Annotated in this window: 22 protein-coding genes (1 of these 22 cut by a window edge); 13 read left to right on the top strand and 9 right to left on the bottom strand. The window is 63.4% G+C overall.

Translation table 11 applies throughout. The annotated features are described in order from the left end of the window. Window positions 1-11 precede the first annotated feature (11 nt). On the bottom strand, window positions 12-962 hold the full coding sequence (locus BW33_RS14980; RefSeq protein ID WP_047599809.1) for a DUF1853 family protein: 951 nt from the start codon (window positions 960-962) through the stop codon (window positions 12-14). Window positions 963-1,077: 115 nt separating this feature from the next. Here BW33_RS14980 and BW33_RS14975 point away from each other — a divergent pair, with 115 nt between their 5' ends. Genes BW33_RS14975 through pepN form a run of 6 tightly spaced genes read left to right on the top strand, consistent with a single transcriptional unit; the run spans window position 1,078 to window position 7,594 of the window. After that, window positions 1,078-1,968: an NAD(+) kinase gene (locus BW33_RS14975; RefSeq protein ID WP_003224174.1), complete on the top strand. Its 891-nt coding sequence runs from the start codon at window positions 1,078-1,080 to the stop codon at window positions 1,966-1,968. Next, window positions 1,965-2,939: a metallophosphoesterase gene (locus tag BW33_RS14970; protein ID WP_414903471.1), complete on the top strand. Its 975-nt coding sequence runs from the start codon at window positions 1,965-1,967 to the stop codon at window positions 2,937-2,939. The genes BW33_RS14975 and BW33_RS14970 overlap by 4 nt, the downstream gene beginning before the upstream one ends. Beyond that, window positions 2,936-3,805, top strand: a complete 870-nt coding sequence (locus tag BW33_RS14965; RefSeq protein WP_047599807.1) for a rhomboid family intramembrane serine protease — start codon at window positions 2,936-2,938, stop codon at window positions 3,803-3,805. The genes BW33_RS14970 and BW33_RS14965 overlap by 4 nt, the downstream gene beginning before the upstream one ends. Window positions 3,806-3,838: 33 nt before the next feature. Next, the gene (locus tag BW33_RS14960) at window positions 3,839-4,099 is read left to right on the top strand and encodes a YeaC family protein (RefSeq protein ID WP_007919229.1); all 261 of its coding nucleotides are present in this window, start codon (window positions 3,839-3,841) and stop codon (window positions 4,097-4,099) included. Continuing rightward, on the top strand, window positions 4,096-4,926 hold the full coding sequence (locus tag BW33_RS14955) for a DUF2797 domain-containing protein (protein WP_047599806.1): 831 nt from the start codon (window positions 4,096-4,098) through the stop codon (window positions 4,924-4,926). Before BW33_RS14960 ends, BW33_RS14955 begins: the two co-directional genes overlap by 4 nt. Before the next feature lie 10 nt (window positions 4,927-4,936). After that, window positions 4,937-7,594 carry an aminopeptidase N gene (pepN, locus tag BW33_RS14950; RefSeq protein ID WP_047599805.1) on the top strand — a complete coding sequence of 886 codons (2,658 nt, stop codon included), beginning with the start codon at window positions 4,937-4,939 and terminating at the stop codon, window positions 7,592-7,594. Window positions 7,595-7,726: 132 nt separating this feature from the next. On the opposite strand, the gene katG is transcribed toward pepN, so the two are convergent. Continuing rightward, complete coding sequence (katG, locus tag BW33_RS14945; RefSeq protein WP_047599804.1) at window positions 7,727-9,997, bottom strand: catalase/peroxidase HPI; 2,271 nt, start codon at window positions 9,995-9,997, stop codon at window positions 7,727-7,729. Between the two features lie 325 nt (window positions 9,998-10,322). Between katG and BW33_RS14940 the strand changes: the two genes are divergently transcribed. Then, a complete protein-coding gene (locus BW33_RS14940) occupies window positions 10,323-12,359 on the top strand; it encodes a TonB-dependent receptor (RefSeq protein WP_047599803.1) in 2,037 nt (678 codons plus the stop codon). 133 nt (window positions 12,360-12,492) lie between these two features. On the opposite strand, the gene BW33_RS14935 is transcribed toward BW33_RS14940, so the two are convergent. Further along, window positions 12,493-14,724, bottom strand: a complete 2,232-nt coding sequence (locus BW33_RS14935) for an LTA synthase family protein (protein ID WP_152546129.1) — start codon at window positions 14,722-14,724, stop codon at window positions 12,493-12,495. On the opposite strand from BW33_RS14935, the gene BW33_RS30000 reads away from it, so the two are divergent. Together BW33_RS30000 and BW33_RS14930 are read left to right on the top strand one after the other, a co-directional pair. After that, window positions 14,668-14,970, top strand: coding sequence for a hypothetical protein (locus BW33_RS30000; RefSeq protein ID WP_177327491.1), 303 nt, complete (start codon window positions 14,668-14,670; stop codon window positions 14,968-14,970). The genes BW33_RS14935 and BW33_RS30000 overlap by 57 nt on opposite strands. Window positions 14,971-15,034: 64 nt before the next feature. Further along, window positions 15,035-16,051, top strand: a complete 1,017-nt coding sequence (locus BW33_RS14930) for an ABC transporter substrate-binding protein (RefSeq protein WP_047599801.1) — start codon at window positions 15,035-15,037, stop codon at window positions 16,049-16,051. A 39-nt stretch (window positions 16,052-16,090) separates the two neighbouring features. Here BW33_RS14930 and BW33_RS14925 read toward each other — a convergent pair whose 3' ends face one another. Next, window positions 16,091-16,288: a helix-turn-helix transcriptional regulator gene (locus tag BW33_RS14925; protein ID WP_047599800.1), complete on the bottom strand. Its 198-nt coding sequence runs from the start codon at window positions 16,286-16,288 to the stop codon at window positions 16,091-16,093. Continuing rightward, window positions 16,285-16,659 (bottom strand): hypothetical protein, encoded by a 375-nt coding sequence (locus BW33_RS14920; protein ID WP_047599799.1) that lies wholly within the window; start codon window positions 16,657-16,659, stop codon window positions 16,285-16,287. The genes BW33_RS14925 and BW33_RS14920 overlap by 4 nt, the downstream gene beginning before the upstream one ends. A gap of 183 nt (window positions 16,660-16,842) precedes the next feature. Here BW33_RS14920 and BW33_RS14915 point away from each other — a divergent pair, with 183 nt between their 5' ends. Next, window positions 16,843-17,337 carry a hypothetical protein gene (locus BW33_RS14915; RefSeq protein WP_047599798.1) on the top strand — a complete coding sequence of 165 codons (495 nt, stop codon included), beginning with the start codon at window positions 16,843-16,845 and terminating at the stop codon, window positions 17,335-17,337. Window positions 17,338-17,403: 66 nt separating this feature from the next. Here the strand turns inward: BW33_RS14915 and BW33_RS14910 are convergent, their stop codons facing one another. From BW33_RS14910 to BW33_RS14895, 4 genes are all read right to left on the bottom strand, one after another. Then, on the bottom strand, window positions 17,404-17,883 hold the full coding sequence (locus tag BW33_RS14910; protein ID WP_047599797.1) for a copper chaperone PCu(A)C: 480 nt from the start codon (window positions 17,881-17,883) through the stop codon (window positions 17,404-17,406). Then, window positions 17,883-18,488 carry an SCO family protein gene (locus BW33_RS14905; protein ID WP_047599796.1) on the bottom strand — a complete coding sequence of 202 codons (606 nt, stop codon included), beginning with the start codon at window positions 18,486-18,488 and terminating at the stop codon, window positions 17,883-17,885. Before BW33_RS14905 ends, BW33_RS14910 begins: the two co-directional genes overlap by 1 nt. A 156-nt stretch (window positions 18,489-18,644) precedes the next feature. Beyond that, window positions 18,645-20,051 (bottom strand): efflux transporter outer membrane subunit, encoded by a 1,407-nt coding sequence (locus BW33_RS14900; RefSeq protein WP_047599795.1) that lies wholly within the window; start codon window positions 20,049-20,051, stop codon window positions 18,645-18,647. Window positions 20,052-20,135: 84 nt separating this feature from the next. Beyond that, complete coding sequence (locus BW33_RS14895) at window positions 20,136-20,930, bottom strand: helix-turn-helix transcriptional regulator (RefSeq protein ID WP_047599794.1); 795 nt, start codon at window positions 20,928-20,930, stop codon at window positions 20,136-20,138. A gap of 491 nt (window positions 20,931-21,421) precedes the next feature. On the opposite strand from BW33_RS14895, the gene BW33_RS14890 reads away from it, so the two are divergent. From BW33_RS14890 to BW33_RS14880, 3 genes are all read left to right on the top strand, one after another. Next, on the top strand, window positions 21,422-27,835 hold the full coding sequence (locus tag BW33_RS14890; protein ID WP_047599793.1) for a non-ribosomal peptide synthetase: 6,414 nt from the start codon (window positions 21,422-21,424) through the stop codon (window positions 27,833-27,835). A gap of 244 nt (window positions 27,836-28,079) precedes the next feature. Continuing rightward, window positions 28,080-41,093, top strand: a complete 13,014-nt coding sequence (locus BW33_RS14885; RefSeq protein WP_047599792.1) for a non-ribosomal peptide synthetase — start codon at window positions 28,080-28,082, stop codon at window positions 41,091-41,093. Further along, window positions 41,090-57,671, top strand: the 5' portion of a protein-coding gene (locus BW33_RS14880) for a non-ribosomal peptide synthase/polyketide synthase (RefSeq protein WP_047599791.1). 1,259 nt of this gene lie beyond the right edge of the window; the window shows 16,582 of its 17,841 coding nt (coding positions 1-16,582); it begins with the start codon at window positions 41,090-41,092; the stop codon falls past the right edge of the window. The genes BW33_RS14885 and BW33_RS14880 overlap by 4 nt, the downstream gene beginning before the upstream one ends.

Genomic DNA, 57,671 nt, shown 5'->3' with positions numbered 1-57,671 from the left:
CGCTACAACTCTCAGGCCTGGCCCGGCACATTCGGCCAAAGATCCGCCACCAGAAACAATCGCTCCGCTTCTTCCCATTCGCCCCGGGCAATTTCGGTCAGGCGCACCAGCAGTTGCGCCGGGGCCATCGGCTCCAGGTCATCCAGCCACATCTGCAGGTGTTCAGCGCTCCAGGTCTGATCCGCCGGATAATGTGCCGGTGCCAGCCAGGCATGCCGGGGCAGGGGTTGCCAGCGCCCGGCCGGACGCTGGGCGACGAACGCCGGCCAATCCTTCTGATGCAGCCAACTCCCGCGCAAATGTTGCGGATGCGCGCCGCTCGGTGATGCAGACGTGCCGGGCCACGGGTACAACAGGTATCCGCCCAGCCACAACTGCGCACTGAACACCTCGATATCCAGCTTGGCCAGCGCCTCGCGGCTTTCCGGGCGGGCCGAGATCGGCAATTGATGTTCGGCCAGATGCGCCAGTTTGCGGTCCAGTCGATCATGACAACCGGGCCCCAGCCATTGCGCCGGGTCGTGGCCGTCGCCCTCCTGCGGGCCGAGATAGAGCTTGATCGCCAGTTCCAGGTGATGCACGCCGTCACGGTCGCGCAGCAGCATGTCCAGTTCACCGAGGGTGTGGCCTTCGCGGCGGATCGGCAGGTTGGCGGCAATCAGCTCGATGCCCGGCGCATGCTGCACGGCAAACTGCCACAACCGTTCGTAATACAGGCCCAGCCGCCGGGTGCGGGCCTGCGACAGCCAGTGCAGCAAGCCATAACTGTCTCGATCAAGTTGTCGCAGCCAGTGCTCCAGGAGCGCCGGATCACTGACCCAGTCGCTGCCGGCCAGCGGATGGCGCTGCGGCCACGGCGTCGCGGCCAGCATCGGCGGGGCGAGAATCACCCACGCCAGGTCACGCACTTCGGGATGGCGTAATTGATGTGGCAACTGAAGCAAGTCGGGAAACAGGATCATCTTGCGAGCATAGCCTTAAACACGCGCGCACCCTTGAGGCTGAAAGGATTTTGTCTATGGCGGGCTTTCGCCCATAATCGTGTTTTTCGCGTTTTCGATTGTCCGCAGAGGTCCCATGGAGCAATTTCGTAATATCGGCATCATCGGTCGCCTGGGCAGTTCCCAGGTGCTGGATACCGTCCGCCGACTGAAACGCTTTCTGCTCGATCGTCACCTGCACGTGATTCTCGAAGACACCATCGCCGAAGTCCTGCCGGGCCACGGTCTGCAGACCTCGTCACGCAAGATGCTCGGCGAAGTCTGCGACATGGTCATCGTCGTCGGCGGTGACGGCAGCCTGCTCGGTGCCGCTCGCGCATTGGCCAAGCATAATATTCCAGTGCTGGGGATCAACCGTGGCAGCCTCGGCTTTCTGACGGATATTCGTCCCGATGAGCTGGAAGTCGAAGTGGCCAAGGTGCTCGACGGCCATTATCTGGTGGAAAACCGCTTCCTGCTGCAAGCCGAAGTCCGCCGGCATGCCGAGGCCATTGGCCAGGGCGATGCGTTGAACGACGTGGTGCTGCACCCGGGCAAGTCGACGCGGATGATCGAGTTCGAGCTGTACATCGACGGCCAGTTCGTCTGCAGCCAGAAGGCCGACGGCCTGATCGTCGCCACCCCGACCGGTTCCACCGCATACGCGCTGTCCGCTGGCGGGCCGATCATGCATCCCAAGCTCGATGCCATTGTGATCGTGCCGATGTACCCCCATATGTTGTCGAGCCGGCCAATTGTGGTCGATGGCAACAGTGAGCTGAAAATCGTCGTGTCGAAAAACATGCAGATCTACCCGCAGGTCTCCTGCGACGGGCAGAACCATTTCACCTGCGCGCCGGGCGACACCATCACCGTGAGCAAGAAAGCCCAGAAGCTGCGGCTGATTCATCCGCTCGACCACAACTACTACGAAGTCTGCCGGACCAAGCTCGGCTGGGGAAGCAAGTTGGGTGGTGGAGGCGACTGATGCTCGATCCCGCGCGCAGTTATGACTTGATTGGTGACGTGCACGGATGCGCCCTGACCCTCGAACACTTGCTTGACCGACTCGGTTATCACAAGCAGGGCGGGGTCTGGCGGCATCCATCGCGCATGGCCGTGTTTGTCGGCGACATCATCGACCGTGGCCCGCGAATCCGCGAGGCGCTGCACATCGTTCACGACATGGTCGTGGCCGGTCAGGCGCTGTGCATCATGGGTAACCACGAATTCAACGCACTGGGCTGGAGCACGCCGGCGCTGCCGGGCAGCGGCAAGCAGTTCGTCCGTGAGCACACCCCGCGGCATGCGCGCCTGCTGCACGAAACCCTGACCCAGTTCGAAGACCATCCGGGCGACTGGCATGACTTCCTCAACTGGTTCTACGAGCTGCCGCTGGTGGTTGATGCCGGGCGATTCCGCGTGGTGCACGCCTGTTGGGATGCCAGCCTGATCGAACCGTTGCGCGGGCTGTTTCCCGATGCGCGTATCGACGAGCACTTTCTCCAGGCGTCGGCCGTGCCCGGCAGTTTCGCCTGCACCGTATTCGACCGCTTGCTGCGCGGCACCGACATGCGCCTGCCGGATGGTCTGACCATGACCAGCGGCGACGGTCTGGTGCGTTCGTTCTTCCGCACCAAATTCTGGGAAGACGACCCGAAAACCTACGGCGACATCGTCTTCCAGCCGGATGCACTGCCGGAGCCGGTGGCGCAGAAACCGCTGACCTCGAGCGAAAAAAACAACCTGCTGCGCTACGGCATCGACGAGCCGTTGCTGTTCGTCGGCCACTACTGGCGCAGCGGCAAACCGGCGCCGATCCGCCCGAACCTCGCGTGTCTCGATTACAGCGCGGTGCTCTACGGCAAACTGGTGGCCTATCGTCTGGATCAGGAAACACGTCTGGATCCGCATAAATTTGTCTGGGTCGATGTCGAGCGGCCGGAGGTGCTGCAATGAGTGCGGTAGCGGTATTGCGTCTGCCGTTGGCGGTGGATCTGAGCGGTTTCGTCACACTGCTGCAACGGATGCAAGTGCCGCATCGGGTCAGCGAAGAAGCGGGCGAGCAGGTACTGTGGGCGCCGGCGGAAATCAGCGAGGACGTGCGTTCGCTGTACGAGCGCTTCCCGGCCGGTGATCCCGATCAACAGCTGGACATTCCGCTGGCGCCGACCTTCAAGCGTCCCAGCTTCGCCGAGCAACTCAAACACGCCAAGGCCACCGGGTTGATCCTGCTGCTGAGCCTGCTGGTCGGCGGCCTGACCTATCTGGGCGACAACCTCGACACTATCCGCTGGCTGACCTTCCTCGACTTCCGCGTGGTCGGCGAGTACATCCAGTTCACGCCGCTGGCCGACAGTCTGGCGGCGGGGCAGTGGTGGCGCCTGTTCACGCCGATGCTGCTGCACTTCGGCATCCTGCACCTGGCCATGAACGGCATGTGGTACTGGGAGCTGGGGCGGCGCATCGAGTCACGCCAGGGCAGCATCAACCTGCTCGGTCTGACCCTGCTGTTCAGCCTGGTGTCGAACTACGCGCAGTTTGCCTGGAGCGGCCCGAGCCTGTTCGGCGGCCTGTCCGGCGTGCTCTACGGTTTGCTCGGCCACTGCTGGATCTTTCAGTTGCTGGCGCCGAATCCGGCGTATCGCCTGCCGCGTGGCGTGCTGGTGATGATGCTGGTGTGGCTGGTGATTTGCATGTCCGGACTGGTCTCGATGATCGGTTTCGGCCAGATCGCCAACGCCGCCCACGTCAGCGGGTTACTCATCGGATGCTTCACCGGTTTGTTGGGCGGTTTGTATAACCGCCGTAAACTGGCCGCCTGAAATTTTAAGTGAATAAAGAGCACGGAGACCCTGATGTCCTCTTTTAACGACATGATCAACAACATCACCCCGGACATCTACGAGAGCCTGAAACTGGCCGTGGAAATCGGCAAGTGGTCCGACGGTGGCAAACTCACCGCCGAACAGCGCGAGCTGTCGCTGCAGGCGATGATCGCCTGGGAAATCCAGAACCTGCCTGAAGATCAGCGCACCGGTTACATGGGCCCGCAGGAATGTGCGTCGAAGTCGATCGAAGTGCCGAACATCCTGTTCAAGTCGGATGCCATCCATTGATCGAGATTGGCCGCGGTGCAATCAGCAAAATGTCGGCGCGCCTGGACGGGCCGAATGTGCAATACGCGTTTCGTCTGGATGACGTCGAGGTGCCGGTCAATCCCATGATCGGCACCACGGTGCGTCTGGAGTACCTGGGGGCGATTCATTGCACTCATTGCGGGCGCAAGACCAAAACCAGTTTCAGCCAGGGTTACTGCTACCCGTGCATGACCAAACTGGCGCAGTGCGACATCTGCATCATGAGCCCGGAGCGTTGCCACTTCGAGGCCGGCACCTGCCGGGAGCCAGAGTGGGGTCAGAAGTTCTGCATGACTGATCATGTGGTGTATCTGGCCAACTCGTCGGGGATCAAGGTCGGCATCACCCGCGCTACCCAGTTGCCGACCCGCTGGCTCGATCAGGGCGCAAGTCAGGCGCTGCCGATCATGCGCGTATCGACGCGCCAGCAGTCGGGCTTCGTCGAAGACCTGTTCCGCAGTCAGGTGGCCGACAAGACCAATTGGCGCGCGTTGCTCAAGGGCGATGCGGCGGCGGTGGACCTGGCTCAGGTGCGCGATCAACTGTTTGAAAGCTGCGCCGAGGGCTTGCAAGGCCTGCAACAGCGATTCGGCCTACAGGCAATTCAGACGATTGCCGATGTAGAACCGCTCGAAATCCGCTATCCGGTCGAGCAATACCCGGCCAAAATCGTCAGCTTCAACCTGGACAAGAACCCGATTGCCGAAGGCACGCTGCTGGGGATCAAGGGTCAGTACCTGATTTTTGACACCGGCGTGATCAACATTCGTAAATACACGGCCTACCAGCTCGCCGTGCATCAATAAGGATTCCAGCATGCGCACCGAACAACCGAAGATGATTTACCTGAAGGACTATCAGGCGCCCGAGTACCTGATCGACGAGACGCACCTGACCTTCGAGCTGTTCGAGGATCACAGCCTGGTCCACGCGCAACTGGTGATGCGCCGCAACCCGGAGCGTGGCCCGGGCCTGCCGCCGCTGGTGCTCGACGGCCAGCAACTGGAGCTGCTGTCGGTAACCCTGGCTGACCAGGAATTGAGCGCCGGCGATTATCAGCTGAGCGAAAACACCCTGACCCTGCAACCGGCCAGCGCCAGCTTCACGGTCGATACCAGCGTCAGGATTCACCCGGAAACCAACACCGCGCTGGAAGGCCTGTACAAGTCCGGCACGATGTTCTGCACCCAGTGCGAGGCCGAAGGCTTCCGCAAGATCACCTATTACCTCGACCGCCCGGACGTGATGAGCAAGTTCACTACCACGGTGGTCGCCGAGCAGCACAGCTATCCGGTGCTGCTGTCCAACGGCAACCCGATTGCCTCCGGCCCTGGCGAAGATGGCCGGCACTGGGCGACCTGGGAAGACCCGTTCATGAAGCCGGCGTATCTGTTCGCGCTGGTGGCTGGTGATTTGTGGTGTGTCGAAGACACCTTCACCACCATGACCCAGCGCAATGTCGCACTGCGCATCTACGTCGAGCCGGAAAACATCGACAAGTGCCAGCACGCGATGAACAGCCTGAAGAAGTCGATGCGCTGGGACGAAGAGGTCTACGGTCGCGAGTACGATCTGGACATCTTCATGATCGTCGCCGTCAACGACTTCAACATGGGGGCGATGGAGAACAAGGGCCTCAACATCTTCAACTCCAGCGCCGTGCTGGCCCGCGCCGAAACCGCCACCGACGCCGCGCATCAGCGGGTCGAGGCCATCGTCGCCCACGAATACTTCCACAACTGGTCGGGTAACCGCGTGACCTGCCGCGACTGGTTCCAGCTGTCGCTCAAGGAAGGTTTCACCGTGTTCCGTGACGCCGGTTTCTCTTCGGACATGAACTCGGCCACGGTCAAGCGCATTCAGGACGTGGCGTACCTGCGTACCCACCAGTTCGCCGAAGATGCCGGCCCTATGGCCCACGCGGTGCGCCCGGACAGCTTCATCGAGATTTCCAACTTCTACACCCTGACCGTGTACGAAAAAGGCTCGGAAGTGGTCGGTATGATCCACACCCTGCTGGGCGCCGAAGGTTTCCGCAAGGGCAGTGACCTGTACTTCGAACGCCACGACGGCCAGGCCGTGACCTGCGACGATTTCGTCAAGGCCATGGAAGACGCCAACGCTGTCGATCTGACCCAGTTCAAACGCTGGTACAGCCAGGCCGGCACGCCGCGTCTGGTGGTCAGCGAGTCCTACGACGCCGCGGCGAAAACCTACAGCCTGACCTTCCGCCAGAGTTGCCCGGAAACCCCGGACAAAGTGGAAAAGCTGCCGTTCGTGATCCCGGTCGAACTCGGTCTGCTCGACAGCAAAGGCAACGAGATTGCCCTGCGTCTGGCCGGTGAAGCGTCGGCGCAAGGCACAACCCGCGTGATCTCGGTGACCGAGGCCGAGCAGACCTTTACCTTCGTCGACATCGCTGAACAGCCGCTGCCATCGTTGCTGCGTGGTTTCTCGGCGCCGGTGAAACTGAGCTTCCCGTACAACCGCGACCAATTGATGTTCCTGATGCAGCACGACAGCGACGGCTTCAACCGCTGGGATGCCGGTCAGCAGCTATCAGTGCAGGTGCTGCAAGAGCTGATCGCGCAGCAGCAGAAGGGCGAGAGCCTGGTGCTCGATCCGCGTCTGGTCTCGGCGCTGAAAACCGTGCTGTCCGACGAGTCGCTGGATCAGGCCATGGTCGCCGAAATGCTTTCGCTGCCGAGCGAAGCGTATCTGACCGAAATCAGCGAAGTGGCGGATGTCGAGGCGATCCACACCGCTCGCGAGTTTGCCCGCAAGCAACTGGCGGACAACCTGTTTGAAGCGCTGTGGCTGCGTTATCAGGCCAACCGCGATCTGTCGAAGCAGACGCCGTATGTGGCCGAGGCCGAGCACTTTGCCCGTCGTGCGTTGCAGAACATTGCGCTGTCGTACCTGATGCTCAGCGGCAAGCCGCAAGTGCTGGCCGCTACGCAAGAACAGTTCGAAAACAGCGACAACATGACCGAGCGCCTGACCGCGCTGGCGGTGCTGGTCAACTCGCCGTTCGAAGAACAGAAAGCCAAAGCGCTGGCGACTTTCGCCGAGCACTTCAAAGACAATCCGCTGGTCATGGATCAGTGGTTCAGCGTGCAGGCCGGCAGCACACTGCCGGGCGGTCTGGCGCGGGTGAAGGCTCTGATGCAGCACCCGGCGTTCAACATCAAGAACCCGAACAAGGTGCGTGCGCTGGTCGGCGCGTTTGCCGGGCAGAACCTGATCAACTTCCACGCCGCCGACGGCTCGGGCTACCGCTTCCTCGCGGATCTGGTGATCGAACTGAACGGCTTCAACCCGCAGATCGCTTCGCGGCAACTGGCGCCACTGACTCGCTGGCGTAAATACGACAGCGCCCGTCAGGCGTTGATGAAGGCTGAGCTGGAGCGGATTCTGGCTTCGGGGCAGTTGTCGAGCGACGTGTACGAAGTGGTGAGCAAAAGCCTGGCGTAACGCTCGCCTGATCAATATCTCCGGGAAACACAAAACCCCGTAGGAGCTGTCGAGTGAAACGAGGCTGCGATCTTTTGATTCCGGTTTTTTAAATCAAGATCAAAAGATCGCAGTGTGCCGCAGCTCCTACAGTTATTTCAGGTCAAATCGATCCAGCTCCATCACCTTGGCCCACGCCGCCACGAAGTCTTTGACGAACTGATCTTTCGCATCAGAACTCGCATACACCTCGGCCAGCGCACGCAGTATCGCGTTGGAACCAAACACCAGATCAACCCGCGTCGCCGTCCACTTCACGCTACCGGTCTTGCGGTCGCGTCCTTCGAACTCGTCCGCCGCTGCCGACGTCGGCTTCCACTCCACACCCATGTCCAGCAGGTTGGTGAAGAAGTCGTTGCTCAGCGTTTCAGTGCGCGAGGTGAACACACCATGCCGGCTTTGCCCGGCGTTCGCCCCCAATACGCGCAGACCACCGACCAGTACGGTCATTTCCGGAGCGGAGAGGGTGAGCAGTTGCGCCTTGTCGATCAGCAGCGCTTCGGCCGATACGGTGTATTTGCCCTTGCTGTAGTTGCGGAAACCATCGGCAATCGGTTCGAGGAAACCAAAGGACTCGACGTCGGTTTGCTCCTGAGTCGCGTCGGTTCGACCTGGATTGAACGGCACGGAGACCGAGTGCCCGGCGTTTTTCGCCGCTTGCTCGACCCCGGCGTTACCCGCCAGCACGATCAGATCCGCCAGCGAGACTTTCTTGCCGGATGAACCGGCATTGAACTCGTTCTGAATGCCTTCAAGAGTCTTCAGCACCTTGTCCAGTTGCTCCGGCTGGTTGGCCTGCCAGAACTTCTGCGGGGCCAGACGCAGACGCCCGCCGTTGGCGCCGCCACGTTTGTCGGAACCACGGAAGGTCGATGCGGCGGCCCAGGCGGTGGAAACCAGTTGCGACACTGACAGACCGGACGCCAGCACTTTGCTTTTCAGCGCGGCGGCATCGTTGCTGTCGATCAGTGGGTAAGTGGCCTCTGGAATCGGGTCCTGCCACAGCAGTTCTTCGTTCGGCAGTTCAGGCCCGAGATAGCGCGACAGCGGGCCCATGTCGCGGTGGATCAGTTTGTACCAGGCGCGGGCAAAGGCGTCTGCCAGTTGATCCGGGTTGGCCAGGAAGCGTCGGGCGATCGGCTCGTAGATCGGGTCGAAACGCAGCGCCAGGTCGGAAGTGAGCATGGTCGGCGAGAGCTTCTTGCTTGGATCGTGCGCGTGTGGAACGGTGCCAGCCCCCGCGCCGTTTTTCGGTTTCCACTGGTGCGCACCGGCCGGGCTTTTGAACAGTTCCCACTCGAAGCCGAACAGGTTTTCCAGGTAGTTGTTGCTCCACTGGGTCGGGGTGGTGGTCCAGGTCACTTCGAGGCCACTGGTGATGGTGTCGGCGCCTTTGCCGGTACCGAATGCGTTGCGCCAGCCGAGGCCTTGTTCTTCCAGACCGGCCGCTTCCGGCTCGGGCCCGACATTATCGGCAGGGCCGGCGCCGTGCGTTTTGCCGAAGGCGTGACCGCCAGCGATCAGCGCCACGGTTTCTTCGTCGTTCATGGCCATGCGGCCGAAGGTTTCGCGGATATCGCGACCGGAAGCGACCGGGTCGGGATTGCCTTCAGGGCCTTCCGGGTTGACGTAGATCAGGCCCATCTGCACGGCGGCCAATGGATTTTCCAGATTACGTTCGCCCTGATCGGTGCGGCTTTGCTCTTTGCCGTGCAGGTCCGGTTCGGCCACCAGCGTGCCGTCACCGGGCTCTTGCATGGCCGATTTGTCTTTGCCGTAGCGACTGTCGCCGCCGAGCCATTCGCGTTCCGAACCCCAGTAGACGTCTTCGTCCGGTTCCCAGACATCGGGGCGTCCGCCGGAGAAGCCGAAGGTCTTGAACCCCATCGACTCCAGCGCGACGTTGCCGGTTAGCACGATCAGGTCGGCCCAGGAAATATTGCGGCCGTATTTCTGCTTGATCGGCCACAGCAGGCGCCGGGCCTTGTCGAGGCTGACGTTGTCCGGCCAGCTGTTGAGCGGGGCGAAACGCTGTTGCCCGGAGCCGGCGCCACCGCGGCCATCGGCGGTGCGATAGGTGCCGGCGCTGTGCCAGGCCATGCGGATGAACAGCGGGCCGTAGTGCCCGAAGTCCGCTGGCCACCAGTCCTGCGAGTCGGTCATCAGCGCACGCAGGTCTTGTTTCAGGGCCTGGAAATCCAGGCTCTTGAAGGCTTTGGCGTAGTCGAAGTCCTTGCCCAGCGGATCGGACTTGGGCGAGTGCTGGCTGAGGATCTTCAGGTTCAGTTGATTCGGCCACCAGTCACGGTTCGTCGTACCACCACCGGCGGCGTGGTTGAACGGGCATTTCGATTCGTTTGCCATGTTCGGATCCTTATCAGGTCTTGTGCGGCCGGCTCATGCCGACTTCGGACTAGTAAGGCTAGACCCGACTCGGGCAACCAGCTAATAGGCCGACTATTGGAGGCTGATAGGCGCAGTCTTTCAGCGGTTTTTTGTTGTTGCGCAGGCGGCCAAACCCTCATGGCAGATCTGTAGATCCTTGTTCTTGAGCGCTTTCTGCGGAAAATCGTGATGACAGAAAGAAATGTTATTGTATAACATAAAAAAGATTTCATTCTGTTTCTGCCAGCGTTATTTGCCAAACGCCGGCAGCGATCCTCACTTTTCTGCTCACGGAAGTTCTGAAATGCCTGCCCGTTCCCAGCCCCTTCAACGACGCCTGACGCCTCTGGCCGCCGCGCTGCTGATCGCTTCACCCGTGTTCGCCGCCGAACCGCTCGAACTGCAACCGCAAGTCATCACCGGCAATCCTTTGGGCAGCCAGACCCTCGCATCGCCCTCGACCGTGCTCAGCGGCGACGACCTCACGTTGCAGCAGAAGGGCAGCCTCGGCGAGACGCTGAACAAACAGCCCGGCGTGTCTTCGTCGTACTTCGGCCCGGGCGCGAGTCGGCCGATCATTCGCGGGCAGGACGGTGACCGCATTCGCATTCTGCGTAACGGCGTCGGCGCGCTGGACGCCTCGTCGCTGTCCTACGATCACGCGGTGCCGCTGGATCCGGTCAACGTCGAACGCATTGAAATCGTCCGGGGCCCGGCGGCGCTGCTCTATGGCGGCAGTGCGATCGGCGGCGTGGTCAACACCTTCGATAACCGCATCCCCACTGAAGCCATCGACGGCATCCACGGGGCCGGCGAGTTGCGTTACGGCGGCGCCGACACCACCCGCAGCAGCGCCGGAAAACTGGAGGCCGGCAACGGTCAGTTCGCCTTGCACCTGGACGCCAGCGCCCGCGAGTTCAATGACCTGAAGATTCCCGGTTACGCCAAGACCGGCGCGGCACGCGCCAACGACGACGGCGACTCGCGCAAGCATCGGCTGGCCAACAGCGACGGACGGCAGGATGGCGGTGCCGTCGGTAGTTCCTACACCTGGGATGACGGTTACGCCGGTCTGTCCTACAGCAATTACGATTCGAACTACGGCTCACCAGCCGAAGACGACGTGCGCATTCGCATGCAGCAGGAGCACTACGCCTTCGCCTCGGAAATCCGCAACCTCGACGGCCCGTTCAGCTCGGTCAAGCTCGACGCCGGCTACACCGATTACCAGCACCGGGAAATCGAGGGCGGTGAAGTCGGCACCACCTTCAAGAACAAGGGCTACGAAGCGCGGGTCGAGGCCAGGCACCAGCCGTTGGGAGCGTTCAACGGGGTGATCGGCGCTCAGGTCAGCCGCAACGAATTCTCGGCGCTGGGCGAAGAAGCCTTTGTGCCGCACACCGATACCGACGCCGGCGCACTGTTCATTCTGGAAGAGCTGCAAGCCACCGAGCGTCTGCTGTTCACCCTCGGCGGACGCCTCGAACACACCACAGTCGACCCGGATGCCAAAGGCAACGAGCGCTTTGCCAATGCCGAGCGCTCCAGCAGTTTCACCGCCGGCAGCTTGTCGTCCGGCGCGGTTTACACGCTGACGCCGATCTGGTCGGTCGCCGCGACACTCGGCTACACCGAGCGCGCGCCGACCTTCTACGAGTTGTACGCCAACGGCGCCCACGTCGCGACGGGCACCTATGAAGTCGGCGATGCCGGCCTGTCGAAAGAAAAAGCCGTGTCCAGCGACCTCGCGCTGCGTTTCGACAACGGTACGCACAAAGGCAGTGTCGGCGTGTTCTATAGCCACTTCTCCAACTACATCGGCTTGCTCGGCACTGGTCGCACACTGAATGACGAAGGCGAAGAGGATGCTGGCGGGATTCCCGAATATACCTATTCGGGCGTACGTGCACGTTTCACCGGCATCGAAGCGCAGGATCGCTGGACGCTTGGCGAAAATGCCTACGGCAAGTTCGCGCTGGAGCTGTCGGGCGATTACACCCGCGCCAAGAACCTCGACAACGGTGAGGATCTGCCGCGCATCGCGCCGTTACGCTTGAACAGCGGTTTGCTGTGGGAACTGGATCGCTGGCAGGCACGGATCGATATCGAACACGCCAGCTCGCAGCACCGTGTGCCAGCCAACGAAAGCAGCACCGACGGCTACACCACGCTGGGGGCGAATGTGGGGTATCACTTCGATGTCGGCCAGAGCAAATGGCTGGCGTTCGTCAACGCCGAGAACCTGACCAACCAGACCGTGCGTTACGCGAGTTCGATCCTGCGCGATATTGCACCGGCAGAAGGGCGCAGCATTCAGGTGGGGTTGCGCACGACGTTCTGATAGTCCCTCGCCCCCCTGTAGGAGCTGCCGCAGGCTCGGGCCGCGTTCGGACGATCTTTTGATTTTGTTTTTTCAAGATCAAGAGATCGTCCAAACGCGGCCCGAGCCTGCGGCAGCTCCTACACGGGGGGTATCAGCTCGATTGTGCGGTCTCATCATCCGGCAGCGCATCCAGGGGATCTTCCTGCCCCGGCAACTCGGTGATCACACTGAAATCCGTGACTTCGACCGCGCCCAGCCCATAACCCAGCAAATGGAACGAGAAAGCCTTGCGCTGTTGCGGGTTGTCGAAGCTGAAATCCATCTGCAGCGGCTGATCGGCCGTGGCGACCATCTCGGTCGGCAGGCCCAGCTGCACGTCCTGTTCGAACTCCTTGGCCTTGAGCTGAATGTACGCCGCCTGCTGCGGGTCCACCGATCGTACGGTCAGGCGCACGCGGGTGTGCGAGCCCTTGGGCATTTCCAGGTATTGCGCGCCGATCAGGTTGTCGGCCCAGTCATCGTTGATCTGCGCCTGCAGCGGGATGACGTTGTTGCTGCCGAACTGGTAACGCTGATTGAGCGGTGTGCGCAGCAGCGACAGGTCCAGCGCCATGGCCCGCGCGGCAATCTGTCGGGCCTGCTGGCTGCTTTCATTGCCCTTGAAGGTGGCGCGCTCGGCAATGAAACCGGGGCTTTCGTAGTAACGGCAACGGCGCGGCATGTCGCACTCGGAGAAAATCCCCTGGCCGTTGTGGTAGCGCAGCTTGCCGTTGGTGTAGGACATGATTTCGCGTCCGCTGTCGTAGTCGCGGAACAGCGAACGGCCGCTCAATGCCGACGGCACCGGCAGGTCGAAATAGTCGAGGATCGACGCGCTCAGATCGACATGACCGTACACCCCGGCATTCAGTCGCGGCAGTTGCTCGTGTTCCGGCGCCAGGGTCAGGTTGAACCCCCAGGACGAAGCCAGACGCACGCCATCGATGCCGTGGGATTCGTCCGAGGTGATCACCACCAGCGTGTCCTTGAGCACGCCTTGACGTTCGAGGCCGCTGAGGAACTGTTCCAGCGCATCGTCGAGATAACCGACGGCGGCCTGTTTCGGCGTCTCGTAGCGCGCCAGATATTCTTCCGGTGCGGAGTAGGGCTGGTGGGTGCCGACGGTCAACAGGGTGAGCATCCACGGTTGCTTCTGCTTCTTCAGTTGGCCGACGTAATCCAGCGCGCCTTCGAAGAACGCCTTGTCATCCTTGCCCCACGGGAACTCCAGATAGTTGGCGTTGCTGAACCATTCCAGACCATGGGTCGCATCGAAACCGATGTGCGGCATGATTTTGTCTTTGGCCATGAAGCGCAGACCGGCGCCTTGCAAATAGTGGGTGCTGAAGCCGTGCTGTCGCAGCTGCGCTGGCAGGCAGGCCTGATTGCGTTCCTGCTGGGTGAGCATCTCCACGCCTTTGGGCGTGCCGTTGTTGAGCTTGTCGTAATCGCCGCAGAGCATGGCGTACAGGCCGCGAATGGTCTGGTGCGTATGCAGCACGTAATCCGGGGTGTTCATGCCGCGCTCGGCCCAGCGGCTGAGATTGGGCATCAGGTCTTCCTGATAATGGCTGCCGATGGCCTCGCGATTGGCGCGGACGTACGCGCCGGGAATGCCTTCCAGAGCGATGATCAGCACGTTGCGCGCCTGCCCCGGCGCGGCCAGCAGCTTGTGGCCATTGAGATCCAGATCGGTCAGCCCGGCCATCTGTGGCGCAGCGGGTTCGACGTCACCGTCCAGCCATTCTTCGGCCTGCAACTGCAGGTCGGCGACTTGCGAGGCGAGCAACTGATGCGGCAGGTTGTACATGCGCCATGGATCTTCCTCGCTCGGCCATTGGTTTTGCACGCCCCAGTGCGCGGCGAACAGCAGCACCGGGGCCGCCCACACGGCACGGGGCAGGGCAGCAGCAGGTTGCGCGCGATTGGCGAAACGCGTCAGTAACCAGAACAGCAGCGCCAGCAACAGGGCAACCCCCAGCGCCGGATGGGCAAAGCCGCCACCGGTGGAGTTTTCCACGAACTGCGGGTCAATCAGGTAATGCAGGTCGGAAGGATTTGGCAGTCGGCCGACAGCGCTGACCAGTTCGGCCGTCGCCACCGCCAGCACCCCCCAGAACAGCAGCAACGGCAACGCCAGCCACCACGCGCGGCGATGCAGCAACAGCACCAGCAAACTGCCAATCGCCAGGTCGGACAAATAGCCCAGCGGCGACGACCAGCCCAACGCCGCGCGCAGGCACACCGGTACGATCAGCACCAGTAGAATCAAGGAAAACAGGCGGGCATGCGGCTGCCGCAACCAACGCAAAAGAACGCTCACAAAAAAAGACCTTCCAGCCATCAAACCGTCATAAAAGTGTGCGCGATGATACCAAGGGTGGGCTGCCTGATCGCCCTTTTAAACGCGTGGCTGATCTGCTCGCGCAGGCGCGGTGCAAGGCTTGAGACCGTGACCGGCGTTGGTGTCAGCCCGCTGGCGGCTGATCCACAGCTTGTAACCGATGGCAGATTTATTGTTTCAGGCTGTTTAAATCAGCGCATAACGGCAAACGTGAGCGTGCTATGGATATTCGATAACGGTATTTAATTTCTGTTTTTTATAGCGATAGAGTTCGGCCTTTCAGCCAATTCACTCCTGCTGCGAGGTTGTCATGGCCACACCGTTCAAACGTTCTGCGCTGACTCTGTTGGCCACATCTCTGGCGGGCAGTCTGCTGTTCAGCAGCGGCGCCCAGGCCGAAGGCAAGATCAGCATCGCCCAGCAATTCGGCATCGGTTATCTGATTCTCGACGTGGTTCGTGATCAGCAACTGATTGAAAAACACGGCAAGGCGCAGGGGCTGGAGATCAAGGTCGACTGGAACAGCATCTCCGGCGCCACTGCCATGAACGAAGCGCTGCTGACCGGCGCGCTGGACGTGGTCTCCGCCGGGGTGCCGCCGATGCTCACGGTGTGGGATCGCACTCGCGGCAAACAGAACGTCAAAGCCATTGCCTCGCTCGGCTCGATGCCCAATTACCTGCTGACCAACAACCCGAACATCAGGACTCTGAAGGATTTCAGCGACAAGGATCGCATCGCCGTGCCGGCGGCGGGCGTGGGGTTCCAGTCGCGGACCCTGCAGATCGAAACGGCCAGGGAATTTGGCAATGCTCAGTACAAGAAATTTGACGACATCTCGGTCAGCCTGCCGCACCCGGACGCTACGGCGGCGCTGATTGCCGGCGGTTCGGAAATCAACTCGCACTTCTCCAGCCCGCCGTTCCAGTATCAGGCGCTGCAAAACCCCAACGTGCACAAAGTGCTGAGTTCCTACGACGTGCTCGGCGGTCAGGCCACGTTCAACGTGCTCTACACCACGGAAAAATTCCACGACGAAAATCCCAAGACCTACAAGGCGTTCTACGACGCGTTGGCCGAAGCGGAAAAAATCATCAAGGCCGACAAACCCGCCGCCGCTCAGGCGTACATCCGCGTCGAACAGTCGAAGCTGCCGCTGGCGCTGGTCGAGAAGATCGTCACCGATCCCGAAATCGACTTCACGGTGGTGCCGCAGCGCACGTTCATCTATGCCGAAAAATTGCAGGAACTGGGCGTGCTGAAGAACAAGGCCGGCAGCTGGAAGGATTACTTCTTTGAGGAGGCGCATGGCGGCGCGGGGAGCTGACACCTTTCAGGCAGCGCCCACTGCCGGCCAATTCGGCGATCAGTTCAAACCGTCGTCGAAGATGCTTTCAATCGGTAACTCGAACGCCCGGGCAATTTGAAAGGCCAGTGGCAGGCTTGGGTCATAACGCTCGTTTTCGATGGCATTGATCGTCTGACGTGACACCTTGAGGCGTTCAGCCAGATCGAGCTGCGACCAGTTGCGTTCGGCGCGCAGCGCCTTGAGGCGATTTTTCATTGGTAGCGACGTCGAGCGATTTGCAGGCCGAGAATCCACATGGCGCCCATCACCGGCCACACGCAAGTCCACGGTATGTGTGGGGCGCCGACGTTTTCCAGAAAACCGTAACTGAAGGTCAGCAGCGCCGAGGCGGCGAAGGCAAACCCCAGCGCTTCGAACTGGATACGCAGATGCATTTCGTCCATGCGCCGCATGTTGCGCACGATGCTCCAGCACATCAGTCCTGCCGGAATAACCGGTGTCAGCGCGACGGCAGAGCGCAGAATAATGTTGGCGTCCGTCAGGTATTGCGTGGCAATCACTGAGGCCATCAACACCAGCATATAGAGGATCAACGCTGCGCCCATTTCGAGGTAGTACCGATTCATTCTTCAACTTCCTGTGTAAAAGACCCTTTACATACTGGCTAAATTTTTTTCGCATGTAAAGCAAGCTTTCCATCAGCCTTGACCAGGTTGTTGCTGGACAGCCTAATGGCCACTCAGTAGCATTCGAGCCCAACGGATTTTCCCTTTGCACGTCGTTCGACGTGGAGTTCTCAAGGAATCGACATGCGCGAGCCCACCAATGGCGAGCAACGAACGGTCTTGACCTTGGTCAACGGCGAGATTCATCACGAAACCCAGATCAGTTTCAGCTCGGTGTCGGTCGTCAATGGCGAAGTGCGGGTGCATACCGCTGAAGGCAATCAAATAAATGTCCAGGTACCGGCAGCGGACTTCTCATTGCGCTTTGATCTGGATGGGGTGCAGCAGATTCCGCTGGCGCAGCAGGCGTCCGTTGAAACGGTGCCTGTCGACAACAACCTGAAGTTGTTCACCTGGAAAACCGTGCTGATCACCCTCGGGCTGTGGACGGTTATCAATCTGATGACCGGTTGGCTGGGATTCTTTGCGGCGGCCGGCTATCTCGGTTATCGCTGGAGTCAGGTGTTGAAGCGCAAGCAGCAGTTGGCTGCGGCGCCCGTGGAGAAAACTGCGGCGCCATCGCGCCCGGGGATGTCGAGAGATAGCGTGCGCAACGCACTGGCCCGCAAGCGCGGCTGACATGCGCGATAAAAAAGGGGCGGCCTGATCGATCAGGCCGCCCCTTTTTATTGCCGCAAAGTCAGATCAATGCATCTTGCTGTGATCGTGACCTTCCATGTGCGTCAGCGCACGGACTTCGGCTTTGACTTCGACGGTCTGCTTCTCGCCCTTGGCGTTTTCCACGGTCAGGGTCAGCGGTACGCTTTCGCCTTCCTTGAGCTGGCCGGTCAGGCCCATCAGCATCACGTGGTAGCCGTTCGGGTCGAAGGTGACGGCTTTGCCGGCCGGCAGGTCGACCGACTTGACCGGGCCCATGCTCATCACGTCGTTCTTCATCGACATTTCGTGGATTTGCACATCTTTGGCCACCGGCGAGGCAACGCTCAGCAGCTTGCTGTCGCTGTCCGCAGTGACGGTCATGAACGCGCCGCTGGCCGATTGGGTCGGCACGGTCGCACGCACCCAGGCGTCGTCGACCCTGGTCTGAGCACTGGCCTGAAAAGCCAGGCCCAGCAGGGACAGAGCGCAAACGGCGCGTTTGATGTTGTTCAAAACGGGGTGCATCAGCAGACCTCCATAACGGTGAGCAAATCTTCCGTGCACTCTTGTGCCGAAAGCGATACAGACAGACCCATGCGCAACTGGCCGCGCGAGTCGTAGACGTAACTGGTGGACGTGTGGGAGATGGTGTAGGTGTCACCCGCCGGCACCTTCTCGAAGAACACGTCGAATTCCTTGGCGGTGGCCTGGGTTTCTTCCAGCGTGCCGTACAGCGCGACGAAGCTCGGGTCGAAGGCTTTGACGTAGGCGTCGAGGATCTGCGGCGTGTCGCGTTCCGGGTCGAGGGTGATGAAGATCACCTGCAGACGGTCGCCGTCCTTGCCCATCAGCTTCTTGATTTGCGCGGCGCGGGCGAGGGTGGTCGGGCACACCGCCGGGCATTGGGTGAAGCCGAAGAAGATCATCGGCATCATCCCGCGAAAGCTCGACAGCGTCATGGTTTCGCCATCGGTGTTCTTCAGCTTGAAGGTGCGCCCGAGGATCTTGTCACTCAGGTCCTTGCCGTACTTGTACGACAGTTGGCCACGGGTGTCGCAGCCGGCAAGCAGGCCCAGGCCCAGCACGCCCATTCCCGCAAGCACCTTGCGGCGAGTCAACAAAGCCGTCATCTAATACCGCCTTTTGCAGCCCGTCAGTCGGCAGGACTGGCGGGGGGTTAACCGTAAAAGCGGCGCATGATACCAAACTGACGGCAGACGCCGGCCACGGATCGCCGCGCGGCGCAGGATCGGGCGACAAAAGGTGTAAGAAAAAGTGACGACGGACTACTGAAGATTCGCCTCATCGGCCCGCCAGCCACCGCCCAGCGCGGTGTACAGGTTGACCTCGGCGACCAGCTGCGCGAGGCGATCAGTGATCAAGCCCTGCTGCGAACTGAACAGTGAACGTTGCGCATCGAGAAACGTCAGGCTGCTGTCGACACCGTTCTGATAGCGGTGCTGCGCCAGGTTGTAGTAGTCCTGAGTGGCCTGTACCAGATCGCGTTGCGCCTGCAATTGCTGCTGATAAGTGCTGCGCGCCGCCAGGCCATCGGCGACTTCCTGAAACGCGGTTTGAATCGATTTTTCGTATTCGGCGATCGCGACGTCTTTCTGCAGTTTCGAATAATCCAGGCTCGCGCGCAGGCTGCCGGCGTTGAAAATCGGCAGGTTGATTTGCGGCTGGAACGTCCACGCCCCGGAGCCACCGCTGAACAGTCCGGAGAGATCGCGGCTGGAGGTGCCAGCGCTGGCCGTCAGGCTGACACTGGGGAAAAACGCCGCCCGCGCCGCGCCGATATTGGCGTTGGCCGCTTTCAGTTTGTACTCGGCCTGCAGAATGTCCGGGCGCCGTTGCAGCAGATCCGAGGGCAACCCGGCCGGCAGTTGCTGGACCAGGTCGCTGGCCAGTGGTTGCGCCGGCAGTTGCTCGGGGACTTGCGTGCCAACCAGCAGCGTCAGGCTGTTCAGATCCTGCGCCACCTGACGTTTGTATCGCGCCAGATTGGCTCGCGAACGGTCGACGCTGGTTTGCGCCTGCGCCTGTTCCAGCGCCGAAGACTTGCCGGCGTCGCGGTTGCGCGTGGTCAGGCGCAGGCTTTGCTCATCGGCGGCCAGGGTCTGGCGCGTCAGTTCAAGCAACTCCTGGTCGGCGCGCCAGGTCAGGTAGGCATTGGCGACGTTGGCCACCAGACTCAGCTCGGCACTGCGCCGCGCCTGTTCGGTCGCCAGCCAGGTTTGCAGCGCCTGCTCGCTGAGGCTGCGCACCCGGCCGAAAAAATCCAGTTCATAGGCACTGACACCCAGGTTCACCGCATAGGTCGAATTGATCATGGCTTTGCTGCGGGTCACGCTGGGCGGCAGGCGCTGGCGCGACTCGCTGGCATTGGCCGACACCGCTGGCAGCAGATCGGCGCGCTGGATCCGGTACTGCGCCTGAAACGCCTCGACGTTCAACGCCGCCACCCGCAGGTCGCGATTGTTCACCAGCGCGCTTTCGATCAACTGTTGCAACGCCGGGTCGTTGAACAGCGTGCGCCAGTCTTCAGTGCGCGCTGCGGCGGGTGTCGGGGCCGGGGAAACGGCGCCTTGCGGATACTGCGCAGCGCTCGGTGAAGCAGGGCGCTGATAATCGGGAATCAACGAACATCCGGCCAACAGGACGGCGAGGGACAGCAGGGAAATGCGCAGCATCGAACGCTCTCATGCAGAAAAAACACGTGCCGGGCACTGCGTCCCCACACCACCATCGAACACCGTTGAAACACGACCGCGCGGTTACGCCCCGGCCATCCAGCGCGCCAGACCATGCCGTCCGCTGACCCCCAGTTTGGCGGTCGCCCGTTTGAGGTAGGTCTCGACGGAACTGCTCTTGACCCGCAGCTTCTCGGCCAACAGCGGTACGGTGCCGCCGGTCAACAGACCCAGACAGACTTCTTTCTCCCGCGCCGACAGCACAATGCCGCCCAGCGCCAGGCGTTCGTCGAACACCTGCTGCAAAGGCGCCTGTTCCAGGTCGGCCAAGGGCAGGCGCGGCGGTTTGGCGACGATCTGCCGACTGAGCTGCGCGTGGCGCTCGATCAGCGGCAGCAGGGTGTCGGACAGGCTTTTGAGAAATGACAGCTCCGGCAGGGAAAACACCCGTTGCGTATGCGGACGGTAGAACGAGATGACACAGCGGCGATTCGAGGTGCGGGACACCAGATTGCACTGGTGCACGCTGTGCTGCGGATGTTGCGGCTGGAGCGACGTTTTGAGTTGAATCAGCAGCGAATCATTCATCTCGATCATCTTCTGCAACAACGGATGATCGTCCGGACTCTTCAACGGGTCCGGTGGCGGGAAGGTCTGCGGCAGACCGGCGCTGCCCAGCGCCTTGATCTCGACCACGCTGGCCTGACGTTCGTCCAGCGTCCACTCGCTGAGATCGACGCGATTGACCGGCACCAGGGTGTCGACCAACTGGAACATGTTGCTGGCGAAATGATCGTCGCCGGTACTGGCAATCAGTTCTCCCAGTTGCCAGTAGAAGTGCGGGTTTTCCATGTTGCGAATGCTGCCGGTCAGATTCATATCCTTGTCATCCCTGGTTCCGAGTCATCACCGAGTCGTCCGCTGTTTATGCAAAAGCCGCCCACGCAATCGTCTCTCCTTGAAACTGATCTGGGGCGGGATTTAAGCCTATGGATTTGTCCTGCGTCTGTAGGGGAAAACAGGGACACAAAGTGCCATCATTTCTGAAAGTTGGCGCCGGGCTTCTGACGCCCGCTGGCACAGGCGTTGCGCATCGCGTGACTGTTTGGTCACGGCAAGACCCTGAAAACCGGGGCAGTTGCGTTTTTGCGAGGTCATGACGCAGGTCGATGGCAGCGCTGGCGTGTGGCATTTTTCCTACAAGATTTTCAGTCTTTCCTCTCCGAACTTTTAACCAGTTCCCAGTCGATCAGCGTCAACAAGTGCTGACAGGCCAGCGCCGGGAGGCGCAGGGTTGTCCGGGTTTTACGTGTCATGTCGGCATCGTGGCCGATGCTTGAATAGGCGCAAAATCACATGAGAAGGATCTTATGCCGCCTATTTCTGCCCCTTCGGTGGCCACGCCGTCCGCATCGTTCCAGACGTATCCGCTGACCGCTGCGCAGCTGGATATCTGGCTGGATCAGCTGAGTCGCGGGGATTCGCCGCTGTATAACATCGGCGGATACCTGGATCTCAATGGCCCGCTGGATCCAGCGCGGATGCAGGCTGCGCTGGAGTTGCTGGTGGCCCGGCATGACGCGCTGCGCACGATTCTGCTGCCGGGCGCCGGTGCAGATGGCTTGCCGTTGCAGCAGTTCGCCCGGTCAGTAATGGTGCCGATGCCGATCGACGATGTGTCGGCGCACAGCGACCCGGAATCGGCGGCGCGGGCACTGGTGCAGGCGCGCATCGATCAGCCCTTTGTACTGGACGGCGGCTGCCTGTTGCGCTTTCTGTTGATCCGCCTCGATGAGCAGCGACATTGGCTGTCCGTGCAGGCTCATCACTTGATCGTCGATGGCTGGGGCTTCGGCGCAATGTTCAAGTCGCTGGACGAGATCTACAACGCGCTGGCGCACAGCCAACCGACACCCGTTTCGGCGCCGTCGTACATCGACTTCATCGAGGACAATGCGCGCTATCAAGCATCGCCGCGTTATGCGCAGGATCGTGCCTACTGGCTGGACAAGTACCGACAATTGCCCGAGCCGCTGTTGCTGCCGCGGCATCAGCAGAGCCTGGCCGGCCAAACCGCGCAGACGCAAGTCTATGCGCAGCCTTTGCCGGCGCTGCTGCACGAGCGCATGCAGCAGGTGGCCCGGGAGTACGGCGCCTCGGCGTTCCATGTGCAGCTGGCGGCGCTGCATGTCTACTTCAGCCGCACCGCGCAACGTGACGAATGGGTGGTGGGGCTGCCGATTCTCAACCGCTCCGGCGCGCGCTTCAAATCCACCCTCGGGTTGTTCGCGCAGGTCAGTGCGGTGCGCATGGGTTTTGGTCGCCAATGCACGTTCGCTGAACTGGTCAGGGCAATTCGTGATGAGCTGCGCCAGGACTTTCGCCATCAGCGCTACCCGGTCAGTGAGATGAATCGTGCCTTGGGCTTGCTGCGCGAGGAGCGCTCGCAGCTGTTCGAAGTCACTGTTTCCTACGAGCAGGGCACTCACGATTATCGCTACGGCGAGGCCTCGGGACGGATCATCAAGGCCTCGAACGTCGAAGAGGCCACACCGCTGGCGGTGCATTTGCTGAGCAATCTGACCAATGACGACGCGCGGCTGTACCTGATCTACAGCGAGGCGTATTTCAATGCCGATGAAGTCAAGGCATTGGCTGAACGCTGGTTGCTGATTCTGGAGCAGGGGCTGGAAGCGGTGAATCTGGCGGTGGCGGATTTCGACCTGAGCACGCCCGAAGAAACCGCGCTGCTGCAACAGTGGAATGCCACGCGGGTGCAATACCCGGCTCCGACGACCCTTCATCAGCGTTTCGAAGCGCAGGCGACGCTACGGCCGCAGGCGCTGGCGGCGGTTGATCAGGGGCAAAGCCTGACCTATGCCGACCTCAATCAACGCGCCAACGCGCTCGCTCATCATCTGCTCGATCTCGGTGTGCGTCCGGATGACCGGGTGGCGATCGTTGCCCGGCGCGGGCTCGACACACTGGTCGGGCTGTTGGCGATCCTCAAGGCTGGCGCCGCGTATGTACCGCTGGATCCGGCGCATCCGGCCGAGCGCCTGAGCTACCTGCTGGAAGACAGCGCGCCAATCGCGGTGCTGACCCAGCGAGCGCTGCGCGGGCTTTTGCCGGCGTTGTCGGTGCCGGTGATCGAGCTGGATCGCCCGAGCTGGTCCGCCGCCAATATCGGCGCGCCGAAGGTGCCGGGACTGACTCCGGCCAACCTCGCTTACGTGATTTACACCTCCGGCTCGACTGGCCTGCCCAAGGGGGTGATGGTCGAGCACCGCACCCTGTGCAATCTGGTCGATTGGCACGCTGACGTTTTCGACCTGCGCGCCGGTAGCCATACCTCGAGCCTCGCTGGCTTCGGTTTCGACGCGATGGCCTGGGAAGTCTGGCCGGCGCTGTGCGTGGGCGCGATCCTGCACCTGGCGCCGGTCAGCGAGGGCAACGAAGACATCGATGCGCTGCTCGACTGGTGGCGTGCGCAGCCGCTGGACGTGAGCTTTTTGCCGACGCCGATCGCCGAATACGCGTTCAGCCGCCAGCTCGATCACCCGACGTTGCGCACGCTGCTGATCGGTGGCGATCGCCTGCGCCAGTTCCCGCGTCAACAGTCGTTCGAAGTGATCAACAACTACGGGCCGACCGAGGCCACGGTGGTGGCAACCTCGGGGCGCATCCACGCCGGGCAGGCGCTGCACATCGGCAAACCGGTAAGCAACGCCACGGTATATCTGCTCGACGAGCAGCAGCAACCGGTGCCGCTGGGCGTGACGGGCGAGTTGTATGTCGGCGGGGACGGTGTGGCTCGCGGTTACCTGAACCGCGCAGAGCTGAGCGCCGAGCGCTTCCTGCTTGATCCGTTCAGCGCTGAACCGGGCGCACGCCTGTACCGCACCGGCGACCTCGCACGCTGGCGCGCCGACGGCAATCTGGAGTATCTGGGCCGCAACGACGATCAGGTGAAAATCCGTGGCATCCGGATCGAGCCGGGGGAGATCGAGAGCGCACTCACCCGCCATGCGGCGGTGCGCGAAGCGGTGGTGCTGGTGCGCGACGGACAATTGTTGGCGTGGTTCACCGAGCAGGCGCCTCTGGACATCAATGAGCTGCACGCGTACCTGAAAACTCGCCTGAGCAGTGCCATGCTGCCGAGCGCCTATGTGCGTCTGCCGGCGCTGCCGCTGACCGCCAACGGCAAGGTTGATCGCAAGGCGCTGCCGGCGCCCGGCGCGGAAGATTTGATCCGCCGCGAATACGAGGCGCCGCAGGGGGAGGTCGAAATCGCCCTGGCGCAGATCTGGGCGGACGTGCTGCAAGTCGAGCGGGTCGGGCGTCACGATCACTTTTTCGAGCTCGGCGGACATTCGTTGCTGGCGGTGACTCTGATCGAACGCATGCGTCAGCTCGATCTGAGCAGCGACGTGCGCGTGCTGTTCAGTCAGCCGACCCTGGCGGCGCTGGCGGCTTCGGTCGGCAGCGGCCGGGAAATCGAAGTGCCGGCCAACCGCATCGCCGCCGATTGCACGCACATCACCCCGGAGATGCTGCCGCTGGTGCAACTGCAGCAGACGGACATCGAACGGATCGTTGCCACGGTGCCGGGCGGCGCCGCCAACGTGCAGGACATCTACCCGCTGGCACCGCTGCAGGAAGGCATTCTCTACCACTACATCACCGCCGAGCAGGGCGATCCGTATCTGCTGCAATCGCAACTGGCGTTCGACAGTCTGGAACGCGTCGAGGCCTTCGCTACAGCGCTGCGCGAGGTCATGGCGCGCCACGACATTCTGCGCACCTCAGTGCTCTGGGAAGGTCTGACCACCCCGGTGCAGGTGGTGTGGCGCGACGCGATTCTGCCGTTGCAGGAGATCGAACTGGATCCGGCCAACGGCCCGATCATCGAGCAGTTGCACGCGCGCTTCAACGCCCGGCGTTATCGCCTCGACGTCAGCCAGGCGCCGCTGATGCGCCTGGTGTATGCCCGTGATCCGGCGCTGGATCGGGTGGTGGGGATTTTGCTGTTCCATCACCTGGCCATGGATCACATCGCTTTGGAAGTGATGCGCGGCGAAATGCAGGCGAGTCTGTCGGGGCAGGTCGTGGCGCTGGCGCCGCCGGTGCCGTATCGCAATTACGTGGCGCAGACGCGGCTGGGCGTCAGCGAGCAGGAACACGAGGCGTTTTTCCGTGAGCAACTGGCGGACATCGACGAGCCGACCCTGCCATTCGGCTTGCAGGAAGTGCAGGGCGACGGGCGCGGCATCGACGAAGCGCAGCAGGCGCTGCCGGCTGACGTCTATCAGCGCTTGCGTACGCAGGCGCGACACGCCGGGGTCAGTGTCGCGAGCCTGATTCATCTGGCGTGGGCGCGGGTGCTGGCGGCGACGTCCGGCCAGCAGCGCGTAGTGTTCGGCACCGTGTTGATGGGGCGCCTGCAAGGCGGCGAGGGCGCCGACCGGGCGCTGGGCGTGTTCATCAACAGCTTGCCGCTGCGCATCGATGTTGATGCCGGAGTGCTGGACGCCGTGCGCGCCACCCATGCGCGGCTGACCGCGCTGCTCGGGCATGAACACGCGTCGCTGGCACTGGCCCAGCGCTGCAGCGGCGTCGCCTCGCCGTCACCGTTGTTCAGCGCGCTGCTCAATTATCGGCACAGTGACGAGTCCGAACTGCTGGAGCCGTCCAGCCAGGCCTGGCAAGGCATCGAAACCCTGGCCAACGAGGAACGCACCAATTACCCGCTGACCATGAGCGTGGATGATTTTGGCAACGGCTTGCGTCTCACCGGCAGGGCCGTGGCGCAGATCGGCGCGCAACGGATTTGCGGTTATATGCAAGCGGCGTTAAGCGGCCTGGTGCAGGCGTTGGAGCAGACACCGCAACAGCCGTTGAACCGCTTGCCGATCCTGCCACCCGAAGAGCTGCAACGCTTGCTGATCACCTTCAACGCCACCAAGGTCGATTGTCCGCTGGACCAGCCGTTGCACAGGTTGTTCGAAGCACAGGTGCGACGCAAACCTGAAGCGATCGCCCTGCAGAGCGGTGAACGTAGTCTGACTTATCGCGAACTCAACGAACGCGCCAATCGCCTGGCTCATCATCTGCGTGAACTCGGTGTGCAACCGGACTCGCGGGTGGCGATCTGCGTCGAGCGCGGGCTGGATCTGATCGTTGGTTTGCTCGGCATCCTCAAGGCTGGCGGCGCCTATGTGCCGCTGGATCCGGACTACCCGCTGGAGCGCTTGAACTACATGTTGCAGGACAGTGCGCCGGTCGCACTGCTGGTGCAGGGCGCCACGCGGCAATTGCTGGGCGAGCCGGGTGTGACGCTGATCAATCTGGAGCACGGCAGTTGGGAGCAGCAGCCGTCAGGCAATCCGCAGGTGCCGGGCCTGAATGCTTCGAACCTCGCCTACATGATCTACACCTCGGGCTCTACCGGATTGCCCAAAGGCGTGATGATCGAGCATCGCAGCGCCTGCAACATGGTGCATTGGGGGGCGCAGATTTCGCCGCCGACCGAGCACGGTGCGTTGCTGCAAAAGGCACCGTTCAGCTTCGACAGTTCGGTGTGGGAGATCTTCTGGCCGCTGTGTTCCGGGATGCGTCTGGTACTGGCGCGACCGGACGGCAACCGCGATTCGGCGTATGTGGTGCAGACCATTCGCGAGCAGCAGGTGACGGTGGTCAAGTTCGTCCCGGCGCTGTTGCAGCAGTTCATCGAACAGGACGGTGTCGAGCAGTGCATCAGCCTGACCGATGTGCTCAACGGTGGCGGCGAACTCAGTGCGGCGCTGGCGCGGCAGGTGCGCGATCGCCTGCCGTGGGTGCGTTTGCACAACGTTTACGGGCCGACTGAAACCACGGTGGACAGCACGAGCTGGACGCTGGAACCGCATATGCCGGTGCCGGACAACGTGGTGCCAATCGGCACAGCACTGAGCAATACCCGGCTGTACGTGCTCGATGCGTACGGTCAACCGGTACCACAAGGTGTCAGCGGTGAGTTGCACATTGGCGGCGTCGGCGTGGCACGCGGTTATCACAAACTGCCGGAAATGCAGGCCGAGCGCTTCATCGACAGCCCGTTTGTTGCGGGTGATCGCCTGTATCGAACGGGGGATCTGGCGCGCTACAACAACCACGGCGAGCTGGAATTCCTCGGTCGCAATGACTTCCAGATCAAGCTGCGTGGCTTGCGTCTGGAACCGGGGGAAATCGAGGCGCGGTTGATCGAACATCCGGCAATTCGCCAAGCGGTGGTGATGGTGCGCGATGAGCGTCTGGTGGCCTGGTACACCGTGCGCTCCGGCGTGGAAGTCCCACATCTGGAGGCCTTGCGCGCGCATGTGCTGGAGCGCCTGCCGGAATACATGGTGCCCGGTGCATTTGTGCTGCTCGATGCGTTGCCGCTGACGCCAAACGACAAGATAGACCGCAAAGCCCTGCCGGAACCGGGAGCCGACGCAGTCATCAATCGCCCTTACGTGGCACCCGAGGGGGAAGTCGAAACCGCGCTGGCGCAGATCTGGGGCGAGGTGCTCGGCGTCGAACAGGTCGGGCGGCACGACAACTTCTTCGAACTGGGCGGGCATTCATTGCTGGCGGTGAGTCTGGTGGCGCGCATGCGCCAGAGCGGCCTGCACACCGACGCCCGCGCGCTGTTCAGCCAGCCGACGCTGGCGGCGCTGGCGCTCGGCACCACGCCCGAGGCGCAGCAAGTGTTCATCCCGCAAACCACCATCCCGAGTCTCACCCGCAAACGCCGGCTCTGACCCAAATCCCTGTAGGAGCTGCCGCAGGCTGCGATCTTTTGATTTGGCTTTTAACAGCAAGAGCAAAAGATCGCAGCCTGCGGCAGCTCCTACAGGGGGACTGCGGCGACCGAGCCGGCAGCTTGTCCCCGCTTCCCATGTCAGCCCCCCAGGCCCCGATGTTTTAGTTTTTCCAGGCTGCGCGCAGCAGGCACGGACTCGCGGCTGCGCGCTCCTTTTTCTCGTATTTACAGCAGGTTATCCCATGCATTTCAGCGAACTGATGGCTGTTCTTTCCACCCATGCGATCCGCCTTCAACAGGAAGATGAAGACCTGGTCATTCTGGGCAGCGACGACGCACTGGACGATGCGTTGTGGGACAGCCTCAGCGAACACAAGGCGCAACTGCTGGAGCTGGTCGCGCAGCACGGTGGCGATTGGCTGAGCCCGGCGTTTCGCATCACCCCGGACATGCTGCCGCTGGTGACGCTGGATCAGCCGACCATCGACCGCATGGTAGCCAATGTGCCTGGCGGCGCCGCCAACCTGCAGGACATTTACCCGCTGGCGCCGCTGCAGGAAGGCATGCTCTATCTGCACCTGTCGGCGCCCGCCGGCGACCCGTACGTGTCGCAAGCGCGGTTCGCCTTTGACAGCCGCGCACGTCTGGAGGCCTTCGCCGAGGCGTTGCAGTGGATGATCGAGCGCCACGACATCCTGCGCACCGCGTTCGTCTGGGAACGCCTGGATGAGCCGCTGCAAGTGGTGCAGCGGCAGGCTCGTCTGCACTGCGAAGAAATCGCCCTCGCGCCGGGCGCGGATGTGCTGACGCAACTGCTGGAACGCCACGACCCACGGTTCTTCCGCCTCGATATCCAGCAGGCGCCGCTGCTGCGTCTGGTCTACGCCATGGACCCGGCCAACGGTCGCGTGGTCGCGCTGTTGCTGTTCCACCACCTGATCATGGATCACGTCGCCCTTGATGTGGTGCGCCGCGAAACCCGCGCGCATCTGCTTGGCCAGACCGCGCAGGTCGGGTCGCCGGTGCCGTACCGCGATCACCTGGCCAAGGCCCGTCTGCGCCTGGACGAACAGGTTCACGAAGGGTTTTTCCGCGAGATGCTCGCCGACATCGACGAGCCGACCTTGCCCTGTGGTCTGCAGGATGTGCAGGGCGACGGGCAGGGTATCGAAGAAGCCTTGCTGATGCTCGACACCGATTTCAGCCGGCAACTGCGCGGCCAGGCGCGTCAGCTCGGCGTCAGCGTTGCGAGCCTGATGCACCTGGCGCTGGCGCGGGTGCTCGGCCAGTTGTCGGGGCGCACGGCGGTGGTGTTCGGCACCGTGCTGCTGGGGCGGATGGAGGCGGGCGAGGGCGGCGAACAGGCGCTGGGAATGTTCATCAACACCTTGCCGCTGCGGGTGGATGTCGGGCAGGACGGCGTGCGTGCCGGGGTGCTGGCAACCCATCGACGCCTGACCGCGTTGCTCGGCCATGAACAGACCTCGCTGGCACTGGCCCAGCGTTGCAGTGCGGTGGCGGTGCCGACGCCGTTGTTCAGCGCGATCCTCAACTATCGTCACAGCAGCAGTGAAGAGATCGCCGAGGTCAGCGAACTGGCCCCCGGCGTGCAAGTGCTGGGCGCGCGCGAACGCACCAACTACCCGCTGACGATCAACATCGACGACCTCGGCGAAGACTTGCGCATCACCGCGCTGGCGGATGCGGCGCTGGGTGCCGAACGCATCGCCGCTTATCTGCACAGCGCGTTGCACAGCTTGCTGCAGGCCTTGCAATTGACCCCGGATGCGCCGCTGCAACGGCTGAACATTCTGCCGGCGGCCGAGCGTGAATACCTGGTGCACGGGGTCAACTCGCCGTTGCCACAGTTCCCGGAAACGCCGCTGATTCACCAGCAGTTCGAAGCCCATGCGGCGGCGCGCCCCGAGGCCACAGCGCTGCTGTTCGAGGAGCAGGCGCTGAGCTACGGCGAACTCAATCGCCGTGCCAATCAGCTTGCGCATCACCTGCTGGCACAGGGGATTCGCCCGGATCAGCGCGTGGCGATCTGTGTCGAGCGCGGCCCGCAGATGCTCATCGGCCTGCTCGGGGTGCTCAAGGCTGGTGCCGGTTATGTGCCGATCGACCCGGCGTATCCGCTGGAGCGCATCGCCTACACCCTGCAGGACAGCGCCCCGGTGGCGGTGCTGACCCAGGCCGATACGCTGGACCGGGTTGGCGTGCTCAACGTGCCGATCATCGATCTGGACAGCGTGCAGTTGCAGGCTGAACTCAGCAGCAATCCGCAGATTCCCGAGCTGAGCCCCAGCCATCTCGCCTACGTGATCTATACCTCCGGCTCCACCGGGCTGCCCAAAGGCGTAATGGTCGAACACCGCAACGTGGTGCGGCTGTTTTCGGCGACCCACGACGGGTTCAACTTCAACCCGCAGGACGTGTGGGCGCTGTTCCATTCCTTCGCTTTCGATTTCTCGGTCTGGGAGATCTGGGGCGCGCTGGCGTTTGGCGGTCAGCTGTTGCTGGTGCCGCAGGCGGTCAGCCGCTCGCCGGACGACTGCTACGCATTGCTGTGCCGCAGCGGCGTGACCGTACTCAATCAAACGCCGAGCGCCTTCCGCCAGTTGATCGCCGCGCAGGGCCGCAGCCCGTTGCAGCACTCGTTGCGCGAAGTGATTTTCGGTGGTGAAGCGCTGGAGCCGGGCCTGCTCAAACCGTGGTACGCGCGGGTCGGCAATGCCGGTACGCGGCTGGTGAACATGTACGGCATCACTGAAACCACGGTGCACGTGACCTATCGCCCACTGGAGGCAGCGGACGCGTTACTGGTCGGGCACAGCCCGATCGGTGTGGGCATCCCCGACCTGCAACTGTACGTGCTCGACGCGCAGCGCGAACCGGTACCGGTCGGCGTGATCGGCGAGTTGTACGTCGGTGGCGCCGGGGTTGCCCGGGGCTACCTCAACCGCGAGGCGTTGACCGCCGAACGCTTTATTGCCGACCCGTTCAGCGGCCGTGCCGAGGCGCGTCTGTACAAGACCGGCGACCTCGCACGCCGAAACGCCGATGGCAGCCTTGAATACTTGGGGCGCAACGACGATCAAGTGAAGATCCGTGGTTTCCGCATCGAACTCGGTGAAATCGAAGCTCGCCTCGCAGCCTGCGCCGGGGTGCGCGAAGCGGTGGTGATCGCCCGTGAAGACAGCCCCGGTGACAAGCGTCTGGTGGCCTACTGGCTGGCCGCCGAAGGTACTGAGCCGAGCGCTGCGCAATTGCGCGACGAGTTGCTGCTGTCGCTGGCCGACTACATGGTGCCGAGCGCGTTTGTGCGCCTCGACGCCTTACCGCTGACCACCAACGGCAAGCTCGATCGCAAGGCCTTGCCGCAACCGGACTGCGATGCGTTCGCCCGTCGCGGTTTCGAAGCCCCGCTGGGGCCGGTGGAAACCCTGATCGCCGGGATCTGGCAGACCCTGCTCGGTGTCGAGCAGGTCGGGCGGCACGACAACTTCTTCGAACTCGGCGGCCATTCGCTGTTGGCGGTGAAACTGATCGAGCGCATGCGCCAGCACGACTTGCAGTGCGACGTGCGCGTGCTGTTCGGCCAGCCGAGCGTCGCGGCGCTGGCGGCGACCCTGAGTCACCGTCATACCCTGCGGGTGCCGGACAATCTGATTGCCGCCGATTGCACGCGGATCACCCCCGACATGCTGCCGCTGGCCACGCTGGATCAGGCTGCCATCGACCGCGTGGTCGCCAGTGTGCCCGGCGGCGTTGGCAATGTGCAGGACATCTATGGTCTGGCACCGTTGCAGGCGGGGATTCTCTATCACCATCTGGCGACCAGCGCCGGTGACCCGTACGTGTTGCAGGCGCAATTCGCCTTCGCCGGACTGACACAGATCAAGGCCTTTGTCCGTGCATTGAACGCGGTGATCGCGCGCCACGACATTCTGCGCACCAGCGTGGTCTGGGAAGGGCTTGAACAGCCGGTGCAAGTGGTCTGGCGCGAGGCGCCGCTGGCGCTGGAACGGGTCGATGCCGACCTGCTTGAGGGCGATGTGCTGGAGCAGATGCAGGCGCGGTTCGATCCACGGCACTACCGCCTCGACCTGCGCCGGGCGCCGCTGATGCGTCTGGCCTATACCGAAGACCGTGAACAACAGCGCTGGGTCGGCATCCTGTTGCTGCACCACATCGTGCTCGACCACACCGCACTGGAAGTGTTGCTCGCGGAAATGAACGACAGCCTGTACCCGAGCGGCGCCGATCTGCCGATGCCGGTGCAGTACCGCAACTACGTGGCGCAGGCGCAACAGCACGCCGATACTCCGGCGCATGAAGCGTTCTTCCGCGACATGCTCGGCGACATCGACGAGCCGACCGTGGCCTTCGGTGTGCAGGACGTACATGGCGACGGCAGCAGCATCGTCGACAGTGAGCAGGCGCTGGACGCCAGCGTGGCCGAGCGTCTGCGCGAGCAGGCGCGCCGCCTCGGCATCAGCGCGGCCAGCCTCGTGCACCAGGCCTGGGGCCAGGTGCTGGCACAGGTTTCAGGGCGTGAAGAGGTGGTGTTCGGCACCGTGCTGCTCGGGCGCATGCAGGGCGGCGAGGGCGCTGATCGCGCACTCGGCATGTTCATCAACACCTTGCCGTTGCGGGTCAGTGTCGGCGCGACCGCGGTGCAGCAAGGCGTGCGTGCTACTCATGAGCGTCTGGCGCAACTGCTGGCGCATGAGCAGGCCTCGCTGTCGCTGGCCCAGCGTTGCAGCGGTGTGGCTGCGTCGCTGCCGCTGTTCAGCAGCTTGCTCAACTACCGTCACAGCGCGGCGCAACCGGCAGGCGTGGCCTGGGACGGGATCGAGATTCTCAGCTCGCGCGAGCGCAGCAACTATCCGCTGGTGGTCAGCGTCGATGACCTCGGCACAGGTTTCCGCCTGAGCGTGCAAGCGCTGCCACAAGTGGACGGCGCGCGGGTCTGCGATTACCTGCAGACCGCGCTGCACAATTTACTCAGCGCACTCGAGCACAATCCGGTCACGCCGCTGCGGCAGATCTCGGTGCTGTCGCCGAGCGAACGGCAGCGGGTCCTGGTCGGCTTTAACATCACCGGTCGCGATTATCCGCAGGCGCAGACCGTGCAGCGTTTGTTCGAGGCCCAGGCGGCAGCGCGCCCCGAGGCGTTGGCGGCGGTGCAAGGTGCGCAGCAGTTGCGCTATGGCGAACTCAATCAGCGGGCCAATCGCCTGGCGCATCACCTGATCGGCCTTGGCGTGCAACCCGATGATCGGGTCGCCCTGTGCGCCCGGCGCAGCCCGGACATGCTGGTCGCGCTGCTGGCGATCCTCAAGGCCGGCGCCGGTTATGTGCCGGTCGATCCGGCGTATCCGCCGGAACGCATCGCCTATCTGTTGCAGGACTGCGCCCCCGTGGCGGTCGTGGCGCAGGCGTCGATCCGCGATCTGCTCGGTGGCGTACCGATCATCGATCTGGACCGCGACGACTGGCAGCACCTGTCGGGTGCCAATCCGCAGCTGCCAGCATTGACGCCGAACCATCTGGCTTACGTGATCTACACCTCTGGCTCCACCGGCCAACCGAAAGGGGTGATGGTCGAACATGCGACCCTGGAAAACCTTGTGCACTGGCACGCTGAAGCCTTCGACTTGCAGGCCGGCAGCCAGACCGCGAGCGTCGCCGGCTTCGGTTTCGATGCGATGGCCTGGGAAGTCTGGCCGGCACTGTGTGTCGGCGCGACCTTGCACCTGCCGCCGCCGTCGATCCGTAACGAGCATCTGGACGAGTTGCTCGACTGGTGGTGCGCGCAGCCGTTGCAGGTGAGCTTCTTGCCGACGCCGGTGGCCGAATACGCGTTCAGCCGGCAATTGCAGCACCCGACCTTGCGTACGCTGCTGATCGGCGGCGACCGACTGCGTCAGTTCAGTCGCCAGCAAACCTTCGCAGTGATCAACAACTATGGCCCGACGGAAGCGACGGTGGTCGCCACCTCGGGGCCGGTCTCGCTGGCCCCGCCGCTGCATATCGGCCGCCCGATCGCCAATGCCAGAGTCTATGTGCTGGACGCTGAGCAGCGCCCGGTGCCGGTGGGCGTGGCGGGCGAGTTGTATGTCGGCGGGGCGGGCGTGGCGCGCGGTTATCTGAATCGCCCCGAGCTGACCGCTGCGCAGTTCCTGTTCGATCCGTTCAGCGACGAGCCGCGGGCGCGCATGTACCGTACCGGCGATCAGGCGCGTTGGCTGGCTGACGGCAATATCGAGTATCTGGGGCGCAACGATGATCAGGTCAAACTGCGTGGCGTGCGTATCGAACTCGGTGAAATCGAAGCCGCGCTTGGTAGTCACGCTGCGCTGCAGGAAGCCGTGGTACTGGTCCGCGACGGGCGGCTGATTGCGTGGTTCACCGAGCGCACGGCGGTCGATATTCAACAGTTGCACGCGCATTTACAGGCACGCTTGCCGGATGCGCTGCTGCCGGCGGCTTACGTGCGGCTGGATGCATTGCCGCTGACCGCCAACGGCAAGATCGACCGCAAGGCCTTGCCGGAACCGGAGCACGGCGCGTGGCTCAGCCGCGAATATGAGGCGCCACACGGTGCGGTGGAAACCGCGCTGGCGCAGATCTGGATCGACGTGCTGAAGGTCGAGCGGGTCGGGCGCCACGACAACTTCTTTGAACTGGGCGGGCATTCGCTGTTGGCGGTGAGCCTGATCGAACGCATGCGCCAGATCGACCTCGCGGCCGACGTGCGCGTGCTGTTCAATCAGCCGACCCTGGCTGCACTGGCCGCCGCAGTCGGCAGCGGTCGCGAAATCGAAGTGCCGGCCAACCGCATTCCGCCGGGCTGCACGCACATCACCCCGGACATGCTCAGCCTGACCGAACTCGATCAGGCGAGCATCGAGCGCATCGTCGCCACCGTGCCGGGTGGCGCGGCCAACGTGCAGGACATTTATCCGCTGGCACCGTTGCAGGAAGGCATTCTTTACCACCACTTGAGCGCCGAACAGGGCGATCCGTACCTGCTGCAATCGCGGCTGATCTTCGACAGCGTCGAGCGTCTGCGCACCTTCAGCCATGCCTTGCAGCAGGTTATCGCCCGTCACGACATTCTGCGCACCAGTGTGGTCTGGGAAGGGCTGGCGAGCCCGCAGCAAGTGGTCTGGCGCCAGGCGCCGCTGGTGGTGCAAGCGGTGCCGCTGGACCCGGCGCAGGGCGACGTCCTTGAGCAGTTGCACGCGCGGTTCGATGCCCGGCACAACCGCCTCGACCTGAGCCAGGCGCCGCTGATGCGCATCGTCTACGCCGAAGATCCGGCGCAGCAACGGGTGGTGGCGATCATATTGTTCCAGCACCTGATCCTCGACCACACCGCCATGGAGGTGGTGGGCCAAGAGATGCGCGCGTTCATGTTCGATCAGGCCGACAGCCTCGGCACGCCGATGCCGTATCGCAACTACGTGGCGCAAGCGCGTCTGGGGGCCAGCGAACAGGAACACGAAACGTTCTTCCGCGACATGCTCGGCGATATCGACGAACCGACCCTGCCGTTCGGCCTGCACGACGTGCAAGGCGATGGTGGCGACATCGAGGAGGCGCAGCAAGCCGTCGATGCCGGGTTGACCCTGCGCCTGCGGGAACAGGCGCGGCAGTTGGGTGTCAGCCCGGCGAGCCTGATGCACCTGGCCTGGGCGCAGGTGGTGGGCGTGCTTGCCAACCGTCGCGACGTGGTCTTCGGCACGGTGCTGTTGGGTCGCTTGCAGGGCGGCGAGGGCGCGGATCGCACCCTCGGCGTGTTCATCAATACCTTGCCGCTGCGGGTGGATGTCAGCGAAGGCGTGCGCTCTGCGGTCAAGACCACCCACGCACGGCTGACCGCGCTGCTCGCCCATGAACACGCGCCACTGGCGCTGGCCCAGCGCTGCAGCGCGGTGTCCGGGGCGCCGCTGTTCAGCGCCTTGCTCAACTACCGGCATACCGTCGCCGAGACGCAGCCGCGTGACGGTCAGGGCATCTGGGAAGGCGTGCAATTGCTCGGCGGCGAAGAGCGCAGCAACTATCCGCTGACCCTCAGCGTCGACGATCTCGGCACAGGCTTTTCCCTGTCCGTGCTGGCGTTGGCGCAGATCGGCGCGCAGCGGATCTGTGGCTACCTGCACACCGCGCTGGAGCATCTGGTGCACGCGCTGGAACAGGCGCCACAGCGTCCGCTCAACCGTTTGCCGATTCTTTCGGTCGAGGAATACCAGCGCTTGCTGATCGGTTTCAACCCGACTGCCGCGGCGTATCCGCGCGGTGCAACGATTCAGGCGCTGGTGCAAGTGCAGGCCGAGCAGCATCCGCAGGCATTGGCGGTGGTGCAGGGCACGCAGCAACTGACCTATGCGCAACTCAATCAGCAGGCCAATCGCCTGGCCCATCACTTGCTCGGCCTCGGCGTGCAACCGGACGACCGGATCGCCGTGTGCCTGCAACGCAGCCCGCAGATGCTGGTGGCGCTGCTGGCGATTCTCAAGGCCGGCGCCGGTTACGTGCCAATCGACCCGGCGTACCCGGCCGAACGCATCGCCTACCTGTTGCAGGACAGCGATCCGGTGGCGGTGCTGGCGCAGGGCGCGACCCGCGAGCTGCTGGGCCGGGTGCCGGTGATCGATCTGGACCACGTCCTCTGGGAGCACCTGCCGGAGACCAATCCGCAACTGCCGACGCTGACCCCGGCGCATCTGGCCTACGTGATCTACACCTCCGGGTCCACCGGCCAGCCGAAAGGCGTGATGGTCGAACACGCGACCCTGGAAAACCTTGTGCACTGGCACTGCGAGGCGTTCGACCTGCGTGCCGGCAGCCACACCGCCAGTGTCGCCGGTTGCGGTTTCGACGCGATGGCCTGGGAGGTCTGGCCGGCGCTGTGTGTCGGCGCGACCCTGCACCTGCCGCCGCAGTCGATCAGCAACGAACACCTCGCTGAACTGCTCGACTGGTGGCGCGCGCAACCGTTGCAAGTGAGCTTCCTGCCGACGCCGATTGCCGAATACGCCTTCAGTCGTGAGCTGAGTCACCCGACTTTGCGCACGCTGTTGATCGGTGGCGACAAGTTGCGCCAGTTCTCGCGTGAGCAGACCTTTGCCGTGATCAACAACTATGGCCCGACCGAGGCCACGGTGGTCGCGACATCCGGGCAGATCCATGCCGGGCAATTGCTGCACATCGGCCGGCCGATGAGCAACGCCAGGGTTTACCTGCTCGACGAACAACAACGTCCGGTGCCGGTGGGGGTTGCCGGTGAACTGTACGTCGGTGGCGCGGGTGTGGCCCGTGGTTATCTGAACCGTCCCGAGCTGACCGCCGAACGTTTCCTCGAAGACCCGTTCAGTGACGAACCGCAGGCGCGCATGTACCGCACCGGCGACCTCGCGCGTTGGCTGGCCGACGGCAATATCGAGTACCTGGGGCGTAACGACGATCAGGTCAAACTGCGCGGCGTGCGTGTGGAACTGGGTGAAATCGAAGCCGCGCTGTCCAGCCATGCGGCGGTGCAGGACGCGGTGGTGCTGGTGCGCGAGGCGCGGTTGATCGCCTGGTTCACGGCTCGCACAACGGTGGATATCGAGGACCTGCGCGCGCATCTGCAGGCACGCTTGCCGCAGGCACTGGTGCCGGCAGCCTACGTCCGGCTTGAGGCGCTGCCACTGACCGCCAACGGCAAACTCGACCGCAAGGCCTTGCCCGAACCGGATCAGGACGCCTGGCTCAGCCGCGAATACGCAGCCCCGCAAGGGCCGGTGGAAACCGCGCTGGCGCAGGTCTGGGCCGAGGTGCTGCAGGTCGAACAGGTCGGGCGTCACGACAACTTCTTTGAACTGGGCGGCCATTCGCTGCTGGCGGTGAACCTGATCGAACGCATGCGTCAGCTCGGCCTGAGCACCGACGTGCGCGTGCTGTTCAGCCAGCCGACCCTCGCCGCGCTGGCCGCCGCCGTCGGCAGTGGTCGCGAAGTCGCGGTGCCGGACAACCTGATTCCACTCGGTTGCACGCACATCACTCCAGACATGCTGACCCTGCTGCAACTGGATCAGCAGAGCCTCGAACGTATCGTTGCCACGGTGCCGGGCGGTGCCGTCAACGTGCAGGACATTTATCCGCTGGCGCCATTGCAGGAAGGCATTCTTTATCACCACCTGAGCGCCGGGCAGGGTGATCCGTACCTGCTGCAATCGCGCCTGGCATTCGACAGCCTCGAACGCGTGCAAGCCTTTGCCGCCGCGCTGCGTCAGGTCATGACCCGGCACGACATTCTGCGCACCGGCGTGGTCTGGGAAGGGTTGGCGATGCCGGTGCAAGTGGTCTGGCGCGAAGCTGAGCTGCCGCTGCAGGAAGTTGCATTCGACCCGGCCGCTGGTGACGTACTCGCGCAATTGTTTGAGCGTTTCGACGCGCGGCATTACCGCATCGACCTCAGTCAGGCGCCGCTGGTTCGCCTGGTGTATGCGCAGGATCCGGCCAACGACCGGGTGGTCGCCATGCTGCTGTTCCATCACATCGCCATGGATCACACGGCGCTGGAAGTGGTGCAGCAGGAACTGCAGGCGCTGCTCTTCGGTCACGGCGAGACCCTGATACCCGCCGTGCCGTATCGCAATTACGTGGCGCAGACCCGGCTGGGCGTCAGCGAGCAGGAGCACGAAGGGTTTTTCCGCGCGATGCTCGGCGAGATCGACGAGCCAACGCTGCCGTTCGGTTTGCTGGATGTGCACGGTGACGGCCATGACATCGAAGAAGTCCGTCAGCGCCTGCCCGAAGGTTTGGCGCGGCGCTTGCGCAGCCAGGCGCGGCAGATGGGCGTGAGTGTCGCGAGCCTGTTTCATCTGGCATTCGCCCAGGTATTGGCGGCGACCTCCGGACATGAGCGCGTGGTGTTCGGCACCGTGTTGCTGGGGCGGATGCAGGGCGGTACCGGCGCCGATCGCGGCCTGGGAATGTTCATCAACACGCTGCCGCTGCGGGTGGATCTGGGCGATATTTCGGTGCGCGCGGGAGTGCGCGCCACCCATTCCCAACTGACCGCATTGCTCGGCCATGAACATGCGTCACTGGCATTGGCCCAGCGTTGCAGCGGGGTGGCTGCGCCGTCGCCGCTGTTCAGCGCCATGCTCAACTACCGGCACAGCGTCAGCGAAGAACAATTGCAGGCCAATCGCCTGGCCTGGCAAGGCATCGAAAACCTCTCCAGCGAGGAGCGCACCAACTATCCGCTGAGCTTCAACGTCGATGACTTGGGTCAGGGTTTTGACCTTACGGCGATGACCCCTTCGCAGATTGGCGCGGCGCGGGTGTGTGGCTACATGCAGCAGGCGTTGGCGGGGTTGGTCGAGGCGCTGGAGCAGACTCCGCAGCAGGCCTTGAACCGCCTGCCGGTGCTGGCGGATGCCGAGCGCCAGCAGTTGCTGTTCGGCCTGAATGCAACGGCGGTCGATTACAACCTTGAGCAGACCATTCACGGCTTGTTCGAGGCGCAAGTGGCGCGCTCGCCGCAGGCGCCCGCCGTGGTAGCGGGTGAGCAGCAACTGAGCTACGCCGAACTCAATGCCCGGGCCAATCAACTGGCGCGGCACCTGCGTGAATTGGGTATAGGGCCGGATGCGCGGGTGGCGCTCTGCGTCGAGCGTGGTCTGGACATGGTGGTCGGGCTGCTGGCGATCCTCAAGGCCGGCGGCGGTTATGTGCCGCTGGATCCGGCGTATCCGCTGGAACGTCTGGCCTACATGCTGGAGGACAGCGTGCCGCTGGCGGTGCTGGTGCAGGGTTCGACGCGTTCGTTGCTCGGTGACGCTGGCGTGCCGGTGATCGATCTGGATCAGCCGCACTGGCAAGCGCTGCCGACCGACAATCTGTCGCTCGCTGAACTGACCCCGCAGCACACCGCGTACGTGATCTATACCTCCGGTTCCACTGGCCAACCGAAAGGCGTAATCAACGAACACGCCGGGGTGGTCAACCGCTTGCTGTGGATGCAGGACGCCTATCAACTGACCGCCAGCGACACGGTGCTGCAAAAGACCCCGTTCAGCTTCGACGTCTCGGTCTGGGAGTTTTTCTGGCCGTTGATGACTGGCGCCCGATTGGTCATGGCCCGGCCCGAGGGGCACAAAGATCCGAAATACCTCAGTGAAGTGATCGAACGCGAACACATCACCACGCTGCACTTTGTCCCATCGATGCTCGACGTGTTTCTCGCCCACGCCGACACCGCACGCTGCACCAGCCTGCGTCAGGTGATGTGCAGCGGAGAAGCGTTGCCGGGCAGCGTGGTGCGGCGCTTCAAACAGCAACTGCCGGGCAGCGAACTGCACAACCTCTACGGCCCGACCGAAGCGGCGGTGGACGTGACCGCGTGGCGCTGCGCCGGGCCGCTGGAAAGCACTCCGGACAACACGCCGATCGGCAAACCGATTGCCAACACCCGCATGTACATCCTCGATACCCGGCAGCAACCGGTGCCGCACGGCGTGGCCGGCGAGTTGTACATCGGTGGCGTGCAGGTCGCACGTGGTTATCTGAATCGCCCTGAACTGAACGCCGAACGCTTCCTCAACGATCCGTTCCTGGCCAATGGGCGCATGTACCGCACCGGCGACGTCGCCCGCTATCTGCCGGACGGCAATATCGAATACCTCGGCCGCAACGACGATCAGGTGAAGATCCGTGGTTTGCGCATCGAACTCGGCGAGATTCAGGCACGTTTGACCCGGATCGACGGCATTCAGGAAGCCGCTGTACTCGCCCGCGAAGATGCATCCGGCGACAAGCGTCTGGTGGCGTACTACACCGGGGCACGCCTGGAAGTCGACGTGTTGCGCAGCCATTTGCTGGAGCATCTGCCGGACTACATGGTGCCAGCGCTGTTCGTGCATCTCGATGCACTGCCGCTGAGCCCCAACGGCAAACTCGACCGCAAGGCGCTGCCGGCCCCGGATCAGGCCGCACTGCCTGTGCGCGAATACGAAGCCCCGGTGGGCGACGTCGAAATCACCCTCGCACGGCTCTGGGCCGAGTTGCTCAACGTCGAGCGGGTAGGGCGCCACGATCATTTCTTTGAACTGGGTGGTCACTCGCTGCTGGCGGTCAGTCTGATCGGCCGGCTGCGTCAGGAAGGCATGGAAGCCGATGTCAGGTCGCTGTTCGAACATCCGACCCTGGCCGGCTACGCCGCAATTACCGAACGAATGGAGATCGTCCTGTGAACGTGATCGAACTGTTGGCCACATTGAAGGCTAAAGATATTCAGCTGGCGGTCGCGGACGACCAGTTGCGGGTCAACGGCAACAAGCAGGCGTTGAACGACCCGGCGTTGCTGGCGCAGTTGCGTGAGCACAAACCGGCGCTGATCGAACTGATCAAGGCCGGGCAGTACTCGGCCAGCAAGCATGGCCAGGTCGAGGTGCCGGCCAACGGCATCGTCCCGGGCACCACGCGCATCACCCCGGCAATGCTGACGCTGGTCGAGCTCGACCAGGCGACCATCGATCACCTCGTCGCACAAGTCCCCGGCGGCGCAGCCAACGTGCAGGACATCTACCCGCTGGCGCCGCTGCAGGAAGGCATCCTGTATCACCACGTCAGTGGCGGTGACGGTGATCCGTATGTCATGCAGTCGCATTTCGCCTTCGCCAGCCGTGAGCGTTTTCAAGCGTTCGCTCAAGCGCTGCAGGCAGTGATCGATCGCCATGACATTCTGCGCACCGCTGTGCATTGGGCAGGACTGGATGCGCCGGTGCAGGTGGTCTGGCGCCGGGCCGAACTGCCGGTGGAAGACGTGACGCTGCCAGACGCCGCCAGCGACGTTTTGGCGTATCTGCATGAGCGCTTCGACGCCCGGCACTTCCGCCTCGACGTTACCCAGGCACCACTGATGCGTCTGGCCCACGCCTGGGATGAGGCCGGGCAACGGGTGATCGCCACGCTGTTGTTCCATCACATGGCGCTCGACCACTCGGCCCTCGACGTGGTGCGCCACGAAATGCGCGCCTGCCTCACCGGGCAGCGTGAGCTGCTTGGGCGCCCGGTGCCGTTTCGCAACTATGTGGCGCAGGCGCGTCTGGGCGTCAGCGAGGCCGAGCACGAGGCGTTTTTCCGCGAGATGCTCAGCGACGTCGATGAACCGACGCTGCCTTACGGCCTGCAGGATGTGCAAGGTGACGGCAGCGAAATCATCGAACTCAGCGTGCCGGTCGCGGCGCTATTGGGCCAGCGTTTGCGGGCGCAGGCACGGACGCTCGGCGTCAGTGTCGCCAGCCTGTTCCACCTCGGCTGGGCGCAGGTACTGGCCGCGCTGACCGGCAAGCAGCAGGTGGTGTTCGGCACGGTGCTGATGGGCCGCATGCAAGGCGCCGAAGCGATTGACCGGGCGCTGGGGATTTTCATCAACACCTTGCCGTTGCGGGTGAATATCGACGGGCAGGATGTGTGCGCGGCAGTCAACGCCACCCACGCCCGGCTGACCACGCTGATGCGTCACGAACACGCACCGCTGGTCCTGGCCCAGCGCTGCAGCCACGTGGTGGCGCCGACGCCACTGTTCAGCACGCTGCTCAATTATCGTCACAGCCACAACGTCGCCACCGCCAGCGCCGAAACCCTCGCTGCGTGGCAGGGCATCACCACTCTGCATTCCGAAGAGCGCAGCAACTATCCGCTGACCCTGAGTGTCGATGATCTCGGCGACGCCTTCAGCCTGACCTTGCTGGCCAGCACGCAAACCGATCCGCAGCGCATCTGCGACTACCTGCACTGCGCGCTGGAAACCCTCGTGCTCGCGCTGGAGCAAGCGCCGCAGACGCCGGTCAATCAACTGCCGATCCTGCCGGCGGCGGAACTTGCGCAGGTGCTGCTCGACTTCAATGCCACCCATGTGGATTTCCCGACCGCACAGACCCTCCAGCAACGTTTCGAGACGCAGGTCGCCGAACGGCCGGAGGCGCTGGCGGCAGTGTTTGCCGACGCGCAACTGACCTACGCCGAACTCAACTCTCAGGCCAACGCCTTGGCACAGCATCTGATCGGTTTGGGCGTGAAGCCGGATGATCGCGTGGCGATCGTCGCCCGCCGTGGGCTGGACACCCTGGTCGGACTGGTGGCGATCCTCAAGGCCGGCGCCGGTTACGTGCCGATTGATCCGGCGCATCCGGCGGAGCGTTTGAACTACCTGCTCGACGACAGCGCGCCCGTCGCCGTACTGACCCAAAGCCATCTGCGCGAGCGACTGCCGGCGCTGAACGTGCCGGTGCTCGATCTCGATCACTGCACTTGGCCACTGACTGCCACACAAAACCCGCAGGTACCGGCCCTGAGCACCGAAAACCTGGCCTACGTGATCTACACCTCCGGCTCCACTGGTTTGCCCAAGGGGGTGATGGTCGAGCATCACACCTTGAGCAATCTGGTCGACTGGCACTGCACGGCATTCGATCTGTGCGCCGGGCGTCACACCTCAAGCCTCGCCGGTTTCGGTTTCGATGCGATGGCCTGGGAAGTCTGGCCGGCGCTGTGCGCGGGCGCGACCCTGCATCTGGCGCCGACCCACGAGGGCGGCGAAGACATCGATGCCTTGCTGGCGTGGTGGTGCGCGCAGCCGCTGGACGTGAGCTTCCTGCCGACGCCGGTGGCCGAATACGCCTTCAGCCAGAACCTCGAACACCCGACCCTGCGCACGCTGCTGATCGGCGGCGACCGCTTGCGCCAGTTCAATCGCAACCAGCATTTCGACGTGATCAACAACTACGGCCCGACCGAGGCCACGGTGGTCGCGACTTCTGGTCTGGTGCAAAGCGGCGACGCGCTGCACATCGGCAAACCACTGAGCAATGCCACGGTGTACCTGCTCGACGAACAACAGCGCCCGGTGCCGCTTGGGGTGGCTGGCGAGTTGTACGTTGGCGGTGCCGGGGTCGCCCGTGGCTATCTGAATCGCCCGGAAATGACCGCCGAGCGCTTTCTGCGTGACCCGTTCAGTCCCTTGCCGAATGCGCGGATGTACCGCACCGGCGATCTCGCACGCTGGCGCGAGGACGGCAACCTCGAGTACCTGGGGCGCAACGATGATCAGGTGAAGATCCGCGGCGTGCGCATCGAGCTGGGCGAGATCGAAACCTGCCTCAACCAGTTGCCGGGGATTCAGGAGGCGGTGCTGCTGGCCCGCGAAGACCAACCCGGCCAGCCGCGACTGGTGGCCTACTTCACCGAACAGGCGCAGGTCGAAGCGCTGCCGGTGGGCGAGTTGCGCGCGCAACTGCTCAACCGTTTGCCGGAATATATGGTGCCGACGGCGTTCGTCAAACTCGCCGCGCTGCCGCTGACCGCTAACGGCAAGGTCGACCGCAAGGCCTTGCCGGCGCCGGATCTCGCAGCGCTGTTCACCCGTGAATACGCGGCGCCCGAAGGCGAGGTGGAAACCGCGCTGGCGCAAATCTGGGGCGATGTGCTGCAGGTCGAGCGGGTCGGGCGGCAGGATCACTTTTTCGAACTCGGCGGGCATTCGCTGCTGGCGATGCGCATGGTGTCGCAAGTTCGCCAGCGCCTGGGTGTCGAGCTGGCGCTGAACGATCTGTTCGCCAACGCCGAACTGGCGGCGGTCGCGTCAGTCCTGAACGAGGCCGGACGCTGTGCCCAGCCGCAGATTGTGCCCGTCGCCCGTGACGGCGCGTTGCCGCTGTCGTTCGCCCAGCAACGCTTGTGGTTCCTCGCGCAAATGGAAGGCGCCAACACCGCCTACAACATTCCCGTGGCCCTGCGGCTGCGTGGCCGTCTCGACGACGCGGCGCTGCAACGCGCACTGGCGCGGATCGTCGCCCGTCACGAAACCCTGCGCAGCCGCTTCGCGCAATTCAACGACGAAGCGCAGGTGCTGATCGCCCCGGTGGACACCGGTCTGCTGCTGCGGGTCGAAGACCTGCGCCAGCACCCGCAGCCTGAGGAAACCCTGCAGGCGCTGATTCAGGGCGAAGCCTCGGGGCCGTTCGACTTGCAGGACGATCCGTTGATTCGTGGACGACTGGTACGCCTGGCCGACGATCACCATGTGCTGTTGCTGACCCTGCACCACATCATCTCTGACGGTTGGTCGATGGGCGTTTTGACCCGCGAACTGATGGCGCTGTACCAGGCGTTCAGTCACGGTCAGCCGGATCCATTGCCGCCGCTGGCGCTGCAATACACCGACTACGCGGTGTGGCAACGACGCTGGCTCAGCGGCGAGGTGTTGCAACGCCAGAGCGAGTACTGGCAACAGACCCTCGCCGGCGCCCCGGCGCTGCTGATGCTGCCGACCGATCGGCCGCGTCCGGCGCAGCAGGACTATGCCGGCAGCAGCGTCGCCGTAGTGCTCGACGAACGCTTGAGCGCCGGGCTTAAAGCCCTGGGCCAGCGCCACGGCGTGACCCTGTACATGACGCTGATGAGTGCCTGGGCGATGCTGCTCAGCCGCTTGTCCGGGCAAGCTGAAGTGGTGATCGGATCGCCGGTGGCCAACCGCACCCGCGCCGAGATCGAAGGCCTGATCGGCATGTTCGTCAACACCCTGGCGCTGCGCATCGACACCTCGGGCGAGCTGAGCGTCGAAGCGCTGCTGGCGCGGGTCAAGACGCAAACCCTGCAAGCGCAGGTGCATCAGGATCTGCCGTTCGAGCAGGTGGTGGAAATCACCCGGCCCGTGCGTAGCATGGCGCACAGCCCGTTGTTCCAAGCGATGTTCAGTTGGGACAGCGGCCACGGCGCCAGCCTGAGTTTGGGCGAGCTGACGCTGGAAAGCGTCGCTGAGCCGAGCCACTTTGCCAAATTCGATTTATCGCTGACGCTGGCGGAGGCGCCGGGCGGGATTCGCGGTGTGCTGGAGTACGCCGTCGCCTTGTTCGATGAGTCGACCATCGAGCGTTACGTCGGTTACTTCCAGCGACTATTGCAGGCGATGGTCAACAATGATCAAGCGGTGCTGGAGCAGGTGACGTTGTTGGCGGAGGACGAGCGTCAGCATCTGCTGTTCGATCTGAACGCAACCGCCGTCCCCCACGATCTCGAGCAGACCGTTCATGGTCGCTTCGAAACGCAGGTGTTGTGCACGCCAGACGCTGATGCCGTGGTGGCCGGTGAATTGCGTTTGAGTTATGCAGAGTTGAACCGCCGTGCCAACCAACTCGCCCATCACCTGCGCCAGTGCGGTGTGGGCAGCGATGCGCGGGTGGCGATCTGCGTCGAGCGCGGGCCGCAATTGCTGGTCGGTCTGCTGGCGATTCTCAAGGCTGGCGGCGCTTATGTGCCGCTCGATCCGGGGTATCCTGCCGAACGTCTGGCCTACATGCTTGAGGACAGCGCACCAGTGGCGGTGCTGGTGCATGCGCCGACGCGCGCGCTGATCGGCGAGTGGGCGGGCGTGCGGGTCGATTTCGACCAGTGCACCTGGCAAGACCTGGCGCAGAGCAATCCGTGGGTGCCGGACTTGAGTGCCGCGAACCTGGCTTATGTGATTTACACCTCCGGCTCCACTGGCACGCCGAAAGGCGTGATGGTCGAGCACCGCAACCTGGACAATCTGCTTCACTGGAGCGCCGGGCTGTGTGCGCTTTCTACCGGCGCCGCGCTGCTGCAGAAAACCCCGTTCAGCTTCGACGCCTCGGTGTGGGAGCTGTTCTGGCCGTTGAGCTGCGGCATGCGTCTGGTTCTCGCCGGGCCGGACGACCACCGCGATCCGGCCGCGCTGGTGCAGCTGATTCGTGAGCAACAGGTCAATGTCATCCAGTTCGTACCAGCGCTGTTGCAGGCATTCCTGGAAGTGGAAGACGTCGGTGAATGCAGCAGTCTGAGCGATGTGTTCTGTGGTGGCGGTGAGCTGACCGCCGCGTTGGTGCGCAGCGTGCGCGAGCGTCTGCCGCAGGTGCGCCTGCACAACGTGTATGGCCCGACCGAGGCCACTGTCGACAGCACCGTGTGGACGCTGGAACCTCATTCGCCGGTACCGCAAGGCGCGCCGCCGATTGGCAAACCGCTGTGCAACACCCGCGTGTACATCCTCGATGCTCATCAGCAACCGACGCCATTGGGTGTGGTCGGCGAGCTGTATCTCGGCGGCGTGCAGGTCGCACGGGGTTATCTGCATCGGCCTGAGCTGACGGCCGAACGCTTCCTCGACGACCCGTTCAGTGATCAGTCTGGCGCGCGCTTGTACCGCACCGGCGACGTCGCGCGGTATCTGGCCGATGGCAATATCGAGTATCTGGGGCGCAACGACGATCAGGTCAAGATCCGTGGTTTGCGTATCGAGCTGGGCGAGATTCAGGCGCATCTGGCGCATGTCGACGGCGTGCGCGAAGCGGCCGTGCTAGCCCGTGCAGATGTGGCGGGCGATCAGCGGCTGGTGGCGTATTACAGCGGCGAGTGTTTGGAGAACGATCAGCTACGCAGCCAAATGCTCAAGCATCTGCCGGATTACATGGTGCCTGCCGTGTTTGTGCATTTGCCGGCCTTGCCGCTGAGCCCCAACGGCAAACTGGACCGACAGGCTTTGCCGGCTCCGGATCAGACTGCACTGTTGACCCGCGAATATGAAGCCCCGATCGGTGAAGTCGAAACCGTCATCGCCGGGATCTGGGCCGAGCTGCTGAAGGTTGAGCGGGTCGGGCGCTTTGATCATTTCTTCGAGCTGGGCGGCCACTCGCTGTTGGCGGTCAATCTGGTTGCACGCATGCGCCGGGCCGGCCTGTCGGCGGATATTCGCGTGCTGTTCGGCCAACCGACGCTGGCCGCATTGGCAGGGGCGGTAGGTGGAGAACCCGATGCGGCAGTGGCGGCAAACCTTGTCCCGGCGGACTGCACGCGTATCACGCCTGAATTGTTGCCACTGGTGACGCTGGATCAAGCGACGATTGACCGCATCGTTGCGAGTGTCCCCGGCGGTGCCCGCAACGTTCAGGATATCTACCCGCTGGCGCCTTTGCAGACCGGCATCCTGTTCCATCATCTGTCGGCCGCGCAGGGCGACCCGTATGTGCTGCAGGCGCAGTTTGCCTTCGCCGACGAACAGCGTTTGCAGGCCTTCACCGATGCGCTGCAACGGGTGATCGAGCGCCAGGACATTCTGCGCACTTCGCTGTTCTGGGAGGGGCTGGAGGAGCCGGTGCAAGTGGTCTGGCGTCAGGCTTCGCTGAGCTGCGAGGCCTTGGAACCGGACACCGAAGGGGGGGACGTACTGAGCCAGTTGCGTAACCGATTCACCGTCGATAACTACCGCATGCCCGTCACCGAGGCACCACTGATGCGCGTGGTATATAGCCGCGATGTGTTCAATCAACGCGTGGTGGCATTGCTGCTATTCCATCATTTGGTCATGGATCACGTGGCACTTGAGGTGTTGCAGCACGAGATGCAGGCGTTTCTGCTCGGCAGCACCGGGCACTTGAGCGAACCGGTGCCGTATCGCAATTACGTGGCGCACACCCAGGCCGGTCTGAGTGAGCAAGAGCACGATAGCTTCTTCCGCGAAATGCTCGGCGCCATCGATGAGCCGACCTTGCCCTACGGTCAACATCTTGCCCATGACGGTCCCGCGCAGGAAGCGCAGTTGATGCTGGAAAACACACTCAGTCACAGCGTCCGGCAACAGGCACGGCGCTTGGGTGTCAGCGCCGCCAGCCTGATGCACCTCGCCTGGGCGCAGGTGCTGGGGCAATTGTCCGGGCGCGACGCCGTGGTGTTCGGCACGGTGTTGCTTGGCAGATTGCAGGGCGGCGAAGGCTCGGAGCGGGCGCTGGGTGTGTTCATCAACACCTTGCCGCTGTGCATCGAACTCAATGCGCACAGCGTCAAAGGGGCGGCGCTGGCCACCCATGAACGCCTGAGTCAGCTACTCGCTCATGAGCACGCGCAACTGGCGCAGGTGCAGCAGTGCAGTGCGATGCCGGCGGGCACGCCGCTGTTCAGCACACTGCTCAACTATCGTCACAGCAGTCCGGTCAGGCCGATATCCGCCGAGGTGCAAGCGGCGTGGCAGGGCATGCAATTGCTGGCAGCCGAGGAGCATACCAACTATCGCCTGACCCTCAGCGTTGACGATCTCGGTGAAGGCTTCAGTCTGAAAGTATTGGCCGGGGCCGGCATCGATGCGCAGCGTATCTGCGGGTACATGCAGGCTGCGTTAAGCGTGTTGCTCGGGGCGCTGGAGCACACGCCGCATGTGGGTTTTGACCGGTTGTCGATCCTGCCGGTGCACGAGCGTGAACAGTTGCTGGCGGGCTTCAACACGACCGGGGCTGACTACCCCCGAGGGCTGACGATTGCCCAACGTTTCGAAGAGCAGGTTGCCGAGCGTCCGCAGGCCGTGGCAGCGCTATTTGCGGGGCAGCCGCTGACTTACTTGCAGCTCAATCGCCAGGCCAATGCGCTGGCGCATCACTTGATCGAATCAGGCGTGAAACCTGATGATCGTGTGGCCATCGTCGCCCGCCGAGGGCTGGATACGTTGGTCGGTCTGGTCGCCATCCTCAAGGCAGGCGCCGGCTATGTGCCGATCGATCCGGCGCATCCCGCCGAGCGGATCAGCTATTTGCTCGGCGACAGCGCGCCGGTCGCGGTGCTCACTCAAAGCGATCTGCACGAGAGACTACCGGCGCTGACCGTGCCAGTGATCGATGTCGACCTGTGCGCATGGCCGGCGCAGGCGCAGCACAACCCTGCGGTGCCGGGACTGAGCGCTGCGCATTTGGCCTACGTGATCTACACCTCGGGTTCGACCGGTCTGCCCAAAGGGGTCATGGTCGAGCATCAGACGCTGTCCAATCTGGTCGACTGGCACTGTGAAGCGTTCGATTTACGCGCCGGCAGCCACACCTCAAGCCTTGCCGGGTTTGGCTTCGATGCGATGGCGTGGGAAGTCTGGCCGGCCCTGTGTGTGGGCGCGACGGTGCACTTGGCGCCGACCCATGACGGCACCGAAGACATCGACGCGTTGCTCGAATGGTGGCGCGGGCAACCGCTGGAGGTGAGCTTCCTGCCAACGCCGATCGCTGAATACGCGTTCAGCCAGAACCTCGATCACCCGACTTTGCGCACCTTGCTGATTGGTGGCGACCGCTTGCGCCAGTTCAACCGCGACCAGCGCTTCGCCGTGATCAACAACTATGGCCCGACTGAAGCCACCGTGGTCGCCACTTCCGGGCGTATCGACGTCGGCGTCGCGTTGCACATCGGCAAACCGGTGGCGAACGCGGCGGTTTACCTGCTCGACGAGCAGCAACGCCCGGTACCAATGGGCGTCATGGGCGAGTTGTACGTGGGTGGTGCGGGGGTGGCTCGGGGGTATCTGAACCGCGCCGATCTGACCGCCGAACGCTTTCTGCACGACCCCTTCAGCCCCTTGCCGAATGCACGCATGTACCGCACCGGTGACCTTGCCCGTTGGCGCGAAGACGGCTCGCTCGACTACCTGGGGCGTAACGACGACCAGGTGAAAATCCGTGGCATGCGTATTGAACTGGGCGAGATCGAGACCCGGCTCAATCAGCTCCCCGGTATCAACGAAGCGGTGCTGCTGGCCCGCGAGGACCAACCCGGCCAGCCGCGACTGGTGGCCTATTTCACCGAACAGCCGGGGGCCGAGCCACTGGCGGTGGGCGAGTTGCGCGAGCATCTGCTGGCGCAGTTGCCGGACTACATGGTGCCGGCAGCGTTTGTCCGGCTCGAAGCTTTGCCGCTGACCGCCAATGGCAAGGTCGACCGAAAGGCGTTGCCGAAACCGGATCTGGCCGCGCTACCCACCCGCGAATACGCGGTGCCGCAAGGCCAGTTGGAAACCGCACTGGCGCAGATCTGGGCCGAAGTGCTGCAAGTCGAGCAGGTCGGCCGTCACGATCACTTTTTTGAACTAGGCGGTCATTCGCTGTTGGCGATGCGCATGGTCTCGCTGATCCGTCAGCGCCTCGGGGTCGAACTGGCGTTGAGTGAGCTGTTTGCCGATGCGCAATTGAGCGCAGTCGCTGAAGTATTGAATCGTGCCGGGCGCAGCGCGCTTCCGGACATTGTGCCGGCACCGCGTGATCAAGCGTTGCCGATGTCCTTCGCCCAACAACGCCTGTGGTTCCTGGCGCAGATGGCGGGTGGCAACTCGGCGTACAACATTCCGCTTGGCCTGCGCCTGCGTGGGCGGCTCGATGTCGAAGCCTTGCAGCGCGCGCTGACGCAGATCGTTGCGCGGCACGAAACCCTGCGCAGCCGTTTCGTCAGCATCGACGATCAGGCGCAGGTGACGATTGCACCGGTCGACAGCGGCCTGCTGTTGCAGGTGGAAGACCTGCGTCAGGATCCACGGGCCGAAGCCACGGTGCAGGCACTGCTCGCGCAGGAAGCCGCGACTGCCTTCGATCTGCAGCACGATCCACTGATTCGCGGACGCCTGATGCGTCTGGCTGACGAGCACCATGTGCTGTTGCTGACCGTGCATCACATCGTCGCCGATGGCTGGTCGATGGGTGTGCTGACCCGTGAGCTGATGGCGCTGTATCAGGCCTTCAGTCAGGGTCAGCCGGATCCATTGCCGCCACTGGCGCTGCAATACGGCGACTACGCCGCGTGGCAGCGGCGCTGGCTCAGTGGTGAAGTGCTGCAGCGCCAGAGCGATTACTGGCAGCAGACCCTCGACGGCGCACCCGCGTTGCTGACCCTGCCCACCGACCGTCCGCGTCCGGCACAGCAGGATTTTGCCGGCAGCAGCGTCGAAGTACGGCTCGACGAGCATCTGAGCGCCGGGCTCAAAGCCTTGAGCCAGCGTCACGGCGTGACCCTGTTCATGACCCTGATGAGTGCCTGGTCGTTATTGCTGAGTCGTTTGTCCGGGCAGTCCGACGTGGTGATCGGCTCGCCGGTGGCCAACCGCACCCGGGCCGAGATCGAAGGCCTGATCGGTATGTTCGTCAACACTCTGGCCCTGCGCATCGACACTTCCGGCGAGCCGAGCGTGGCCACGCTGCTGGCGCGGGTCAAGGCGCGCACGCTGGAGGCGCAGGCGCATCAGGATCTGCCGTTCGAGCAAGTGGTGGAAATCGCCCGGCCGGCGCGCAGTCTGGCGCACAGCCCGCTGTTCCAGAGCACGCTGAGCTGGGACAGCAGCGTCGGCCCGCACCTGGCGCTGGGCGATCTGAGCCTTGAAGGGATCGCTGCGCCGGGCCGGGTGGCCAAGTTCGACCTGACCCTGACCCTGGGTGAGGTCAACGGGGGGATTCGCGGATCGCTGGAATACGCCACGGCATTGTTCGATCAAGCGACCGTCGAGCGTTATGTCGGCTACTTGCAGTGCCTGCTGGCGGCGATGGTCAACGATGAGCAGACAGTGCTGGAGCGGGTGCCGTTACTCGCCGAGTCTGAGCGTCAGCGCTTGCTCTACGACTTCAACGCCACGGCACGCGAATACCCGCAAGCGCTGACCGTGCACGGGATTTTCCAGCAGCAGGCAGCGGCGCATCCGAAGGCGGTGGCGGCGGTGCATGGCGAGCATTCGCTGAGCTATTTTGAGCTGAACGCCCAGGCCAACCGTCTGGCGCATCACTTGATCAGCCAAGGCGTGCACCCCGGCGACCACGTGGCGATCCTGTTGCCGCGTTCGCTGGAACTGCTGGTGGCGCAGCTGGCAATTGCCAAGTGCGCGGCGGCCTATGTGCCGCTGGATATCAATGCCCCGAGCGAGCGGCAGGCGTTCATGGTCGAGGACTGTCAGGCAGCGGCGTTGCTGACCCTCAGCAGTGAAGTCATCGACTACGCCGCGCCACGCATCGACCTCGACCGCTTGACCCTCAGTGGCCAACCGACGCACAACCCGACCCTGGCGCAGTCCTCGGAGTCGCTGGCGTACATCATGTACACCTCCGGCTCCACCGGCACCCCGAAAGGCGTGATGGTGCCGCACCGCGCCATCGGCCGCCTGGTGCTGAACAATGGCTACGCCGATTTCCATGCGCAGGACCGCGTGGTGTTCGCCTCCAACCCGGCGTTCGACGCCAGCACCATGGACATCTGGGGGCCATTGCTCAACGGCGGGCGTGTGGTGGTCATCGATCACCAGACCCTGCTTGATCCAAACGCGTTCGGCCATGAGCTGAGCGCCTCCGGGGCGACCGTGCTGTTCGTCACCACCGCGCTGTTCAACCAGTACGTGCAGCTGATTCCGCAGGCGCTGAAAGGCCTGCGCATTCTGCTGTGTGGTGGTGAGCGTGGCGATCCGGCGGCGTTCCGTCGACTGCTGGCCGAGGCGCCGGCGCTGCGCATCGTGCATTGCTACGGCCCGACCGAAACCACCACTTACGCCACGACGTTCGAGGTGCACGAAGTGGCGGAAAACGCCGAGAGCGTGCCGATTGGCGCGCCGATCTCCAACACTCAGGTGTATGTGCTCGACGTGCATCAGCAACCAGTGCCGATGGGCGTGACCGGCGAGTTGTACATCGGCGGGCAGGGCGTGGCGCTGGGTTATCTGAACCGCGCCGATCTGACCGCCGAGAAGTTCCTGCAGGATCCGTTCAGCGAGCAACCGGGCGCGTTGCTGTATCGCACCGGCGACCTCGCACGCTGGCTCGCACCGGGGCAGCTCGACTGCATCGGGCGCAATGACGATCAGGTGAAGATTCGCGGTTTCCGTATCGAGTTGGGCGAAATCGAAAACCGCCTGCTCAACTGCCACGGGATCAAGGAAGCCGTGGTGCTGGCGCGCCGCGATGGTCAGGACATCACGCGTCTGGTGGCGTACTACACCGCGCACGCCGGACGCCTGGACAGCGCCGATCTGCACGCGCAGTTGCTGGCGCGACTGCCGGAATACATGGTGCCGTCCGCGTGGGTGCAATTGGATGTCCTGCCGTTGAACAACAACGGCAAGGTCGACCGCAAGGCGCTGCCGGCGCCGACGCAGGCAGCGATGCTCAGCCGGGTGTATGTCGCGCCGATCTCGGCGCTGGAAGACCATTTGGCGCGGATCTGGGCCGGTTTGCTGCAGCTCGAACAGGTCGGTCGTCACGACAACTTCTTCGAACTGGGCGGGCATTCGTTGCTGGCGATGCGCATGCTGTCGCAGGTGCGCCAGCAGTTGGGCGTCGAGCTGACACTCGCCGGGTTGTTCGCCAACCCCGAGCTGGCCGCTGTCGCCGAGGTGCTGAGCCGGGCAGGGCGCAGTACCTTGCCGGAGATTTTGCCGGCACCCCGTGATCAGCCATTGCCGCTGTCCTTCGCCCAGCAACGCCTGTGGTTTCTGGCGCAGATGGACGGCGGCCACAGCGCCTACAACATCCCGGTCGGTCTGCGCCTGCGCGGGCGGCTGGATGAAGACGCGCTGCAACGGGCACTGGCGCGCATCGTCGCCCGTCACGAAACCCTGCGCAGCCGCTTCAGCCAGATCGACGATCAGCCGCAGGTGCTTATTCTGCCGGCCGAAACCGCTCTGTTGCTGGCGGTAGAAGACCTGCGCCAGCACCCGCAGGCTGATAATGCCTTGCGCGGTCTGATCGAAGAGCAGGCCTGCGCCTCCTTCAATCTGCAGCACGATGCGCTGCTGCGCGGACGTCTGGTGCGTCTGGCTGATGATCATCATGTGCTGTTGCTGACGCTGCACCACATCATCGCCGATGGCTGGTCGATGGGTGTGCTGACCCGCGAGCTGGCGGCGTTGTATCAAGCGTTCAGCCGTGGCGAGGACGATCCGCTGCCGCCGCTGGCGCTGCAATACACCGATTACGCGGTGTGGCAGCGACGCTGGCTCAGTGGCGAGGTGCTGCAGCGCCAGAGCGATTACTGGCAGCAGACCCTGGCCGGCGCGCCGGCCTTGCTGACCCTGCCCACCGATCGTCCGCGTCCGCTACAGCAGGACTACTCCGGCAGCCGCGTCGATGTGGTGCTCGATCAACACTTGAGTGCCGGTTTGAAAGCGTTGTGTCAGCGTCGCGCGGTGACGCCGTACATGGTGATCATGAGCGCATGGGCGATGTTGCTCAGTCGTTTGTCCGGGCAAAGCGACGTGGTGATCGGCTCGCCAGTGGCCAACCGCACCCGGGCCGAGATCGAAGGCCTGATCGGCATGTTCGTCAACACCCTGGCGCTGCGCATCGACACCTCGGGCGAGCCGAGCGGCGAGGTGTTGCTGGCGCGGGTCAAGGCGCAAACCCTGGACGCTCAGGCGCATCAGGATCTGCCGTTCGAGCAAGTGGTGGAAATCAGCAAACCGCTGCGCAGTCTGTCGCACAGCGCGTTGTTCCAGACCATGTTCAGTTGGGACAACAACGACGGCCCGAGCCTGACCCTCGGCGACCTGACTCTGGAAGGCGTGGCCGGCGAAAGCCACTTTGTGAAATTCGACCTGTCGCTGAGTCTTGGCGATTCGCACGACGGGATTCGCGGTTCGTTGCGCTATGCCACTGCCTTGTTCGATGAGGCGACGGTGCAGCGTTTCGTCGGCTACTTCCAGCGACTGCTGACGGCGCTGGTCAACGATGATCAGGCCGTGCTGGCGCAAGTGCCGTTGCTGGCACCGCAAGAGCAGCAGCGCTTGCTCATCGACTTCAACGCCAGCGCCGTCGATTGCCCGTTGGAGCAGCCACTGCACGGCTTGTTCGAAGCGCAAGTGCGGCGCAAACCGGACGCTGTCGCGCTGCAATCCGCGCAAGGCAACCTGACCTACTGCGAGCTCAATCAGCGCGCCAACCGCCTGGCCCGGCACCTGCGCGCACAAGGTGTGCAGCCGGATGCGCGGGTGGCGATCTGCGTCGAGCGCGGGCTGGATCTGATCGTTGGTCTGCTCGGCATCCTCAAGGCTGGTGGTGCCTATGTGCCGCTGGATCCGGGGTATCCGGCGGAGCGTCTGGCCTACATGCTCAAGGACAGCACGCCAGTGGCGGTGCTGGTGCAGACCGCTACTCGCGGGTTGTTCGATGACGCGGCCGCCACGGTGATCGACCTTGACCAGAGTACCTGGCAGCACCTGCCGGATCATGATTTGCAGGTGCCTGGTCTCAGCGCCTCGAACCTCGCTTACATGATCTACACCTCCGGTTCCACCGGGCTGCCGAAAGGCGTGATGATCGAGCATCGCAGCGCGTGCAACATGGTGCATTGGGGCTCGCAGAAGACTCCACCGACCGAGCACGGTGCGCTGCTGCAAAAAGCACCGCTCAGCTTCGACAATTCGGTGTGGGAGATCTTCTGGCCGCTGTGTTCCGGCATGCGACTGGTATTGGCGCGACCGGACGGCAACCGCGATTCGGCCTATGTGGTGCAGACCATTCGCGAGCAGCAGGTGACGGTGGTCAAGTTCGTCCCCGCGTTGCTCCAGCACTTCATCGAGCAGGACGGTGTCGAACAATGTACCAGCCTGACCGATGTGCTTAACGGTGGCGGTGAACTCAGTGCGGCGCTGGCGCGACAGGTGCGCGCGCGGCTGCCTTGGGTGCGTTTGCATAACATGTATGGTCCAACCGAAACCACGGTTGACAGCACGGGATGGACGCTGGAACCGGACATGCCCGTGCCGGACAACGTGGTGCCGATCGGCAAGGTGTTGAGCAATAGCCGATTGTACGTGCTGGATGTTTACGACCAGCCAGTGCCACAAGGCGTCATCGGTGAGTTGCATATTGGCGGTGTCGGCGTGGCACGCGGTTATCACGGGCTGCCGGAAATGCAGGCTGAGCGTTTCATCGTCAGTCCGTTTGTGCCGGGCGATCGCCTGTACCGCACCGGGGATCTGGTGCGCTACAACAACGACGGCGAGCTGGAATTCCTCGGTCGCAACGATTTCCAGATCAAGCTGCGTGGCTTGCGTCTGGAACCGGGTGAAATCGAGTCGCGGTTGATCGAACATCCGGCAATTCGCCAAGCCGTGGTGATGGTGCGCGATGAGCGTCTGGTGGCCTGGTACACCGTGCGCGCCGGCGTTGAGGTGCCATCGTTGGAGACCTTGCGCGCCCATGTGCTGGAGCGCCTGCCGGAATATATGGTGCCCGCTGCGTTTGTGCTGCTTGATGCGCTACCGCTGATGCCGAACGATAAGGTCGACCGCAAGGCTCTGCCGGAACCTGGGGCAGACGCGGTTATAAACCGCCCATACGTGGCGCCACAGGGTGAAGTCGAAACCGCGCTGGCGCAGATCTGGGGCGAGGTGCTCGGCGTCGAACAGGTCGGACGGCACGACAACTTCTTCGAACTGGGCGGGCATTCGTTGCTGGCGGTGAAGCTGGTCAATCTGCTACAACGGGCCGGACTGCAACTGTCTCTGGCCGAACTGTTCCAGCATCCGAGCATCGAGTCTGCCGCCACGCTGCTCAGTCAGGATGAGGCGCTCAGTCAGCCAGACGGGCTGGTCGTGGTGCGTGCCGGGGCGCACGGTACACCGCTGTTCCTGATGCATGAATTCAGCGGCAGGGACGTCTATTTCCCGACGCTGGCCCAGCACATCGGTGGCGAGTTCCCGATTTACGGCCTGCCCGGCGTGCCGCTGGGGCAAGCGCAATTGCGCACGCTGGAGTGCATGGCGCAGCGCATGGTCGGAATCATCCGTTCGGTGCAGCCACACGGGCCGTATCGGCTGGCGGGCTGGTCGTTCGGTGGAGTACTGGCGCACGAGGTCGCCCAGCAATTGCTCGGTCTCGATGAACCGGTGGAATTTATTGGCATGCTCGACAGCTATGCGCCAAACCCGCTCGCCCAGGACAAGGCCATGTGGAGCGGCGAGGGCCTCGACAAACGCCAGTTGCTCGGCCATTGCCGTGGGCGTTCGCTGATGCTCGGTGCCGAAAGCGAGGCGGCGC

The sequence above is a fragment of the Pseudomonas sp. RIT288 genome, from assembly GCF_000631985.1.
Taxonomy (GTDB): Bacteria; Pseudomonadota; Gammaproteobacteria; order Pseudomonadales; family Pseudomonadaceae; genus Aquipseudomonas.
This window is presented reverse-complemented; position numbering and strand designations above follow the sequence as displayed.

Coding starts and splice junctions, on each gene's coding strand:
- BW33_RS14980 (WP_047599809.1), bottom strand. CDS start 962: ATGATCCTGTTTCCCGACTTGCTTCAGTTGCCACATCAATTACGCCAT.
- BW33_RS14975 (WP_003224174.1), top strand. CDS start 1,078: ATGGAGCAATTTCGTAATATCGGCATCATCGGTCGCCTGGGCAGTTCC.
- BW33_RS14965 (WP_047599807.1), top strand. CDS start 2,936: ATGAGTGCGGTAGCGGTATTGCGTCTGCCGTTGGCGGTGGATCTGAGC.
- BW33_RS14960 (WP_007919229.1), top strand. CDS start 3,839: ATGTCCTCTTTTAACGACATGATCAACAACATCACCCCGGACATCTAC.
- pepN (WP_047599805.1), top strand. CDS start 4,937: ATGCGCACCGAACAACCGAAGATGATTTACCTGAAGGACTATCAGGCG.
- katG (WP_047599804.1), bottom strand. CDS start 9,997: ATGGCAAACGAATCGAAATGCCCGTTCAACCACGCCGCCGGTGGTGGT.
- BW33_RS14940 (WP_047599803.1), top strand. CDS start 10,323: ATGCCTGCCCGTTCCCAGCCCCTTCAACGACGCCTGACGCCTCTGGCC.
- BW33_RS30000 (WP_177327491.1), top strand. CDS start 14,668: ATGCGGCTGCCGCAACCAACGCAAAAGAACGCTCACAAAAAAAGACCT.
- BW33_RS14935 (WP_152546129.1), bottom strand. CDS start 14,724: ATGGCTGGAAGGTCTTTTTTTGTGAGCGTTCTTTTGCGTTGGTTGCGG.
- BW33_RS14930 (WP_047599801.1), top strand. CDS start 15,035: ATGGCCACACCGTTCAAACGTTCTGCGCTGACTCTGTTGGCCACATCT.
- BW33_RS14925 (WP_047599800.1), bottom strand. CDS start 16,288: ATGAAAAATCGCCTCAAGGCGCTGCGCGCCGAACGCAACTGGTCGCAG.
- BW33_RS14920 (WP_047599799.1), bottom strand. CDS start 16,659: ATGAATCGGTACTACCTCGAAATGGGCGCAGCGTTGATCCTCTATATG.
- BW33_RS14915 (WP_047599798.1), top strand. CDS start 16,843: ATGCGCGAGCCCACCAATGGCGAGCAACGAACGGTCTTGACCTTGGTC.
- BW33_RS14910 (WP_047599797.1), bottom strand. CDS start 17,883: ATGCACCCCGTTTTGAACAACATCAAACGCGCCGTTTGCGCTCTGTCC.
- BW33_RS14905 (WP_047599796.1), bottom strand. CDS start 18,488: ATGACGGCTTTGTTGACTCGCCGCAAGGTGCTTGCGGGAATGGGCGTG.
- BW33_RS14900 (WP_047599795.1), bottom strand. CDS start 20,051: ATGCTGCGCATTTCCCTGCTGTCCCTCGCCGTCCTGTTGGCCGGATGT.
- BW33_RS14895 (WP_047599794.1), bottom strand. CDS start 20,930: ATGAATCTGACCGGCAGCATTCGCAACATGGAAAACCCGCACTTCTAC.
- BW33_RS14890 (WP_047599793.1), top strand. CDS start 21,422: ATGCCGCCTATTTCTGCCCCTTCGGTGGCCACGCCGTCCGCATCGTTC.
- BW33_RS14885 (WP_047599792.1), top strand. CDS start 28,080: ATGCATTTCAGCGAACTGATGGCTGTTCTTTCCACCCATGCGATCCGC.